General features: G+C 57.5%; 59 protein-coding genes, 1 other RNA gene and 1 pseudogene (1 of these 61 only partly in view). 26 read left to right on the top strand and 35 right to left on the bottom strand.

The features are described 5' to 3' along the window. From cydB to GFR01_RS13015, 7 genes are all read right to left on the bottom strand, one after another. Positions 1-328: the 5' portion of a cytochrome d ubiquinol oxidase subunit II gene (gene cydB, locus GFR01_RS13045; protein ID WP_063905364.1), read on the bottom strand. It extends 698 nt beyond the left edge of the window; only the first 328 of its 1,026 coding nucleotides appear in the window; it begins with the start codon at positions 326-328; the stop codon falls past the left edge of the window. A 6-nt stretch (positions 329-334) separates the two neighbouring features. Beyond that, on the bottom strand, positions 335-1,759 hold the full coding sequence (locus tag GFR01_RS13040; RefSeq protein WP_099182824.1) for a cytochrome ubiquinol oxidase subunit I: 1,425 nt from the start codon (positions 1,757-1,759) through the stop codon (positions 335-337). A 220-nt stretch (positions 1,760-1,979) separates the two neighbouring features. Next, positions 1,980-2,999 (bottom strand): DUF2125 domain-containing protein, encoded by a 1,020-nt coding sequence (locus tag GFR01_RS13035; protein ID WP_099182823.1) that lies wholly within the window; start codon positions 2,997-2,999, stop codon positions 1,980-1,982. A gap of 321 nt (positions 3,000-3,320) precedes the next feature. Continuing rightward, complete coding sequence (locus GFR01_RS13030; protein ID WP_099182822.1) at positions 3,321-4,058, bottom strand: lysophospholipid acyltransferase family protein; 738 nt, start codon at positions 4,056-4,058, stop codon at positions 3,321-3,323. Positions 4,059-4,102: 44 nt separating this feature from the next. Further along, positions 4,103-4,696 carry a YdcF family protein gene (locus tag GFR01_RS13025; protein WP_063905434.1) on the bottom strand — a complete coding sequence of 198 codons (594 nt, stop codon included), beginning with the start codon at positions 4,694-4,696 and terminating at the stop codon, positions 4,103-4,105. Continuing rightward, entirely contained in the window at positions 4,693-5,592 is a 900-nt protein-coding gene (locus GFR01_RS13020) for a cell division protein FtsX (RefSeq protein ID WP_099182821.1), read from the bottom strand. Before GFR01_RS13020 ends, GFR01_RS13025 begins: the two co-directional genes overlap by 4 nt. After that, positions 5,589-6,260, bottom strand: a complete 672-nt coding sequence (locus tag GFR01_RS13015; RefSeq protein ID WP_099182820.1) for a cell division ATP-binding protein FtsE — start codon at positions 6,258-6,260, stop codon at positions 5,589-5,591. The genes GFR01_RS13020 and GFR01_RS13015 overlap by 4 nt, the downstream gene beginning before the upstream one ends. A 122-nt stretch (positions 6,261-6,382) precedes the next feature. Here GFR01_RS13015 and GFR01_RS16140 point away from each other — a divergent pair. Both GFR01_RS16140 and GFR01_RS13010 read left to right on the top strand, forming a co-directional pair. After that, positions 6,383-6,478 (top strand): annotated as a pseudogene (locus GFR01_RS16140) (zinc-ribbon domain-containing protein); the annotation flags it as partial. 27 nt (positions 6,479-6,505) lie between these two features. Then, positions 6,506-6,859 (top strand): hypothetical protein, encoded by a 354-nt coding sequence (locus tag GFR01_RS13010; RefSeq protein WP_244902318.1) that lies wholly within the window; start codon positions 6,506-6,508, stop codon positions 6,857-6,859. A gap of 6 nt (positions 6,860-6,865) precedes the next feature. Here the strand turns inward: GFR01_RS13010 and GFR01_RS13005 are convergent, their stop codons facing one another. Then, positions 6,866-7,276, bottom strand: a complete 411-nt coding sequence (locus GFR01_RS13005) for a hypothetical protein (protein WP_015073653.1) — start codon at positions 7,274-7,276, stop codon at positions 6,866-6,868. Positions 7,277-7,393: 117 nt separating this feature from the next. Between GFR01_RS13005 and GFR01_RS13000 the strand changes: the two genes are divergently transcribed. From GFR01_RS13000 to GFR01_RS12980, 5 genes are read left to right on the top strand one after another with little or no spacing between them, the layout of a single operon-like run. After that, positions 7,394-9,214 (top strand): ATP-binding protein, encoded by a 1,821-nt coding sequence (locus tag GFR01_RS13000; protein ID WP_099182818.1) that lies wholly within the window; start codon positions 7,394-7,396, stop codon positions 9,212-9,214. Next, entirely contained in the window at positions 9,211-11,127 is a 1,917-nt protein-coding gene (locus tag GFR01_RS12995) for an ATP-binding response regulator (protein ID WP_099182817.1), read from the top strand. The genes GFR01_RS13000 and GFR01_RS12995 overlap by 4 nt, the downstream gene beginning before the upstream one ends. Positions 11,128-11,182: 55 nt before the next feature. Then, positions 11,183-11,761: an ATP-dependent protease subunit HslV gene (gene hslV / locus GFR01_RS12990; protein WP_174694723.1), complete on the top strand. Its 579-nt coding sequence runs from the start codon at positions 11,183-11,185 to the stop codon at positions 11,759-11,761. A 1-nt stretch (position 11,762) separates the two neighbouring features. Further along, complete coding sequence (hslU, locus tag GFR01_RS12985) at positions 11,763-13,085, top strand: ATP-dependent protease ATPase subunit HslU (RefSeq protein ID WP_099182815.1); 1,323 nt, start codon at positions 11,763-11,765, stop codon at positions 13,083-13,085. Positions 13,086-13,098: 13 nt separating this feature from the next. Next, positions 13,099-13,533: a SufE family protein gene (locus GFR01_RS12980; protein ID WP_099182814.1), complete on the top strand. Its 435-nt coding sequence runs from the start codon at positions 13,099-13,101 to the stop codon at positions 13,531-13,533. Between the two features lie 63 nt (positions 13,534-13,596). On the opposite strand, the gene GFR01_RS12975 is transcribed toward GFR01_RS12980, so the two are convergent. From GFR01_RS12975 to GFR01_RS12965, 3 genes are all read right to left on the bottom strand, one after another. Then, positions 13,597-13,806 (bottom strand): hypothetical protein, encoded by a 210-nt coding sequence (locus tag GFR01_RS12975; RefSeq protein WP_099182813.1) that lies wholly within the window; start codon positions 13,804-13,806, stop codon positions 13,597-13,599. An 86-nt stretch (positions 13,807-13,892) separates the two neighbouring features. Next, on the bottom strand, positions 13,893-14,546 hold the full coding sequence (locus GFR01_RS12970; RefSeq protein ID WP_099182812.1) for an energy transducer TonB: 654 nt from the start codon (positions 14,544-14,546) through the stop codon (positions 13,893-13,895). A 118-nt stretch (positions 14,547-14,664) separates the two neighbouring features. Then, positions 14,665-17,085 (bottom strand): glucose/quinate/shikimate family membrane-bound PQQ-dependent dehydrogenase, encoded by a 2,421-nt coding sequence (locus GFR01_RS12965; RefSeq protein ID WP_099182811.1) that lies wholly within the window; start codon positions 17,083-17,085, stop codon positions 14,665-14,667. Positions 17,086-17,389: 304 nt separating this feature from the next. On the opposite strand from GFR01_RS12965, the gene rpmI reads away from it, so the two are divergent. The 5 genes from rpmI to lpxB all read left to right on the top strand — a co-directional run bounded on the left by rpmI (position 17,390) and on the right by lpxB (position 22,847). Continuing rightward, positions 17,390-17,590: a 50S ribosomal protein L35 gene (rpmI, locus tag GFR01_RS12960; protein WP_010501937.1), complete on the top strand. Its 201-nt coding sequence runs from the start codon at positions 17,390-17,392 to the stop codon at positions 17,588-17,590. 14 nt (positions 17,591-17,604) lie between these two features. Continuing rightward, positions 17,605-17,964: a 50S ribosomal protein L20 gene (gene rplT, locus GFR01_RS12955; protein WP_007282845.1), complete on the top strand. Its 360-nt coding sequence runs from the start codon at positions 17,605-17,607 to the stop codon at positions 17,962-17,964. A gap of 101 nt (positions 17,965-18,065) precedes the next feature. After that, a complete protein-coding gene (gene pheS / locus GFR01_RS12950; RefSeq protein WP_099183008.1) occupies positions 18,066-19,136 on the top strand; it encodes a phenylalanine--tRNA ligase subunit alpha in 1,071 nt (356 codons plus the stop codon). A 1-nt stretch (position 19,137) separates the two neighbouring features. Next, entirely contained in the window at positions 19,138-21,606 is a 2,469-nt protein-coding gene (gene pheT, locus GFR01_RS12945; protein WP_099182810.1) for a phenylalanine--tRNA ligase subunit beta, read from the top strand. Continuing rightward, positions 21,603-22,847, top strand: coding sequence for a lipid-A-disaccharide synthase (lpxB, locus tag GFR01_RS12940; RefSeq protein WP_099182809.1), 1,245 nt, complete (start codon positions 21,603-21,605; stop codon positions 22,845-22,847). The genes pheT and lpxB overlap by 4 nt, the downstream gene beginning before the upstream one ends. Before the next feature lie 8 nt (positions 22,848-22,855). Here lpxB and trpS read toward each other — a convergent pair whose 3' ends face one another. The 3 genes from trpS to GFR01_RS12925 are packed head-to-tail and all read right to left on the bottom strand — an operon-like array spanning position 22,856 to position 24,816. Further along, positions 22,856-23,845 carry a tryptophan--tRNA ligase gene (trpS, locus tag GFR01_RS12935; RefSeq protein ID WP_099182808.1) on the bottom strand — a complete coding sequence of 330 codons (990 nt, stop codon included), beginning with the start codon at positions 23,843-23,845 and terminating at the stop codon, positions 22,856-22,858. 39 nt (positions 23,846-23,884) lie between these two features. Next, the gene (locus GFR01_RS12930) at positions 23,885-24,334 is read right to left on the bottom strand and encodes a c-type cytochrome (protein WP_099182807.1); all 450 of its coding nucleotides are present in this window, start codon (positions 24,332-24,334) and stop codon (positions 23,885-23,887) included. Continuing rightward, the gene (locus GFR01_RS12925) at positions 24,331-24,816 is read right to left on the bottom strand and encodes a c-type cytochrome (RefSeq protein ID WP_099182806.1); all 486 of its coding nucleotides are present in this window, start codon (positions 24,814-24,816) and stop codon (positions 24,331-24,333) included. The genes GFR01_RS12930 and GFR01_RS12925 overlap by 4 nt, the downstream gene beginning before the upstream one ends. Positions 24,817-24,912: 96 nt before the next feature. Here GFR01_RS12925 and GFR01_RS12920 point away from each other — a divergent pair, with 96 nt between their 5' ends. After that, positions 24,913-25,455 (top strand): thymidine kinase, encoded by a 543-nt coding sequence (locus GFR01_RS12920; protein ID WP_063905384.1) that lies wholly within the window; start codon positions 24,913-24,915, stop codon positions 25,453-25,455. Positions 25,456-25,482: 27 nt separating this feature from the next. Here the strand turns inward: GFR01_RS12920 and GFR01_RS12915 are convergent, their stop codons facing one another. The 3 genes from GFR01_RS12915 to rlmN form a co-directional block, all read right to left on the bottom strand. Beyond that, positions 25,483-25,971, bottom strand: a complete 489-nt coding sequence (locus tag GFR01_RS12915) for an FKBP-type peptidyl-prolyl cis-trans isomerase (RefSeq protein WP_063905385.1) — start codon at positions 25,969-25,971, stop codon at positions 25,483-25,485. A gap of 23 nt (positions 25,972-25,994) precedes the next feature. Beyond that, positions 25,995-27,227, bottom strand: coding sequence for an argininosuccinate synthase (locus GFR01_RS12910; RefSeq protein ID WP_007282854.1), 1,233 nt, complete (start codon positions 27,225-27,227; stop codon positions 25,995-25,997). 72 nt (positions 27,228-27,299) lie between these two features. Continuing rightward, positions 27,300-28,511, bottom strand: a complete 1,212-nt coding sequence (gene rlmN / locus GFR01_RS12905; protein ID WP_099182805.1) for a 23S rRNA (adenine(2503)-C(2))-methyltransferase RlmN — start codon at positions 28,509-28,511, stop codon at positions 27,300-27,302. A gap of 127 nt (positions 28,512-28,638) precedes the next feature. On the opposite strand from rlmN, the gene GFR01_RS12900 reads away from it, so the two are divergent. Together GFR01_RS12900 and GFR01_RS12895 are read left to right on the top strand one after the other, a co-directional pair. Next, positions 28,639-29,106: a nuclear transport factor 2 family protein gene (locus tag GFR01_RS12900; RefSeq protein ID WP_099182804.1), complete on the top strand. Its 468-nt coding sequence runs from the start codon at positions 28,639-28,641 to the stop codon at positions 29,104-29,106. Beyond that, positions 29,106-29,678, top strand: a complete 573-nt coding sequence (locus tag GFR01_RS12895) for a TetR/AcrR family transcriptional regulator (protein WP_099182803.1) — start codon at positions 29,106-29,108, stop codon at positions 29,676-29,678. The genes GFR01_RS12900 and GFR01_RS12895 overlap by 1 nt, the downstream gene beginning before the upstream one ends. Here GFR01_RS12895 and GFR01_RS12890 read toward each other — a convergent pair. From GFR01_RS12890 to GFR01_RS12870, 5 genes are all read right to left on the bottom strand, one after another. After that, a complete protein-coding gene (locus GFR01_RS12890) occupies positions 29,638-30,393 on the bottom strand; it encodes a TlyA family RNA methyltransferase (protein ID WP_099182802.1) in 756 nt (251 codons plus the stop codon). The genes GFR01_RS12895 and GFR01_RS12890 overlap by 41 nt on opposite strands. A 3-nt stretch (positions 30,394-30,396) precedes the next feature. Further along, positions 30,397-32,379, bottom strand: coding sequence for a 1-deoxy-D-xylulose-5-phosphate synthase (gene dxs, locus GFR01_RS12885; protein ID WP_099182801.1), 1,983 nt, complete (start codon positions 32,377-32,379; stop codon positions 30,397-30,399). A gap of 4 nt (positions 32,380-32,383) precedes the next feature. Further along, positions 32,384-33,289, bottom strand: coding sequence for a polyprenyl synthetase family protein (locus GFR01_RS12880; RefSeq protein ID WP_063905392.1), 906 nt, complete (start codon positions 33,287-33,289; stop codon positions 32,384-32,386). Continuing rightward, positions 33,286-33,537 (bottom strand): exodeoxyribonuclease VII small subunit, encoded by a 252-nt coding sequence (locus GFR01_RS12875; protein WP_046901294.1) that lies wholly within the window; start codon positions 33,535-33,537, stop codon positions 33,286-33,288. Before GFR01_RS12875 ends, GFR01_RS12880 begins: the two co-directional genes overlap by 4 nt. A gap of 97 nt (positions 33,538-33,634) precedes the next feature. Next, on the bottom strand, positions 33,635-33,889 hold the full coding sequence (locus GFR01_RS12870; RefSeq protein ID WP_063905393.1) for a sulfurtransferase TusA family protein: 255 nt from the start codon (positions 33,887-33,889) through the stop codon (positions 33,635-33,637). Positions 33,890-34,039: 150 nt separating this feature from the next. Between GFR01_RS12870 and GFR01_RS12865 the strand changes: the two genes are divergently transcribed. Both GFR01_RS12865 and GFR01_RS12860 read left to right on the top strand, forming a co-directional pair. Further along, positions 34,040-34,372 (top strand): hypothetical protein, encoded by a 333-nt coding sequence (locus GFR01_RS12865; protein ID WP_224777762.1) that lies wholly within the window; start codon positions 34,040-34,042, stop codon positions 34,370-34,372. A gap of 12 nt (positions 34,373-34,384) precedes the next feature. Continuing rightward, positions 34,385-34,864, top strand: a complete 480-nt coding sequence (locus GFR01_RS12860; RefSeq protein ID WP_099182800.1) for a hypothetical protein — start codon at positions 34,385-34,387, stop codon at positions 34,862-34,864. Between the two features lie 131 nt (positions 34,865-34,995). Here the strand turns inward: GFR01_RS12860 and GFR01_RS12855 are convergent, their stop codons facing one another. The 10 genes from GFR01_RS12855 to efp all read right to left on the bottom strand — a co-directional run bounded on the left by GFR01_RS12855 (position 34,996) and on the right by efp (position 47,648). Continuing rightward, a complete protein-coding gene (locus tag GFR01_RS12855) occupies positions 34,996-35,778 on the bottom strand; it encodes a hypothetical protein (protein WP_099182799.1) in 783 nt (260 codons plus the stop codon). 50 nt (positions 35,779-35,828) lie between these two features. Beyond that, positions 35,829-37,160: an NCS2 family permease gene (locus GFR01_RS12850; protein ID WP_063905396.1), complete on the bottom strand. Its 1,332-nt coding sequence runs from the start codon at positions 37,158-37,160 to the stop codon at positions 35,829-35,831. A gap of 83 nt (positions 37,161-37,243) precedes the next feature. Next, positions 37,244-39,358, bottom strand: a complete 2,115-nt coding sequence (locus tag GFR01_RS12845; RefSeq protein WP_099182798.1) for an AsmA family protein — start codon at positions 39,356-39,358, stop codon at positions 37,244-37,246. A gap of 595 nt (positions 39,359-39,953) precedes the next feature. Then, the gene (locus GFR01_RS12835) at positions 39,954-41,378 is read right to left on the bottom strand and encodes a glycosyltransferase family 2 protein (RefSeq protein ID WP_099182797.1); all 1,425 of its coding nucleotides are present in this window, start codon (positions 41,376-41,378) and stop codon (positions 39,954-39,956) included. Between the two features lie 9 nt (positions 41,379-41,387). Then, positions 41,388-43,190, bottom strand: coding sequence for a translation elongation factor 4 (gene lepA / locus GFR01_RS12830; protein ID WP_063905437.1), 1,803 nt, complete (start codon positions 43,188-43,190; stop codon positions 41,388-41,390). Between the two features lie 84 nt (positions 43,191-43,274). Further along, entirely contained in the window at positions 43,275-44,276 is a 1,002-nt protein-coding gene (locus GFR01_RS12825; protein ID WP_099182796.1) for a peptidoglycan -binding protein, read from the bottom strand. Positions 44,277-44,279: 3 nt separating this feature from the next. Further along, positions 44,280-45,428, bottom strand: a complete 1,149-nt coding sequence (locus GFR01_RS12820; RefSeq protein WP_063905400.1) for a hypothetical protein — start codon at positions 45,426-45,428, stop codon at positions 44,280-44,282. 17 nt (positions 45,429-45,445) lie between these two features. Beyond that, positions 45,446-46,192, bottom strand: a complete 747-nt coding sequence (locus tag GFR01_RS12815; RefSeq protein WP_174694714.1) for an OmpA family protein — start codon at positions 46,190-46,192, stop codon at positions 45,446-45,448. A gap of 59 nt (positions 46,193-46,251) precedes the next feature. Next, entirely contained in the window at positions 46,252-47,079 is an 828-nt protein-coding gene (locus GFR01_RS12810) for an inositol monophosphatase family protein (RefSeq protein WP_063905401.1), read from the bottom strand. Between the two features lie 2 nt (positions 47,080-47,081). Then, the gene (gene efp, locus GFR01_RS12805; protein ID WP_023942929.1) at positions 47,082-47,648 is read right to left on the bottom strand and encodes an elongation factor P; all 567 of its coding nucleotides are present in this window, start codon (positions 47,646-47,648) and stop codon (positions 47,082-47,084) included. A 214-nt stretch (positions 47,649-47,862) separates the two neighbouring features. Between efp and GFR01_RS12800 the strand changes: the two genes are divergently transcribed. Then, positions 47,863-48,177 carry a carboxymuconolactone decarboxylase family protein gene (locus GFR01_RS12800; RefSeq protein ID WP_099182795.1) on the top strand — a complete coding sequence of 105 codons (315 nt, stop codon included), beginning with the start codon at positions 47,863-47,865 and terminating at the stop codon, positions 48,175-48,177. A gap of 50 nt (positions 48,178-48,227) precedes the next feature. Here GFR01_RS12800 and GFR01_RS12795 read toward each other — a convergent pair whose 3' ends face one another. Then, a complete protein-coding gene (locus GFR01_RS12795) occupies positions 48,228-49,274 on the bottom strand; it encodes a lysine-2,3-aminomutase-like protein (RefSeq protein WP_099182794.1) in 1,047 nt (348 codons plus the stop codon). A 51-nt stretch (positions 49,275-49,325) separates the two neighbouring features. Between GFR01_RS12795 and epmA the strand changes: the two genes are divergently transcribed. From epmA to GFR01_RS12780, 3 genes are all read left to right on the top strand, one after another. Next, the gene (gene epmA / locus GFR01_RS12790; RefSeq protein ID WP_167384268.1) at positions 49,326-50,330 is read left to right on the top strand and encodes an EF-P lysine aminoacylase EpmA; all 1,005 of its coding nucleotides are present in this window, start codon (positions 49,326-49,328) and stop codon (positions 50,328-50,330) included. Between the two features lie 98 nt (positions 50,331-50,428). Then, complete coding sequence (locus tag GFR01_RS12785; RefSeq protein ID WP_099182792.1) at positions 50,429-50,851, top strand: hypothetical protein; 423 nt, start codon at positions 50,429-50,431, stop codon at positions 50,849-50,851. A gap of 56 nt (positions 50,852-50,907) precedes the next feature. Further along, positions 50,908-51,639, top strand: a complete 732-nt coding sequence (locus GFR01_RS12780; RefSeq protein WP_099182791.1) for a fasciclin domain-containing protein — start codon at positions 50,908-50,910, stop codon at positions 51,637-51,639. An 18-nt stretch (positions 51,640-51,657) separates the two neighbouring features. On the opposite strand, the gene GFR01_RS12775 is transcribed toward GFR01_RS12780, so the two are convergent. Continuing rightward, entirely contained in the window at positions 51,658-52,236 is a 579-nt protein-coding gene (locus GFR01_RS12775) for a thiamine phosphate synthase (protein WP_099182790.1), read from the bottom strand. A gap of 32 nt (positions 52,237-52,268) precedes the next feature. Then, positions 52,269-52,676, bottom strand: coding sequence for a hypothetical protein (locus tag GFR01_RS12770; protein ID WP_244902293.1), 408 nt, complete (start codon positions 52,674-52,676; stop codon positions 52,269-52,271). On the opposite strand from GFR01_RS12770, the gene GFR01_RS12765 reads away from it, so the two are divergent. From GFR01_RS12765 to GFR01_RS12745, 5 genes are all read left to right on the top strand, one after another. Beyond that, on the top strand, positions 52,662-52,931 hold the full coding sequence (locus GFR01_RS12765) for a hypothetical protein (RefSeq protein ID WP_099182788.1): 270 nt from the start codon (positions 52,662-52,664) through the stop codon (positions 52,929-52,931). The two genes, GFR01_RS12770 and GFR01_RS12765, sit on opposite strands and share 15 nt — an antisense overlap. A gap of 3 nt (positions 52,932-52,934) precedes the next feature. Further along, positions 52,935-53,279: a cell division protein ZapA gene (locus tag GFR01_RS12760; RefSeq protein WP_007284667.1), complete on the top strand. Its 345-nt coding sequence runs from the start codon at positions 52,935-52,937 to the stop codon at positions 53,277-53,279. Between the two features lie 48 nt (positions 53,280-53,327). Beyond that, a non-coding RNA gene (gene ssrS / locus GFR01_RS12755) (6S RNA) lies at positions 53,328-53,484 on the top strand. After that, a complete protein-coding gene (locus GFR01_RS12750; RefSeq protein ID WP_099182787.1) occupies positions 53,471-54,052 on the top strand; it encodes a 5-formyltetrahydrofolate cyclo-ligase in 582 nt (193 codons plus the stop codon). Before ssrS ends, GFR01_RS12750 begins: the two co-directional genes overlap by 14 nt. A gap of 3 nt (positions 54,053-54,055) precedes the next feature. Next, positions 54,056-54,871 carry a TIGR00282 family metallophosphoesterase gene (locus tag GFR01_RS12745; protein ID WP_010501862.1) on the top strand — a complete coding sequence of 272 codons (816 nt, stop codon included), beginning with the start codon at positions 54,056-54,058 and terminating at the stop codon, positions 54,869-54,871. Positions 54,872-54,984 lie beyond the last annotated feature (113 nt).

The raw sequence follows: 54,984 nt of genomic DNA, 5'->3' as shown, positions 1-54,984 counted from the left end.
TGAAGCGGAACTCGAAAGAGACACCACGAAGGATGAGGGCCAGCAGCATGAACAGGATTGGCAGGTACAGCGCAGGCAGGATGGTGCCATACGCGACCGGAAAGACGCCATAGAGGGCGGCGCCACCAAAGATCATCCAGGTTTCATTGCCGTCCCAGACAGGAGCGACCGTATTAACCATGACGTTGCGGTGATCGTGATCCCGTTCCTTGAGGAACAGGACACCGATGCCGAGGTCAAAGCCGTCAAGGATGACGTAAAGGAAGATGGCTGAGGCCGCGAGAACGGCCCAGACCACGGGAAGCCAGAAAGCGGCGGATTCGGTCATGATCGCTTACTCCGCCAGACCAGCATTGTGGGGATGGTGGGACACCTGCGTGGTACCAGCAGACATCTGTGGTTCGTGCTCGGACGGACCTTCTTCACCCGGATGTGGTTCCTGGGCAAAGCTGCGCAGCAGGATCGTGATGCCACCCGCGAAAACAACAAAGTACACGATCACAAAGGCGACCATGGACGTAGCCATGCTCGGCAGGGCGATCTGGGACACACTGTCAGACGTCTTGAGCAGACCATAGACCGTGTAGGGCTGACGGCCCACCTCGGTCGTGATCCAGCCGCAGAGCAGCGCCACGAAGCCAGCCGGAGACATCCAGAGCGCAACGCGATGCAGCATCGCATTGTCGTACAGGCTGCCCTTCCACCGCAGGAAGAGGGACCACAGACCAACCAGGACCATGAGCGAGCCAAGCGCGATCATGATGCGGAAGGAGAAGAACAGCAGCGGCGAGTACGGGCGCAGGTCCTTCGGGTAGTCCTTGAGGCCCGGCACCTTGCCATCAAGGCTGTGTGTCAGAATCAGGGAGCCGAGGAGCGGAATCTGGACCTTGTAGTGCGTCGTCTCGTTTTCCATATCCGGGATACCGAACAGGATTTCCGGTGCACGACCTTCAGAGTCCCAGTCGCCTTCCATCGCGGCGATCTTGGCAGGCTGGTATTCCAGCGTGTTCAGACCCTGCGTGTCACCCGCCAGAAACTGGACCGGAGCAACGATGGCAGCCATCCACATGGCCATGGAGAACATCAGGCGGACCTGTTCGGAGGCCTGACGGCCTTCACGACGCGCCTTCAGGAGATGCCAGCCAGCGACGCCAGCCACGATGAATGCGACGGACAGGAATGCTGCCAGTCCCATATGCACAAGGCGGAACGGGAAGGACGGGTTGAAGATGATCTGCCACCAGTTACCCGGCAGAAAGCGGCCCGTGGCTTCATCGATGATGTACCCCTGCGGCGTCTGCATCCAGGAGTTGGAGGCAAGAATCCACGTCATGGAGATCAGCGTGCCGATCGAGACCATGCAGGTGGCGCCAAAGTGCAGGCCTTTGCCTACACGGTTGAGGCCAAACATCATGACGCCAAGGAAGCCGGCTTCAAGGAAGAAGGCTGTCATCACTTCGTAGGCCAGCATCGGGCCAAGGATGGGGCCAGCCTTCTGCGAGAACTGGGACCAGTTGGTACCAAACTCGTAGGACATGACCAGACCGGAAACCACACCCATCGCGAAGACGACGGAGAAGATTTTCAGCCAGTATTTGAAGAGGTCCAGGTAAGCGCTGCGTCCGGTCTTGAGCCAGAGGCCTTCAAGAACGGCAAGATAGGCAGCGAGCCCGATCGAGAACGCGGGAAACACGATGTGAAACCCGACTGTGAACGCGAACTGGAATCGCGCGAGAAATAAAGCCGACAGGCCGAACATTGCGATGGTGCCTTCTGCTTGGACGACGGACCGCAGAACCAGCCCGGAAGGACCCGTCAGCTACGCTCGCGCCTTAAGAAGTCAGGAAAAGAGCGAAGATCATGCGCACCGCACCGCACACATGACCCGGACCTGAACCATCAAAGCCGCAGCATGACGAAAGTTTTCATCGACGCCACGATTTTGACAAAGATCAAGACATTCCCCGCGTCTACTCTCGCTAATGTGATACGTCAATTTTTTGTGTGGAAATATTTTGTAGGAGTGTTTCCAGAGACAACGGAAAGTGTCCGTTGAGTATCGGCAAATCAACCACCAGGGGTTGGGCTTGTTTGAGTATGGATGAGGGTTGCTCGCGAAGCATGTGCTGCAGAATGGCTTGCAGATCGGGGGAAAGTGCCGTCCGGGCGGATGCAGTGTTCAGAAGCTGTTCTGCTGCATTATGCCAGTTGAGCAGGTTCAGGGTGAGGTGGCCGGTAACCGCTGGCAGATCCAGAGATCCTGAAAAAGACAGGCGACTGGCATCCGGTTTGCTGCCGATTGAAAATGTCGCTGTCTGAAGGAGAAGCCGGTCATATCCTCCCAGGGAAAAGAAGGAACTGGCGTCTTTTTGGGCTGAGGGCGTCAGGGCCGCTACGAGATGGGCATTTCGGAAAGAAAGTTTGAGCGAGGTAAGGGCGGGCGAGTTGAGTGTTTGAGCGGACAGTTCAAGCCCCAGCCGTGTTGAATCGGGAAGGGCATTAGGAATTGTCAGAAGACGCCCGGAAACTCCGGTTAGCGCAATGGACTGATCCAGAAACCCTGTCGTGAGTGCGATCTGGGTCGATGGGCTTGCAAATGTGGTTTCATGATCCGCGGAAAAGCGCAGATGCAGGTCCTGAGACAGAATCGTGAGTTGAAGAGTCGGGGCGATAAAGCGGGCCGCGTGTCGTCCGGAGAGAAGTACGGGGAAGCCTGCTTGGATTAGATCGGGCCATAGTCCACCCACCCGAAGTCTTGTCCCGCTCCATCCTGCGTCAAAAGGTGCCCGGATGGATCGCTCATGACTCAGGTGGGGAGATGTCATGGTAACCCAGGCGCCGAATGGCCAGCCGCCGCGCGTGCTCTGCTCGACAGTCATGGTCCACCCTGCGGTCTCTAGAGCCGCTCGACGGGCTTCTATTTCTGCCTCGATCGTATCGGTTGTGCGCCACCAGAACAGGGTGTCTGCACACAGGAGGGCAATGACGATACCGGCCATCACAAGTCCCGACTTAAGGTAACGGGTAGTATTGGGAGAAAGGTTCACTGAGCCTGTCTTTAGTGAGGGCGGACGTAAATCTGGTTTCCGGCAGTTCTATTTTATCCCCAAAAGAGCCTGAAGGGGAAAAGCGTTATCGAAACGGAGGGCGGTCCATCAGTGTGACAGAAAAAAGGCACCAAAAAATCGGTTAGAAATACCGGAAAACCGCAGAAAAAAGGGATTCTTAAATAGCCTGTGGAAACTGTAGGGTTTCTGTGTCATTCCTGCCTCGTAAAGGTATGAAATATCATCACCTCTCAAGGTAAGCTGAAGCGTTTCTCACTCCACAGAGTTATCCACAGGATCTCGCGGTAATGCGTGAGTTGCGCACAGTTCGTCCCACGCTTCTTCCAACGCTGCCGTGAAGGCGCCGCGGCCTTGTGTTGCAGGGAGTGGCCTACCGATGACGACCTTTAAAATTCCGGGTCTTTTGTGCCAGGGAGAGCGGTCCCAGAAGAGGCCGGAATTGGTTGCGACCGGGACGACCGGCACATTCGCCTGTCGGGCCAGCGCGATGATGCCGGGCTGAATGGAGTGGCGCTCTCCGGGGAGAGTTCTCGTCCCTTCAGGGAAGATGACAATCTGACGGTTCGCCGCATGTGCATCTGCGCTGTCCTTCATCATGGTGCGGAGGGCTTTGGAGCCCTCGCTGCGCCTGACCGGGATCATGCCCGCAAGAATGAGCATGGGGCCGACCAGGGGAATCTTCGTGAGTTCCTGTTTGATGATGTAGGTCGGCAGAGGCACCAGATTCATCCAGACAAACCCGTCGAAAAAGGACTGGTGCTGCGATGCTATGAGGCTCGGGCCTGCTGGCAGATTGTCCCGCCCGCTGATTTCGATGCGCACGGAACAGAGGCGTGAGAAGCCGAACAGAACGGCTCGGGACCAGAGCTTGGCGTAGCTCAGGGCCAGATCCTTCCGCTTGAGCGCACGGATCGGCAGGGCGCCAAGACCCATGATCAGGGTAAGAATCAGAAAATACAGATTGAACAGCAGGCCACGGAATATGCTCATGATGCTGTGTGCTCACCAGAAAATGGCAGGTTAGACAAGAGGCGTCAGTGCGCCGTCAGGCCGGTATTTCCGTCTGGAAGGCCTGTAAGGTTGCCAAGTTCGGCTCCAAGGAGTTTGAGATATTCGCGAACCAGCAGATGAAGCGTCTGGCGCGTTAAAGGTGCTTCCAGTGCCGGCGGCAGGACGGGATAAGGAACGAGGTCGAGTTCAGGCGCAGTGCGATGCAGTTCTACGATTGCGCGTCGGATGTGATAACCAGCCGTTACAACCAGCAGGCTGTGAAGCTTGTGATGGCGCGCCCATGTAGTGATCTCGTAAGCATTTCCGATAGTGCTGACAGCCCGACGCCCCAGTGTAATTCGGTCCGTCATGTCTTCTGGCAGGGACTGTTTTTGCAGCTTCATCAGTTGATCGAGGGTCACATGCGGGCCGACCCCGGAAATAAGGAGAAGCTGCCCGTATCCCCCGCTGAGAAGGGTTATGGACGTTTCGATCCGTGACTGGCCCCCTGTCAGGGTCACAATCCCGTCGCAGACTGTCGCGACATGTGGGGGCTGTCGGGAATCATGGATGAACCATGCCAGACCGAGCGTCCATAAAAGAACGGCCAGTAACAGGATGGAAAAAGTGGCTCTCACGGCAGGCGTCTCAACCACACGAGAACCACACCCTGGGCCGTGAGCCACCCAAGGCAGGCAGCGATGAAGGGGAGGGCTCCAAGTTCCTTCAGGAGCGAGGGTGGCAGGATGCCCAGAGTCGTCCACCATCCATCAAGTGTTGTGGGAAAGGCTGCGGGGAGCGCTGACTGATGCGCGAAAGGGGAAAGCGTCGTTGCGAGGGAGGTTGTCAGCGGAGTGAGGAGGATCAGGCCTGCGACGCCTCCCAGAAAGCTCAGGAGTGCGGCGCGCCCTGCGATGTGGCTGGAGATTGTGAGGTCTGCCGCGCCGAGGGAGTGCACGATGTCCACGGCGCGCTTCTGGGCTGCCACAGAGCGGCGAACGGTAATGCCGATAGAGAGAGTGGCGATGGCTGCGATCAGGATCACGGCCAGCCATGCGCAGCCCGTGAGGCTGGTCCCAAGGCGTTCAAGCCGTTGCCCCCATTGGAGGTCCTCCTGAACAATGGCTTCGGGAAGTGCATCGTGAACGGTCGCGCTGAGGTCGATTCCTCTGGTGTGAGCCACGATCAGAACTTCGGGTAGAGACAGGCCGGGCAAGCCTCTGTGAGATCCCACGGGCTGACCGAGCCAGGGGGCCAGAAGATCCTGAACCTTGTCTGTTGAGAGTTTCTGAATGTTTGTTACGCCGTCCAATGCCTTCAGGGCGTGAACGAGAGCTTCAGTTCGGTCAGAGGCGTTTGGGATGTCCGTCGGGATTTCGATCGTTGCGGCACTACGCGCGGCTTGTGACCAGCCTTCGGCCAGAGACTGGATACCACTCAGACCCGCGAGGGCCAGGCCTGCCAGGAGGGTCATGAGGGCAACGAGAAGCGGTAGGCTGCCGGAGCGCAGGCCGGGTGAGACGCGGCGGCTCATGGCGCAATAGCCTGCGGGTCGAGGGTGCCGTCACGGAGCATGATTGACTGAGCAGGCGCTTCCCGCACCAGAGATTCATTATGGGTGGCGACGATCACGGTTGTGCCGAGATCTATCAGTTCCTGAAATGTGGAGAGCAGCCTTCTGGCCTGAGACTCTTCGAGGGCGTTGGTGGGTTCATCTGCCAGAAGAATGTCAGGGCGCCCGATCAGGGCCCGGGCGATGGCAACGCGTTGTTGTTCGCCACCTGACAGGATGGTGGGGCGGGAATGGGCGTGAGCAGCAACGTCCAGCCATTCCAGAACGGAGAAAACTTCTTGCCGAATATCGCGCTCAGATCGGCCCCGTAACCGCAACGGAAGGGCGACATTGTCAAAGACAGTCCATTCACCAATCAGGCGATAATCCTGCGGCACAAATCCGATGCGTCTTCTCAGGTTCCGCAATGCGCCCCGGCTTGCTCCTGTTACGGATGTTCCAAGAATGTCCATCTGGCCAGACGCAGGACGCGCCCCAAGGGTCAGAAGTCGGAGCAGGCTCGATTTGCCTGCGCCCGACGGTCCCAGCAGCCAGCGGAACTCTCCCTGTGGAATGCTCAGGGTCATGCTGTGCAGAACGGGTTGCCCAACGCCAGCGGGTTTAAGGGACACATCTCGCAGCCGGATCATGAATGGGCGATCAAAGGTGTTGCAGGCACATTAACCATTTATTAACGGTAACCCCTTCATATGGGCAAGCCAGTTCAGATCAGGCTGATATCGGTACGGCCTGATTTTTGAAGGATACTGTGATGCGTCTTGAATGTCCCCACTGTCATGCGGTTTTTGAAGTGCCTCAGGCACTTTTGGACCATGCGCGCCGGTTGCGCTGCGCAAATTGTGGGGAAAGCTGGGATGCGGAGACTTCAGCCGCCATGCCTGATGAGGAAGGGCATGGTGTGGAGGAGGCTGTGGCCTCTCTCGCAGAGCCAGATGAAGCAACTGAAACTGGTGCGGGATCTCTGAAGCAACAGTCAGCAGGTGTGTGCAGTCTGGCAGCGCGGGAAATTGAGCGTCGCCAGTCCATTCTGCATTCCCGCGCACCGGTCGGGCCGGTGGCTGCATCAGAAACGCCGGTTCGTCACATGATTGGAAGCACGGGAAGCTGGTTGGCTGCATGGGGCATCAGCCTTGTCATGGTCGGGTGTGGTGCTGTTGCCGTATGGCACTGGAAAGTGGGGGAAGTGAGCCATCTATGGCCAAGTGTCGGCCATTTCGTTTCCCCCTGAGCTTTCTTACATATTGCGGGCAGCCAGCGCAGAGAGCGTGGCGCCGATAGCGGCGAGGCCCATGAGTAGGAAACCGTCAAACATCAGTGAGCCGGGCGTCAGCAGGTGGCTGCCGATCTGAAGATGCGTCGGTAGCGTACCGGCGACATGGTTCATAATGTCCTTCGCCTGCGGGTCGGCGCTGGCAGCGCTGGTCGTGATGGCGCTGACGATATGGGGCAGAATGTACCAGCCCAGCCCCAGGATCAGCAGTAGCGGAGCCAGAAGCTCGGCCACCTGTTGGGCAAAGTAGAAGACGAAATAACAGACGGACCAGATACCCGTCCGGATCAGTGCCCCGGTTGAAAGAGGGGCACTTTCCCCGCTACGGGTGTTGAGCAGGCGATCCGTAATGTTGCGGGAGGGCTGAATGTCCATAGATACGGCTTCCACTGGTCCGGTAACGGGAGTTAGTCTTCGCCCCTTGGAAATCGGACGAACATCAGCTTCGGACTAGCTGCAAGAGGCCGTCAATGCAAACATTCCGTCACCGTCATGCTGCCTTCTGACCTCAAAATTCCGTCTGGAGTGACGGAGACGGCACGCGTTCTGCTCGTGGAGCCGGACGACAAGCATGCCCAGCGGATCTGGCGTGTTCTGCTGAAAGAAGGCTTTGCCGTCACATGTCTGGGAAGTGGCGAGGCTGCGCTGGGCATGGTTGAGGATCTGATGCCCGATCTGGTGGTCGTCTGTTCGGAGCTGCCGGGCATGACAGGCGGCCAGCTTGCGCGGCGTCTGCGGCTGGATGCGTTGACCCGCACCATTCCCATCCTGATGCTGACGGAAGACGCATCTCCGGGCGTTGAGCGCGAAGGGCTGGAAAGCGGGGCAGATGCCTATATTTCCAAATCCGCTCATCCGGATCTTCTTGTGCTGCGAATGCGTGCGCTTCTGCGGGAGGGGCCGGAGCTTCTTCAGGTAGACGAGGCATCCCGCCTGCGCCGGGCCAGAATCGTTATCGTCAATTCTCCTCGTGATGAAGATGAAGACGAGGACATTCCCGACGATGCGCCAGAAACTACGCTGGGTGAACTGCTCTGGCGCGATGGCCATACGGTTACGTCCATCGAGCGCTCTGATGATCTGATCGAGGGTGGCTGGTTGCGTGGTGCAGATGGGCCTGACTGTCTGGTTCTGGAACTGGGAAGTGGCGAAGAAGACCTTAAGTTCTGCTGGCTGCTTGATGCACGGCGACAGGCCGTGCTTGAGGCGGGCGGTATCCCGTTCCGGACGCTGGGGATTGTCGAGGCGTCGCGGTTCAGGCGGCAGTCTTCCGGTGAGTTCTTTGAAGCGGGCATTGATGATCTGGTGCCCAGCGATATTGCTATTGAAGCTCTGGCGATGCGGATCAGGACACTCGCCCAGCGGCGTATGGCGCAGGATGAATTCCGCCAGCAGGAAATCGAACGTCAGCAGAATGCCCTGACGCTTGAGGCGGCGAGAGCTAAAGCTGAGATGGCCGAGGCGTTGGCACAAGCCAACATGGAACTGGCCCGGACGAATGAGCAGCTCATTCAGGCGCAGTCCAAACTCGTTCAGACCGCAAAGATGGCATCTCTGGGTGAGCTGGTGGCGGGCATTGCCCATGAAATCAACAACCCGCTGGCCTTTACGATTGCCCATGCGGACACGGTAGAGCGAACACTGAAACGCCTTCAGACGATGGGTGGCCCTGAAGAGGGGGCGCCTCTCATGCAGAAGGGGATTTCGCGTCTGGAGTCCATGAAGCTCGGACTTCAGCGCATCCAGAACCTTGTCCTGAGTCTGAGACGTTTCTCGCGGCTAGATGAGAGTTCGTTTCAGACGGTTGATGTTCCGGGCGCGCTGGATACTGCACTGGCATTGCTGGGACACAAGCTGGGGCCAGACATCATTATTGAGAAGGATCTTCAGGCGCCGGCACATCTGGTCTGCCAGCCTGCGTTCCTGAATCAGGTCGTCATGAACATCATATCCAATGCTGCTGATGCCCTGGCGGATATGTCTCCGGAAGGAGGCCCTGTGGAAGGGCGGATTGTCATTACGTCGCGGCTCGAGAACGGCCGGTATGACATGACGATCAGCGATGATGGACCTGGCCTTCCGGTTGAAATGAGAAACCGCGTCTTTGATCCGTTTTTTACAACCAAGCCTGTTGGAACCGGCACCGGACTGGGGCTGGCGATTGCCTATAGCGTCATGGAGGCTCATGACGGAACCATCGAGATCACGGATGCCAACCTGCCTGATGGCCGAGGGGTTGGAGCCTGTTTCCGGCTCAGTCTCCCCGTGACAATGACAGAAGAGGGGCCGGTTGCGACCGGTCGTCCCGTATGAGTGTATGGAGTGCCAAGGGGCCGAGCCGTCCCCGGATTTTGCTGGTGGACGATGAGGAGGAAATCCTTGTTGCGCTGGAGGATCTGCTGGAGGACCAGTACGAGATCCTCGCCACGACGGACCCGTTCAGGGCGCTTGATCTTCTGCGTGCGCATCCGGACGTTGCGACTATTATTTCTGATCAGCGAATGCCCGGCCTGACGGGGGATCAACTGCTGATGCGGGCGCGGGAGTTTTCTGACGCACGCAGTATTCTCCTGACGGGATATGCGGATCTGGATGCGGTGGTCTCGGCGCTGAATCTCGGGCAGGTGCAGGCTTACGTGCACAAACCCTGGGATTCAGATGCGCTGAGATCCCTCGTGGGGGAAGTGACCCAGCACTGTATGGCCCAGCGCGCATTACAGACGGAGCAGGCGTTGCTGCGAGGCCTTATGGAAGCGCTGCCGATCGGGCTGGTGTTTTCGGATGCACAGGGGCGATGTATCCGGAGCAATATTCTGGATGAAGCCGTTGAAAATGCCGGAGATGAACTGACGCATTTTCCAGAGGCTCTCCGGGGTGAAGTTCGCCAGATGCGTGAAACGGTCCGGCAGAACGGGCAGGAAGAGCGTCTGATTGCGGAGACTGTTCCTGACGGCAATGATGGTACCACACAACGCTGGCATGAACTGACGCGGCTCGCTCTGGCATGGCCGCAAAATGTTCCTTCTGCCGAACGCTGGCAGGTCAGTATGGACCGGGATGTCACCCGGCGTGTCCTGATGGAGAGTAGGCTTCGGCAGGCAGACAAACTTCAGTCTCTTGGGACGTTAGCTGGCGGGATTGCACACGACTTCAACAACCTTCTCGCAGCGATTTCCGGTTCTCTGGAACTGCTGGAAGATATGGTGGAGCTGGATGAGACATCTGGCGCACTCGTGAAAAATGCCATGGAGTCTGCGCAGCGAGGGGCGGTTTTGACGCGGAGGCTCCTACAGTTTGGGCGCCCGCGTGAGGCGAGGCTGGCCCCTGTTCGGCTGCAGGAACTCTTGCCGGGGCTTGAGGCGCTTCTTGTGCAAAGTCTCAAGCGGCGAAGTGGGGAGAGAAGCATCACCTGTGTGCTGTCGCTTGAAGAGCTTTCTCCCGATTTTCCCGCGGTCTGGTCTGATCAGGATCAGCTTGAGATGGCGCTTCTCAATCTATGTGTGAATGCCCGGGATGCGATGACCCGTGGCGGAACCGTGAGAGTGTCAGCGCGTCTGGTCGGGCAGAAGTTCGATACGTTGCCAGCCGAGTGTTGTCTGGAGCAGGCTGTCGCAATCGATGTGATTGATGAAGGCGAGGGGATGTCTCCGGAGGTGATGAAGCGGATTTTTGATCCGTTCTTCACTACGAAGGATGTCGGGCGTGGCACGGGTCTGGGTCTGTCCAGCGTCTATGGTTTTCTCAGCCGGAGTTATGGTGAGATCGTTGTGGACAGCACGCTGGGGAAAGGGACGTGCATGACCTTGCTCCTTCCGGTGGTCAGGGAAGATGCGCTGACGGAGCATCAGGCAAATGAGAACAAGCAATTGCCTCTGCGGGTTCTGGTCATTGATGATGAGGCACCTGTGCGGATGGTAACGGCGGGGTTCCTGCGTCACGATGGCCATGACGTCACGGCTGTGTCGTGTCTGGCGGATGCCTTGGCTGCCGTGGAGAAAAAGGGTCCGTTTGATCTGGCTGTGATCGATATGCGGATGCCGGATCATGATGGTCCTGCGTGCGCGACTGCGCTGAAGGAAAGAATGCCTCACCTGAAGGTCCTCTTCATTAGTGGGCACACGGATGCATCGCCCGAACATGGCAAGGAGGAGCCACTCTCCAAGCCCTTCACCCATAAAGGCCTGCAAACTGCGATCCAGCGGTTGATCCAAACCAGGGCGAACTAGCCTGCACATCGGGTCCCTCTTGTCAGCAGGCGGACGCACCCCATCTTTTCGTGTGATGTCTTACCAAACTACTCCCCACGATCCGGTCGGCTGGCATGGCACGACCATTCTCTGTGTCCGCCGCGATGGGCAGGTTGCCATGGCGGGGGACGGGCAGGTCTCTCTCGGGCAGACCGTCATCAAAGGCAATGCGCGCAAGGTTCGGCGTATTGGTCCGCATGGTAAAATCCTTGCGGGTTTCGCAGGCGCGACCGCTGATGCCTTCACGCTGCTGGAAAGGCTTGAGGCAAAGCTCGAGCGTTATCCGGGCCAGCTTGAGCGTGCCTGCGTCGAACTGGCGAAGGACTGGCGCACGGACCGCTATCTACGCCGTCTGGAAGCCATGATGGCCGTCGCAGACGCGGAGCGCTCTTTCACCCTGACGGGGAACGGTGATGTGCTGGAGCCGGAAGATGGCATCGTTGCCATTGGGTCTGGCGGTAACTATGCCCTGTCGGCTGCCCGGGCCTTGATGACTGTTGAGGGTCTGAGCGCAGAGGAAATCGCGCGCCGGGCCATGAAGATTGCTGGCGATATCTGCGTTTACACGAACTATTCCGTGACGCTTGAAATACTCGGCGGGGAGGCTTCCTGACATGGCCGTACCAAATTTTGCACCCCGCGAAATCGTCTCCGAACTTGATCGCTTTATTGTTGGTCAGTCCGATGCCAAGCGCGCTGTAGCGATTGCCATGCGAAACCGCTGGCGCCGGTCCCAGCTCCCGGACGGGCTGCGGGATGAGGTCGTCCCCAAGAACATCCTGATGATCGGTCCGACGGGATGCGGCAAAACGGAAATCGCCCGCCGTCTGGCGAAGCTGGCACAGTCGCCGTTCCTCAAGGTCGAAGCCACCAAGTTCACGGAAGTGGGCTATGTGGGCCGTGATGTGGACAGCATCATCCGTGATCTTGTTGAAGTCTCGCTGAACATGCTGCGCGAAGGCCGCCGCAAGGATGTGCAGGAAAAGGCTCGGGCAGCGGCTGAAAACCGTCTGGTTGATGCGCTTGTCGGGGAAGGGGCTACGGCCGACACGAAGGTCAAGTTCCGTCAGATGCTGCGGGATGGCGCGCTGGAAGACAAGGAAATTGAAATCCAGATTGCTCCCGATCCACAGGCCGGTGGTGGCAAGGAAGGGGGTGATATTCCGGGTATGCAGCCGGGACAGGTCATCAGCTTCAACGACATGATGAAAGGCTTCATGAATCGGATGCCTTCACGCAAGAAGCTGAAGGTGTCCGCGGCGCGTGAGCAGTTGATTCGTGAGGAAGCTGACAAGTTGCTGGATGACGAGTCTCTGACCCGGGAAGCAGTGGCGCATACCCAGAACCATGGCATCGTGTTCCTGGATGAGATCGACAAAGTTTGTGCGACATCCGAGCATGGAACACGGAGCGGGGACGTCTCTCGCGAAGGTGTCCAGCGTGATCTGTTGCCTTTGATTGAGGGCACGACGGTCAGCACGAAGTATGGGGCTGTGAAGACGGATCATATTCTCTTCATCGCATCCGGTGCGTTCCATATCGCCAAGCCTTCGGATCTTCTGCCGGAGTTGCAGGGGCGTCTTCCCATCCGAGTGGAACTCTCGGGGCTGAGCCGGGACGATCTGAAGCGTATCCTGCTGGAACCGGAGCACTCGCTTCTCAAGCAGTATGTCAGCCTTCTGGGGACGGAAGGTGTCACGCTAGAATTTTCTGACGACGCAGTGGATGCTCTTGCGGAACTCGCCGCAGACATCAATGAGCGCGTCGAAAACATTGGCGCGCGCCGTCTGGCTACCGTTCTTGAAAAACTGCTGGAGGATGTCTCTTTTGCGGCTTCCGAGCGCAAAGGTGAGACCGTAAGGGTGACGGCTGAGGATGTTCGTGACAGGGTGGCGCCGCTTGCCCGCAAGGGCGATCTGAGCCGCTTTATCCTGTAACGGAGACTGATTTGTGAGTGATGCCTTTCTTGCGCCGCAAGAGGAAACTGCCGCCGCTGCCATTGAGGAAATCGAAGCCGAACTGGCCATGTTTGACGACTGGATGGAGCGGTATCAGTACATCATCGAGATGGGGCGTAAACTGCCCGTTTTCCCGACGGAATGGCAGGATGACGCCCATCGTGTTCCGGGATGTCAGAGCCAGGTCTGGCTTGAGGCTGAAGACCGTGATGGCAGACTGTTTTTCGCCGGGGCTTCAGATGCTGCGATTGTGCAAGGGCTCGTAGCATTATTGTTACGGGTCTATTCGGGTCGTCCGCGCGACGAAATTCTTCAGACGAGCCCGGTTTTTCTGCACGATATGGGGCTGGTCAAGGCACTGTCTACCAATCGTGGAAATGGGGTAGAGGCTATGGCACAGGCTATTCTCAAGCGCGCTGCTGCCTGATCTTTTCTACCAAAATATGAAAAAGCCCCTGCCAGCAGATGTTGGCAGGGGCTTTTTTTGTGCTCAGTTGGCTGGCTGAGCGGCCTGAGGTGCGGTGGTTTCACACTTGGTGAACTTGCCCTTGGCGTCCCGGCAGGGCTTTGGCTTCTTCGGAGCTTCACACTTGGTGAACTTGCCTTTGGCATCCCGGCAAGGCTGGGACTTGGCGTGAGCAAACTGGCCGCCGAAGGCAACAACGGCGAGGGCCGCAAGCGCAAGTTTACGGATCATCATGATGAGGCATCCCTATGAAGTGACCCAGCCTGAAGGGATGGGTTTCGGAAACGTAAAATATTGCGTTTTCGCTTTGTAATCCAGAGTTAGTGGAAACCCTGCTGATCTTCCGGATGGACGACATCCCAGTTGGCGTGGCCACGGTAATGACCTGAAACAGGCTTCCCATTCTCCATGGCCGGAAAATATCGTGCCAGGCTGAAATAGGCGAGGGTCGTTGTTTTCAGAAGGTCAGGGCTGTTGCCTGAGGCGGTGCAGTTATGGGCAGCGCCGACTGCGTCGATATCGCATTCTACAGTGACGTCGCCCGACAGGCCCTGAATAGCGGCAAATTCTGGATATCGCGGCGGATGGGAATGTGTCCTGTCCAGTATGGGATGGCTCAGCTCGGCATCAGTTTTGAATGTATAGGTATGTTCCCAGAAGGCTTCCTGTGGCTCTGTGCCGACGTATTGAGGAAGGAACCGTGATTCTAGTGCAGCCTCCTGGGCTGCGAGACCAAAATCAGGCGCGCTCGCAAAAAGAATCTGACAATCCTTTGCGGCGCCTGTCGGGGTGATGGCGCAATGGACCGTTGCCGTCCCGCTGTGGCGATTTTCCTGTTCGGCCGGAGGGTAGGTGGCTGACACTGTGTGATGCGGGTCCTGCATCGCGGTAAGGGCTGGCGGCTCATCTTCGGCGCAGGCGGTGCCAGTAAGCATCAGGCTACCGAGCAGAAGGGGAAATATCTGGCGGATCATGCGGGCTCCAGAAGGCTTTGGACGGTAACTTTATGTTGCAGGCAAGTCCTGTAAAGCCGTTTCAACAAAAAAGGGCACCCGAAGGTGCCCTTTTCCGTAGTCGAACGTCAAAGATGGATCAGTTACCCAGTGAATAGGCAATCAGATCGTCACCCATGACGGTCGGGAAGGAGTTATGACCACCTGCATAGGTGACCACGAACTGCTTGCCATTGACAGCGTAGGTCATCGGCGTGGCCTGTGCCCCAGCCGGCAGACGGTCCTGCCAGAGGGTCTTGCCTGTCGTTAGATCGTAAGCACGGATGTAGTAATCCATTGTGCCTGTCAGGAAGCCGAGGTTGCCAGCCGTGGAGAGCGGGCCGCCGAGGCTCGGGACGCCGATCTTGATCGGAGGCAGCGGGATGGGCAGGGAGCTGCCGTGCATGGAGTCACGGAGCGTACCGTTACGATGCTGCCAGACCACCTTGTTGGTGCGCAGATCGATACCGGCCACGTAGCCCCAGGGCGGCGTACGGCAAGGCATCTTGATGCCGAGCGGCAGCAGGACCGGGTCCATGAACGGATGCAGGTCAACAGCATACGGGATGCCATAGTTCGGCTGCAGACCGGTTTCGCCACCAGAGCCCTTTGCGTTCGGTTCCGGCCATAGCGGGTTACCCGGACCACGGGGAACCAGACGGGAGACGAACGGCAGGGAGATCGGGTTGGCAAATGCCACCTGACGCTGCGGATCGACGGCCAGACCACCCCATTCGAACATGCCGAGGTCGCCCGGGAAAATCAGAGATCCCTGGAGTGACGGCGGCGTGAACGGACCTTCATAACGAAGCGAGTGGAAGTAGATGCTGCAGAACATCTGGTCGAAGATCGTGCCACCCCAGATATCGGAATCTGAGAGGGGGGCCTTCGGACGCAGGCTCAGCTGAGACATCGGCTGCGTTGGGCTCGTGTGATCGCCTGGTGCAGCGCCACCCGGAACTGGCGTTTCCGGAGCCGGGACAACTTCCTTGCCAGTGCGACGGTCAAGAACGAAGATATCGCCGGTCTTTGTGGGGACATAAATGGACGGAACGATCGAGCCGTCTTTCGCCGTGATGTCCACAAGGCTCGGCTGGGACGGAGCGTCCATGTCCCACAGATCATGATGAACGGTCTGGTAGTACCAGGCCAGCTTACCCGTCTCTGCGTTCAGCGCGATGATACCCGGAGCATAGCGCTCGGATTCCTTGGTGCGGTAACCGCCCCACTGATCCGGCGTGCCAACGCCCATTGGGATGTAAACGAGGTTCAGGTTCTTGTCGTAGGACGACACGATCCAGGAGTTCGGAGAATTCGGATGGAAGACCGGATGATCCGGGTCTGGCATCTGGTTCGGGTCCGGGTTGGACGCGTCAAACACCCACACACGCTTGCCGGTGTAGACGTCAAATGCCTGTGTTGCGCCCGATGCCTGCTTGATGGAGCCGTTATCGGTGATGGCGCTGTTGGCAATGATCAGCTTGTCCGTGATGACCGGCGGAGACGTCGGTTCATACATGCCCGGCGTGGTGTAAGGCTGGTTCGGCAGACGCAGATCCAGTTCACCATCGTTACCGAAGCCAGAGCACTTCTGCCCGGTTTCTGCATCAACTTCGACAAGGCGACCATCATTGACCGGCAGGATGATGCGCTTGGCGCAATCCGTTGGTGCCGGGTTGCCATCGCTGTCGGTGGCATCAGCAGGCGTCTGATGGAAGCTCACGCCGCGGCAGGTCAGATGCTGGAAGCCAGGGTTGACCTGAAGGTGCGGATCGAACGTCCACTTGACGTGACCCGTTGCGGCGTCAACAGCCCACAGCTTCTGATGCAGCGAGCACAGATACAGCGTGTTGTCGAATTCGATCGGGGTGACTTCGTTGGTCGCTTCGCCCGGATCATTCGGTCCCATCAGATCCTTGGTGTGGATATGCCACGCCACTTTGAGGTTCTGAACGTTGGATGAATTGATCTGCTTCAGCGGAGACCAGCGATCACCAGCCTGCGTGCGACCATAAGCGTGCCATTCGCTGTCCGGCACGTTGTCCGGGTCAGCAGGAGCGGCATTGGTCAGCTGCGTTGGCAGGTTGCCGCTGATGTCGTGCGGGTCTGTGAACAGGCCTGCGAGGAGAACCAGCACCGCGAGACCCACCGAGCCGGCAAGCGGCACGACGGAAGCGCGCGTGCCACCAATCTGGCGGGACACGAACGGAATCAGCAGCCAGATGCCGAGGATGATCACGATGTCAGAGCGGGGGACAAGGCTCCAGAGGTCGAGGCCGACCACCGAAAGTTCCCACACAACTGTCGCGAAGATCACGGCAGCGAAAAGCCAGAGGGCAGCCTGATTGCGACGCCAGGCAAGGAAGGCAGTAGCGAGAAGCGCTATACCCAGAAGGAGGTAATACAAAGGGCCGCCAAGAGAGGCGGCCCAGGCACCGCCCACGGTAAGGATCGCGCCGCAAAGCGCGAAAACCGCGGCCGTAATCAGGGCCCAAAGCCCTGGCCGGGAGGATGTGCTCATGATGTTCCTAGAGCTGTTATTTGGTGCAGCACTTGACCTTCGGACAAACACATAGAAGCGCCTTAAGAATCAAGATGTCAGAAGGTTCATCTTGCTCACGTCACTGTGAGCAAGATCACAGTGACGTGACTTGAAGAAAGGGCTTTCTTTTGCTTGCGCGTTAAAGAAAATAAATTCCTTGGCCGAATCATTCAGATGGGATAAGGCAGCCGCTCCGTGTACGCGTCCGGGCCAGAAGTGGCATGCCCGGCCGTGCAGAGTCCCGCTTTTGTGGGACCAATCGTTTACGGCGAGGGAGACCGAAATGCCCAAGATGAAGACCAAGTCGTCGGTCAAGAAGCGGTTCAAGATCACCGCAACCGGCAAAGTGACATGCGGCCCAGGCAACAAGCGCCACGGCCTTATCAACCGTCCGCAGAAGATGAAGCGCACCAACCGTGGTCCTCAGACCATGACGGATATGGACGCTAAGACCATCAAGCAGTGGGCGCCCTACGGGCTCTAAGGAGATAAGGTAACATGGCACGTGTTAAGCGGGGCGTAACGACGCACGCCCGTCACAAGAAAGTTCTCGATCTCGCCAAGGGTTATCGCGGCCGTTCGTCTACGAACTACCGTATTGCTCTGGAGCGCGTTGAGAAGGCGCTGCGCTATGCGTATCGCGACCGTCGCAACAAGAAGCGTGATTTCCGCGCCCTGTGGATCCAGCGTATCAACGCTGCCGTCCGTGAGCACGGTCTGACGTACAGCAAGTTCATCAATGGCCTGGACAAGGCTGGCATCGAGATCGACCGTAAGGTCCTTGCTGCCATTGCTTTCGACGACGCAGCTGCTTTCGCAGAAATCGTCAAGAAGGCACAGGCTGCACTCGCAGCCTGAGCTTTTCAGACCTGATCCCCACTTGTGGGGGCTGGTGACTGGCGGGCCGTCCTGTTATCAGGGCGGCCCGTTTTGTATTTGTACTGTAAGCGATGGGCGGTATGGCTGACGATCTCGACACGCTGAAGAATGACACTCTTGCTGCGCTGGGCGCTGCTCAGGATCGCGCGCAATGGGATGCCATTCGCGTTGGAACACTGGGGAAGTCTGGTGCCCTGACCGGGCTGCTCAAACAGCTTGGTAAACTTGATCCCGAAGAGCGCAAACTGCGCGGACAGGCTCTGAACCGCCTGCGGGACGAATTGACCAAAGCCATTGAAGAGCGCGGACGCGAGATTGAGGAACAGGCTCTTGAAGCGCGCCTGAAGTCCGAACGGGTAGATGTGACGATGCCTGCGCCGTCCGTTGCGACGGGCGCTATTCATCCGATCAGCCGTACCATCGAGGAAATGACCGCCATTTTTGGCGCCATGGGCTTTTCGGTTGCTGAAGGGCCGGATGTCGAGAGCCAGTGGCACAATTTCTCTGCACTCAATACGCCTGACCATCATCCTGCTCGCACGGAGCACGATACGTTCTATTTGCCGCCGAAGTCAGGAACCAATGAGCCGCGCGTTCTGCGGACCCAGACGTCTGGCGTTCAAATCCGGACGATGCTTGGCAAAAAGCCGCCTATCCGCATTATCGCACCTGGCCGCACCTATCGTGCGGATCATGATGCGACCCATTCGCCGATGTTCCATCAGTGCGAAGGTCTGGTCATTGATCGCAACATCACCCTCGGGCACCTGAAAGGCTGCCTGATCGAGTTCCTGCGCGTCTATTTTGACAAGCCCAATCTGCCGGTGCGTTTCCGTGCGTCTTATTTCCCTTTTACCGAGCCTTCCATGGAAGTGGATATCGGCTGGTCCAAGGCGACCGGTGAGATCGGCGGTGGGTCTGACTGGCTGGAAGTTCTGGGGTCCGGCATGGTGCATCCGCGCGTGCTCGCGAATTGCGGTCTTGATCCGGCCGAGTGGCAGGGTTTTGCATTCGGCATGGGCGTCGAGCGTCTCGCTATGCTCAAGAATGGTATTCCGGATCTTCGGTCCTTCTACGAGAGCGACCTGCGCTGGCTGCGTCACTATGGCTTTTCAGCTTTCTCTCCCGCCACGCTGACGGAGGGCGTGTGACATGAAGTTCTCTCTCTCATGGCTGCGTGAACATCTTGATTTTACGGCTTCTTCCGAAGAGATCTGTGCCCGCCTGAACGGGATTGGTCTTGAAGTGGAGAGCGTTGAGAACCCGGCAGAGAAGCTGGCAGGTTTCCGGACGGCCAAAATTCTGGAAGCACATCGGCATCCGGATGCGGACCGTCTTCAGCTTTGCCGCGTGGCGGCTGGTGCAGGGTATGAAGATTTGCAGGTCGTGTGCGGTGCACCGAATGCACGCGCTGGTCTGCATGTGATTTTTGCACCTCCGGGCACATATGTTCCGGGTCTCGACATCACCATCAAGAAGGGCAAGATCCGTGGCGAGGAAAGCGGCGGTATGCTGTGCTCTTTGCGCGAACTTGGCCTTGGTGAAGAAAGCAACGGCATTGCCGAGCTGCCGGAAACGGCTCCGATCGGTGAGGCGTATGCGACGTATGCGGAGCTGGATGACCCGGTCATTGAAATCGCGATTACGCCGAACCGTGGTGATGCACTGAGCATTCGCGGCATTGCGCGTGATCTTGCTGCGGCAGGCATCGGTCATCTCAAGCCTTGGCTGACGGAAACTGTTGAGGGTGATTTCGAATCCCCGATCAGTTGGAAGACCGCTAATCCGGACTGCCCGTATATCGTGGGGCGCGTCATTCGCGGTGTGAAGAATGGTCCCAGCCCGGACTGGCTCCAGCGTCGCCTGAAGGCCGTGGGTCTCAAGCCGATTTCCAGACTGGTTGACGTCACGAATTACCTCACGTTCGACCTTGGTCGCCCGCTGCATGTCTTTGATGTTGCGAAACTTTCCGGAAATACGCTGACCGTCACGCACGCCGCATGCGAGACGTTCACGGCGCTGGATGGTAACGAATACGTCCTTGGCACGGACGATATGGTGATCGTTGATGACGCCGGTGTGCAGTCGCTTGCAGGCATCATGGGGGGTCAGCAGAGCGGTGTGGATGAGAACACGACGGACGTGTTTGTCGAGGCTGCCTTGTTCGACGCCGTTCGTATTGCGCTGACGGGCCGTCGTCTGGCGATCCACACGGATGCGCGTCAGCGTTTCGAGCGTGGTGTTGATCCGGCGCTGGTGCGAAGTGGGCTCGAAGCCGCCACCATCATGATCCGTGACCTCTGCGGCGGTGAGCCGAGCGAAATCACGGAAGCTGGTCAGGTGCCGAACTGGAAGCGCACGGCGACGCTCCGTTTCGAGCGTCTTGAAACGCTGGGTGGCGTGCAGATCCCGGCGGATGACGCTGTTCGCTCTCTGGAGCATCTCGGCTTCGAAGTTGTCGAACGTGACGACGAGCGCGCAACATTCGCCGTTCCGTCCTGGAGGAATGACGTCGCGTCCGGCCAGGTGTTGGCGCAGGCCGCCACACTGGATGAAGACGTTGCCGCCAAAGCCGCAGCCAGCGTGTCTCGCATGGAAGCGGAATGCGATTTGGTGGAAGAAGTGCTGCGCCTTTACGGGTTAGACGCAGTTCCTCCTGTCGCGCTTCCACAGACGGCAATGATTTCTGCTCCTGCCGTAACGCCTCTCCAGGCGCGGACCGCACTCCTTCGTCGGATCTGCGCAGCGCGCGGCATGATGGAGACGGTGGGCTTCTCGTTTGTCGCCAATGAAGATGCGGTGCTTTTCGGGGATGTGCCAGAGACGCAGCGCCTGTTGAACCCGATTGCAACCGATCTGGATCAGTTGCGTCCAACGCCGCTCGTCAATCTGGCGCGTGCTTTGGGACGTAATCTGGCGCGTGGTCTGAGTCTCTCGGGCGAAGGATCGCTCTTCGAAATCGGACCATGCTTTGACTTTGAGGGGCAGCATCTGCGTCTTGCAGGTCTGCGTGGTGGGCTGACGGCTCGGGAACCTGGGCGGGCAGCGCAGGAAGCGACTCTTTGGGACGCCAAGGCAGATCTGACGGCGGCTCTGAGCGCGCTTGGTGTGCCAGAGGCTTCTCTGTCTGTGACGGCCGATGCACCAGGCTTTTATCATCCGGGCCGCTCTGGCCAGGTGCGTCAGGGGCCGAAACTCGTTCTCGGAGCCTTCGGTGAGCTTCATCCTCGCGTGGCCCGTGCCCTTGGGCTGAGCGGAACGGTTGTGGCCTTTGAGCTGTATCTGGATCGTATTCCCCAGCCGAAGGCCAAGAAGAAGTCTGCGCCTGTCCTGTCAGCCCTCCAACCAGTCCGCCGGGACTTCGCGTTCCTTGCAGGGCCCGAAGTCGAAGCGCAGGGTGTTCTGAAAGCTGTTCGCATGGCGGATCGGAACCTGATTCAGGATGTGCGTCTCTTTGACGTCTTCGAAGGTGGCAGCCTGCCAGAAGGGTATCGTTCGCTCGGTGTGGAGGTTGTTCTTCAGCCACAGACCGAAAGTCTGACCGATGCTGGCCTTGAAGCGCTCTCCAAATCGGTGGAAGGTGCAGTTCTCAAGGCAACAGGGGCCACGCTGCGTCGATGAATTCTCTTGCAGACTCCGGATCAGGCGATCAGTCGGTGAACAGGACTTTCCAGCTGGGGGCGTCGGTTCCCCAGCATGGGCGTGTGATCTGGATTCTGGCAGGAGAGGCGAGCGGAGACGTGATTGGTGCACGTCTCATGCTGGCGCTGCATGCGCAGGACCCCACCCTGGTCTTTGCCGGGGTGGGCGGTGGCCGTATGGAAGCACTCGGGCTGCACAGTCTGTTCCCGATGAGCGATCTGGCTGTCATGGGTCTTGTGGAAGTTCTGCCGAAAGTGAAGCATCTTCGGCAACGTCTTCTTGAGGCTGTGCAGGATATCGAGCTTCGCAAGCCGGATCTTGTTGTGACGATTGACAGCCCGGGTTTCACGCTCCGGCTCCTTCAGAAGATCGAAAATTCCGGTATCAAGCGCGTGCATTACGTTGCGCCGCAGGTGTGGGCCTGGCGTGAGAAGCGCGTGAAGGAATTTCCCGGCCTTTGGGATCGGCTTCTGTGCCTGTTGCCATTCGAGCCGGAATGGTTTGCCCAACGGGGGTTGGAGGCGCGCTTTGTCGGGCACCCGGTCCTTCAGTCCGGTGTAAGGCAGGGAAACGCCGCTCGTTTTCGTTGTAGGCATAACATTCCGGAAAATGCACCTGTTCTGATCCTGATGCCTGGAAGCCGGCGCTCTGAGGTTCCCAAGCTTCTGCCCGTTTTCCGCAAAATGCTCGACATTCTGCGGAAAACACATCCGGATATCTGTCCGGTTATTCCTGTTGCGCCTGTCATTGCGCCAACAGTGCGAAACCTGATCCGCAAATGGCCGATACAGCCGCATATTGTGACGGACATTCATGACAAGCATGATGCATTCGCGGCGGCTCAGGGCGCGCTGACGAAATCAGGAACGTCCACCCTTGAGCTGGCTATGGGGAACGTTCCCATGGTCGTCACGTATCGCGTAAATCCTGTGACGGCGATGATGGCGCGCCGGATGATCAAGGTGCCCTATGTCGCGATGGTCAATCTGCTGGCCGGGCGGGAAGTGGTCCCTGAAATGCTGCAGGAAAACTGCACGCCTGAAAAACTGGCCGCAACGATTGGTAAGCTGCTGGACGATCCTGCTGCGGCTGACAAGCAGCGTATCGCGTTTGCAGAGGTGCTTGAAAAGCTTTCACCGCCAGTGGGGACACCAGCGGACGCGGCAGCGTCTGAAATCATGGATCTTCTGGATGAGCCGGTTTCCCGCTCATCCAGATAAGAGATCGGTTAGCGAATAAAGCCGACGAGGCGTTCGGCTTCCTGCACGATTGGCTCGGAAATTTCGCGGGCGCGATCAGCACCTGTGCGCAGGACGGAGATGATATGATCCTCGTTCTGCATCAGGCGTGCAGTCTCGGTTGCGACCGGCCCAATCTTTTCCACCAGCAGATCTGCCAGAGCGCTTTTGAACGGCCCAAAGCCCTGGCCGCCGAAACGAGCCAGAACATCAGACATCGTTTCGTCTGACATAGCAGCATAAATCGCCACCAAATTGCGGGCTTCCGCGCGGTCTCCAAGTCCTTCGACTTCACTCGGCAGGACGTCCGAATCCGTCTTTGCGCGGCGAATTTTCAGAGCGATTTCGTCTGGGGTGTCCGTCAGGACAATGCGGCTCTGTTCGGACGGGTCTGACTTGGACATTTTCTTCGTGCCGTCACGCAGGCTCATGACGCGGGCTGCTGCTGGCGGAATGAATGCCTCAATCTGCGGAAAGAAGTCCGTGCCCATGTCATGGTTGAACTTCTGGGCAATGTCATTGGCCAGCTCGATATGCTGCTTCTGGTCATCGCCGACCGGAACGCGTGTGGCGTGGAACGCCAAAATGTCCGCAGCCATCAGGTTTGGATAGACATATAGACCAGCGGAATGGTTTTCCCGGTTCTTGCCTGCCTTGTCCTTGAACTGGGTCATGCGGTTCAGCCAGCCGAGACGGGAGACGCAGTTAAAGATCCAGCCGAGACGGGCATGAGCGCTGACGGCCGACTGATTGTAGAGGCGTGTTGGCTCAATGCCTGTTGCCAGAAGGCACGCTGCGGAGCCAAGGGTCTGCTTGCGCAGGTCTTCCGGCGTCCAGGGCATCGTAAGGGAGTGCATGTCCACAAGGCAGAAGACGCAGTCATGGTCTGCCTGCATGGCGGCCCAGTTACGGATGGCGCCCAGGTAGTTACCCAGATGAGGAATGCCGGTCGGCTGAATGCCGGAAAATACACGCTGCATGATGAATTCAGTCTTCAGCTTTGGGAAAGGGTCGTGCTCTCACGGAAGCGGGTGCTTCTGCTCCAGGAGCTTTCGTTCCTGGTAACTTGTTGCCGGATCGCCTGGCTGCATACGGGCGCTGGCAATGTCGGCAGGAGCGATAACGGGGGCGGGTTGGGTCTGACCGCGGGCGATCAACCAGTTAAGAGTGTCAGAAATCTGCTGATCTGTGAGACGATCACGATACGCAGGCATGGAATAGTTATAGCCGTACCCTTGCGTTTTGAAGCTGCCGCGGAGGCCATTCAGAAGCACCGTCGCAAGGTAATGGCGGCCTTCCGGCGTCTGGGCAATGACGTCCAGCCGACCAACCAGGGGCGGCGTTTCGCCCGGCATTCCACCGCCACCATGATGGCAGATCCCGCAGTTGGGGCCGTAAACAGCTTGTCCGGCCGGCTTTTTCCCGCAACAGGTCAGAGTGAGGCAGAGAGGAAGAACAATCCGTTTCATGGCAGAGGCGTCTGCTGTTCCAGTTTCTGGCGTTCGAGCAAAACTTCTTCGGGAGAAAGCGGATGTTTGCGTTCTTCAGCGATGTCGGCGGCCGTAAAGGTCGGGCCACCCGATGGCATTTCCTGACTGGCCACAAATGTCAGGATCCGTGCGATTTCATCGTCGGGAAGTCGGTGAAATGAAGGCATGGAGCTATTGTAGGCCGCACCGCCTGCTGTAATTGGCCCATCAAGACCATTCAACAGCACATGAATGACGTAGCGGTGGCCTTCGGGCGTCAGGGCGATATGGCCAACCCGACCAAAGATCGGAGCTACGGCGCGGACCTGCCCATGGCCGCCATGATGGCAGATGCTGCATTCATTCGAATACTCGCGAGGGGCTTGTTCACGATTTTCCCATGCATGACCGACGACGAATGCAATCGCCAGAAAAATGGCGATAAACAGGGGAAGCCGGATTGCTGGGTCTAATCTGATCACAGACTGTTTGTCGCATTTTCAGACCGCATTCAGCAAGGGCGGGTCTTGGCAAATCCGTTCCGATAGGGCTCATGGGCGCTATCGAAGGGAGAAAGCATGAGCAGCAAGGGACGTCTGGTACTGTATGTGGGGCCAATGTTTGCAGGGAAATCCTCGCATCTGATCAAGGCCGCGGCTGCGCATGAGCGTGTTCTTGCTCTCAAACCGGGATTCGATACGCGGGATGGCGCTGAACTGGTGAGCCGCGATGGCTCACATTTTGCAGCCCAGTCCGTGCGGCAGTGGCCTGCGCAGGCTGATAATTACGATCATATCGTGCTGGACGAAGTGCAGTTCATGGTCGCTCCGCATTATGAGGGCGACATTGTAACGGAATTGCAGGCTGCAAAATTGCGTGGGGCGACGGTGACCGTCGGTGGGCTGGATAGCGATTATCGTCAGCAGCCGTTCGAAATCGTGTCAAAGCTGATGCAGTTTGCCGACGATATCATTTATCTTGAAGCCCGGTGTCATACCTGCAACGGCCCGGCGCGCTGGACGGCCAAGACGCATGAAACAGGACGTCTTCTCGAGACAGGCGACCAGGAGCTTTATGAAGCGCGCTGCAATGAGCACTGGTGCCTTCCAGAAAAGCCCTGAGGCTTTTCTGGAAGTAGAGGGCAGTCTTTACTGCTGCCCGTTGTTGACGCCCAGAAGCTGGATCTTGAAGATCAGCGGGCTGTTCGGCGGAATAATACCCATGGAGCGCTTGCCGTAACCCAGCTTGGCGGGAAGGTAGAGCATCCACTCATCTCCGACATGCATCATGGGCAGGGCTTCAAGCCAGCCATCGACCAGACCATCCAGCGGCATTTCCATATAAGCGCCGTTACCGTGCTGGTCGGAGCTGTCGAAAATACCGCCATCCGGCAGCCGACCTTCATAGATCACCATGATGCTGGACCCACGGTGTGGGCTTTCGCCGTCCTTCGGTCCGCTTTTCAGAACCTTGTAGGACAGCCCGTCGGGGAGGGTCTTGACGCCTGGTTCCGCCTGGACCTTCGCCATAAACTGCTCAGGCGTCAGTTCCGGCGCGTCTTCCTTGTGTCCGGCACATCCTGCAAGAAGTGCGCCGCAAAGGGTCAGGGCTGATGTAAGGCGAAACAGGCTGGTCATGGTCCCCCGCAACTGGTTATGGGTCAGAGTGCGCCGCCGCGACGGCCAATCTGGCCGCCCAGACGCAGGCGCAAAGCGTTGAGCTTGATGAAGCCCTGCGCATCCTGCTGATTATACGCGCCTTCGTCGTCCTCGAATGTCACAACGCGGGTATCGTACAGGCTGTTCGGGCTCTCGCGACCGACGCAAACGACATTACCCTTGTAGAGTTTCATGCGAACGCGACCGTTGACGGAATGCTGGCTGGCATCGATCAGGGCCTGAAGCATCCGGCGCTCAGGGGAGAACCAGAAGCCGTTATAGATCAGTTCCGCATAGCGCGGCATGATGCTGTCCTTAAGGTGGGCAGCTTCGCGGTCCAGCGTGATGCTCTCGATGGAGCGGTGAGCGGCCAGCAGGATCGTGCCACCAGGCGTTTCGTAGATACCGCGGGACTTCATGCCCACAAAGCGGTTCTCCACGATATCCAGACGGCCAATGCCGTTTTCACGGCCCAGTTCGTTCAGGCGCGTCAGCAGCGTTGCCGGGCTCATGGCCACGCCATTGATGGCAACCGGGTCACCATTCACGAAGTCGATGCTGATTTCCGTAGCTTTGTCCGGCGCGGCTTCCGGGGAAATGGTACGCTGGAAAACGATTTCGTCAGGCGCTACAGCCGGATCTTCAAGCAGCTTGCCTTCAGACGATGAGTGCAGAAGGTTGGCGTCAACGGAGAACGGTGCTTCGCCGCGCTTGTCCTTCGTGACGGGGATCTGATTTTCTTCTGCAAACTCAAGCAGCTTCGTCCGGGATGTCAGTTCCCATTCGCGCCATGGAGAAATGACCTTCACGTCCGGCTTGAGGGCGTAATAGCCAAGCTCGAAACGGACCTGATCGTTACCCTTGCCGGTTGCGCCGTGAGCGACGGCATCCGCACCAACAGCTTCGGCAATTTCGATCTGGCGCTTTGCGATCAGCGGACGGGCGATGGACGTGCCGAGGAGGTACTGGCCTTCATAAACCGTGTTCGCACGGAACATCGGGAAGACGTAGTCCTTGACGAAGGTCTCGCGCAGATCTTCGACGAAGATTTCCTTCACGCCGAACATCTCGGCCTTCTTGCGGGCCGGCTCCAGCTCTTCGCCCTGACCCAGATCGGCCGTAAAAGTCACGACCTCGCAGTTATAGGTCTTCTGGAGCCATCGGAGGATGACCGAAGTGTCCAGCCCGCCGGAATAGGCGAGAACGACTTTCTTGACGTCCTGATGGGCGCTCATAACTGCGTGGTCCTTATGGTTTTCGTTCGGAAGGCGTTTCTAGCATCCCGCGTTCGTGAGGGAAACCGGGCGTCAGGCGGTTTTGCGCTGACGCTCGCTTTCGGTCTTGAGCTGCCCGCAGGCCGCAAGAATATCCTGCCCACGTGGGGTGCGGATCGGAGAGGCAAAGCCTGCATCCATCACGATCTTTGCAAACTTTGCGAGTTGCTCACGTGTGGAGGGTTTGAAGTCTGAACCGGGCCATGGGTTGAACGGGATCAGATTGACCTTGGCTGGCATGTCCTTGATCAGGCGCACCAGTTCGCGGGCATCGGCTTCGCTGTCATTGACGCCGCGCAGCATGATGTATTCGAACGTGATACGGCGGGAATTCGATGCAGCCGGGTAGCGCCTGCAGGCCGCCATGAGCTCTTCGATCGGATATTTGCGGTTCAGCGGGACGATCTGATCGCGCAGTTCGTTCGTGACGGCGTGGAGGGAAATGGCCAGATTGATGCCGAGTTCCTCGCCGCAGCGGTCCATCATCGGGACGACACCGGATGTGGACAGCGTGATACGACGGCGCGAGAGGGCAATGCCTTCACCATCCATGATGATGCGCATGGCCTTGGCTACGTTGTCATAATTGTAGAGCGGTTCACCCATGCCCATCAGAACGATGGTCGACAGGAAGCGGGGCATGTCCGCACTGGGGCTTGGCCATTCCTTGTAGCTGTCTCGTGCCGCCATGAACTGGCCGACGATTTCCGCAGGACCCAGATTGCGAACAAGCTTCTGTGTGCCGGTATGGCAGAACGTACAGGAGAGGGTGCAGCCTACCTGCGAGGAAATGCAAACCGCGCCACGGTCTTCCTTGCGGTCAGGGATATAGACCGTCTCGGCTTCCTGTCCGTCACGAAAGCGGAAAAGGAATTTGCGGGTGGAATCAACGGATGTCTGTTCCGTTGTTGTTGTGGGGCGGCCGACGATGAAATGTTCTGCCAGCTTGGCCTGAAGAGGCTTGGCAATGGTGCTCATCTTCGAAAAGTCTGTCGCGCCCTGGTGGTAGATCCAGTGCCAGATCTGCTTTGCCCGGAATGGCTTTTCGCCAATTTCGGTCATCAGGGCGGCAAGTTCCTCACGCGACATGCCGACGAGATCCCGACGGCCATCTTCCAGCCTTGCTTCTGGCGGCGCGAAGAGGGCGGATTTTGCGCGGATACGCTCCCGCTCAGCCTCGTTCAGGTCGTCAGAGGCGACGGAGTTGATGCGCGGGCGGGTATCTGGGTGTGTCAGGACGGTCATGGCGGCGGACCCATAGCACGGAGAGAGCGCGGATTTCCAAAGGAAAGTGAGTCTTCATCAAAGAGGATGGACTCTTTGTACCGATCGGTACAAATTGGGCTTATCCTTTTAGTTAGGAAATTTCACTATGAACATCAGACCACCCCTGCCGCCGTTCACGCGTGAAACGGCCATCCAGAAAGTTCGTGCTGCGGAAGATGCATGGAATGGTCAGTGCCCGAAGCAGGTAGCTTTGGCCTACACCCAGGACAGCCGTTGGCGGAATCGGAATGAATTTCTCGCAGGTCGGGCGGAAATTACGGCATTTCTCGCCCGGAAGTGGGAAAGGGAACTCGAGTACCGGCTGATTAAGGAGCTTTGGGCGTTTGATGGAAACAGGATTGCGGTGCGGTTCGTTTATGAATGGCGCGATCATGGTGGCCAGTGGTGGCGTTCCCATGGAAACGAAAACTGGGGTTTCAATGATGCCGGGCTGATGGGTGAGCGGCATGCCAGTATCAATGACGTACGGATTGGAGAGTCAGAGCGTTTGTTCCGTTGGGAAGAATCGGTGCGGCCTGATTCTCATCCGGGACTGAGTGAGATGGGTTTGTGATGACTTCTTCCCGTCGAAGCCGTGATCCAGTTCTTCAGGCAATTGCTGAGGTATTCCGGCGTCATGGATATGAAGGAGCTTCTCTTAGTCGTTTGACCGCGGCAACCGGACTGGGAAAGGGGAGCCTTTATAACTTTTTTCCGGATGGGAAAGAGCAGATGGCCGCCGAAGTTCTGGCTCATATCCAATGCTGGTTCGAGGCAGAAATCTTTGTGCCCCTTAAAGAAACTGAAGGCCCCTTGACGGGAATTGAGAGTATGTTCCGGAGTACGGAACAGTATTTCCAGTCAGGTCAGAGGATTTGCCTGATGGGACTTATGGCACTGGATGGGGAGACGCCGTTCGGGACACAGATCCAGGCTTATTTTTCCGACTGGCAGGCCGCTCTTGCCTTAGCGATTCATAGCTCTGGAAAGTTGAAAGAGGAATCCACCGATCTTGCAGAAGAAATTGTCAGTGGGATTCAGGGTGCTCTGGTTCTGGCGCATGCGCAGTCCGATGCAGGAATTTTCCTGCGTCGGATGCAGTCATTCAGGCGGCGGCTGGCGTTTCCGTGCGGCGAGCTGCAATAAGAAATTCCCGATTACCTTCAGGGCCGGTGATCGGGCTGGCCTCGATTCCAAGGACTTCCCAGCCGGGAAGTGAGGCAAACCAGTCCCGGATTTCTGCGCAGACCCGATCATGGACAGCCGGATCTCTCACGACACCTTTTGCGCCCACTTCTCCACGACCTGCTTCGAACTGGGGCTTGATCAGCGCAATGGCCCATGCGTCAGGCGTTGTAAGAGCCAGAGCAGCGGGAAGAACTGTTTTGAGGCCGATGAAGCTGGCGTCACAGACGACAATACCAGCCGGTTCAGGAATTTGTTCCGCCGTCAGGGCTCGGGCATTCGTCTTTTCCATGACGACAACCCGTTCGTCAGACCGAATTTTCCAAGCCAACTGCCCATGGCCCACATCAACAGCGTAAACCTTGCTGGCGCCATGAGTTAGCAGAACGTCTGTAAAGCCGCCCGTAGAAGCGCCGACGTCGATAGCAATACGACCTTTCGGGTCTAGCCCGAAATGCTCGATACCATGAATGAGTTTCAGGCCACCGCGCGAGACCCAGGGATGATCCTGCCCTTTAAGGGATAGGGGAGCATCTTCCGGAAGCTGGTCTCCAGCCTTGGCGATGCGCCGGTCCCCCGTATAGGCAAGACCCGCCATGATGAGGGATTGGGCGCGTGTTCGGCTTTCGACCAGCCCTCGATCAACGAGGAGCTGGTCTGCGCGGCGTTTAGCCATGAATCAGGCTGACTGCTGAGCGACTTCAACGCCCAGTGCTGCGGCGGCAGTCCGGACAATGTGCGGAGCCGTCAGGCCAGCTTCGTCGTACTGAACGTCGGGGTTGTTGTGGTCGATGTATTTGTCCGGAAGTGCCATGGGACGGAATTTCACCGTGTCCAGCTTGCCTGTCTCGGCGAGGTGCTGAACGACCAGGCTGCTGAAGCCGCCGATTGCGCCTTCTTCCAGCGTGATGAGCACTTCATGCTGCGCGACCAGATCATCAACCAGCTTGGTGTCGATCGGCTTTGCGAAACGTGCGTCTGCCACTGTGACGGAGACGCCCTGGGCAGCAAGCTGATCAGCAGCACGCAAAGACTCGTGCAAGCGCGTGCCAAGTGACAGGATTGCCACGCCAGAGCGTGTGCCGGGAGCCTGACGGGATTCGCGAACGATGCGACCCTTGCCGATTTCCTGAACTTCACCCTTTTCCGGCAGATCCAGACCGATGCCGCTGCCACGTGGATAGCGGAAGGCGATCGGGCCAGCATCGTATTCACAGGCTGTGGCGGTGGCATGCAGCAGTTCGATTTCATCGGACGGCGCCATGACAACCATGTTGGGCAGGCAGCACAGATAATTCAGGTCGAACGAACCGGCATGGGTTGCGCCGTCAGCACCTACGAGACCAGCGCGGTCAATCGCGAAGCGAACTGGCAGGTTCTGCAGGGCGACGTCATGCACAACCTGATCATAGGCACGCTGCAGGAAGGTCGAGTAGATCGCGCAGAAAGGACGCAGACCTTCCGAAGCGATACCTGCTGCAAAGGTGACGGCATGCTGCTCTGCGATGCCAACGTCAAAGAAGCGGTCCGGATAGGCCTTGGCAAATGCCGTTAGCCCCGTACCGGACGGCATTGCGGCGGTAACGGTGACGAGCTTGTCGTCCGTCTTTGCGCGACGCATAAGTTCGCGGCTGAAAACGGAAGTATAGCTTGGCGGACCGGCTGGAGCCTTCTTCTGCTCGCCCGTGACGACATTGAACTTGCTGACAGCATGGTACTTGTCGCCAGCAGCTTCGGCTGGTTTATAGCCGCGCCCCTTTTCGGTGATGATGTGGAGCAGGATCGGGCCCTGATCGTCAGCATCACGCAGGTTGCGCAGGATGGGGACGAGCTGCGTCATATCGTGGCCATCGACCGGGCCGACGTAATAGAAGCCGAGTTCCTCGAACAGCGTGCCGCCGGTGATCATGCCGCGGGCATATTCCTCGGCGCGCTTGGCCGTACGCTCGATCTTGCCCGGCAGGCGCTTGGCGACCTTGCCAGCCAGATCCCGCAGACCGAAGAACTGGCGCGAGGACATCAGGCGGGACAGATAGTTCGACATTGAACCGACTGGGGGTGCAATCGACATTTCATTGTCGTTCAGCACCACGATCAGCCGGTTTGCGCCGGGGCCTGCAACGGCGGCGTTGTTCATGGCTTCGTAGGCCATGCCCGCGGAAATGGAGCCGTCACCAATGACCGCAATCACATTGCGCTCATGGTAGCTCGGATCTTCTTCCGCACGCAGGTGATGCGCCACAGCCATGCCAAGGCCGGCGGAAATGGAGGTGGATGAATGCGCTGCACCGAACGGGTCGTATTCGCTTTCCGCACGGCGGGTAAAGCCGGACAGACCTTCCGGCTGACGCAGGGTGCGAATGCGATCACGGCGGCCCGTCAGGATCTTGTGCGGGTAAGCCTGGTGGCCGACGTCCCAGATGATGCGATCATCAGGCGTGTTGAACACAGCGTGCAGTGCAACGGTCAGTTCGACGACACCAAGGGAGGCGCCAAGATGGCCGCCAGTGGTGGAAACGGCGTCAACCGTTTCGGAGCGCAGTTCGTCGGCAAGCTGCTTGAGCTGATCGACAGAAAGATTCCGCATGTCTGACGGCAGGGTCACGCGGTCCAGAACCGGATAGCGGCCGTAGGTAGGGATCGTGGAAGACGGGTTGCTCATAAAATCAGTTCCTGCGCTCGACGACGTAGTCTGCAAGAGCCCTGAGGGCTGCGGCCTGTGCGCCGAAAGATGAAAGGGCCTCCCGGGCCTGATCGCTCAGGCGGCGGGCCTCGGCGCGGGCTCCGTCAATGCCAAGCAGGGAGACATAGGTTGATTTGCCGCTGGCTTCATCCTTGCCAGCAGTCTTGCCGAGTTCTTCGGCACTTGCGGTCGTGTCCAGAACATCGTCAGCGACCTGAAAAGCCGTTCCAAGATCACGGCCGTAAGCGACGATGGCGTCACGACGTTCATCGGTCACGCCAGCCAGAATGGCACCAGACTCGGCTGCGTATCGGATCAGGGCGCCTGTCTTCAAAGCATGAAGGCGACGGACGTCGTTTAGCGGCAAAGCGCGGCCTTCACCGCGAATATCCACGACCTGACCGCCGACCATCCCTGCTGCACCTGAAGCGCGGGCCAAAGCGAGAGCCAGATTGGCGCGGATCGTTGCGTCCGGGCTGGTTTCAGGTTCGACAAGGATTTCGAACGCACGCGTCTGGAGGGCATCGCCTGCGAGAATGGCGATGGCTTCGTCAAACTGGCGGTGCGTGGAGGGTTGTCCACGGCGCAGATCGTCGTCGTCCATGGACGGGAGATCGTCGTGCACCAGTGAGTAGGCGTGCAGCATTTCGACAGATGCTGCAACGCGCAGGGCGGCTTGACGGTCTGCTCCGAACAGGGAGGCAACTTCTACGGCGAGAAAGCCGCGCAGACGTTTGCCGCCGCCAAGAGAGGCATAGCGCATGGCTTCCAGAAGAACAGATTCGTCACCCGGCACCATGGGGAGCAGAGCGTCGATTGTCGCTTCAATGTCCGTACAGGCGTGGGCGAGAGCCTCCTTAAGGGAGGTGGACGTGGTGGTGGCACTCATCGGCCGGTCTCTCCGGTATCGGCAAGAGGCTCCGTGCCTGTGCTGCCGTCATCGTTCTGCACGATGGCGCGCACACGCATTTCGGCCTCTCCCAGCTTTGCATCGCAGTGTTTGCGCAGGGCAGCACCGCGTTCATAGGCTGAAATGGCGTCTTCAAGCTTCATCTGTCCGCCCTCAAGGCCACGGACGATCCGCTCCAGCTCGGAGAGAGCATCTTCGAAAGACATGGCATCAATAGGTTCGGGCATGGAAAGCCTCAGGACATGTTTTGGAAACAAGGTAGCGAGGGATTACAGCCAGATGACAGCTTTTGCCAGCCCTGTGCGCGGGAACGGGGGAGTTTCCTCAGGAAGGTTGCGTTTCTGCACGCCTGCGAATGACAAAAGAAAGAACACCAGCACTCTCTGTAAAGGCGACGAGTGCATGTCCTGTTTCACGACAATAGGACTGGAAATCCGCCACTGAGGCGCGATCCGTTGCAAGAATGCGAAGGCGCGCGCCAGGCGCCATGTCGCGGAGCGCACGGTTTGCCTTGAGAACAGGCATGGGGCAGGCAAGACCGCGCAGGTCCAGCAGGGTCTCCGTCGGAGGTAATGTCATGACGTTCGTTATGCCTCGCGATCGCCCGCGGGCCAAGGGATCGATTTCCCATTGCTGAAATGTGAGTGTTTTTCTATATTTGTGGCTTAATGCCATAAAGCGTCCTTCGGGGCGCTTTTTCTGTTTTTGGGGGGATGTATGGAAAAGCAGATGTGCGAGAGCCCGTCGGCTTCTGAGGGAAATGAGCGTCGTGCGTACACGTTGCGCGTTCTGGAAGACCGGGTTTTACGGCTGGAAACCGTGGCTGGGGGACTCTCAGACCGGTATGAACAACTGCGGACGGAAATGCGCCAGGAGATCAGTTCTCTTCGGGATCAAATGAAATCTCTTGAGACCAAGATGGATGACGGTAACAGGATTGTGAATGGAAAACTGGATCGTCTGATCGGTGGACGAGCAGTGCTGACAGCTCTCGTGACGCTCGCGACATCCATTCTAGGCACAGGGATGGTGCATTTTGCCCTCTCTTTAAGCACGCATTGAGGGAGGGGCATCATGAATGGACTTGATGTCGGTCAACTCAAACATCTTGTGGTTGAACCAACACTGACTGGCCTCGGACTCGGGGGAAGTTCAGCAGTTAACCTCCTAACCGGAACGGCTCTTGCGGAAAGCCGAGGCACGTATCTGAAGCAGATTGGCGGAGGGCCTGCTTTGGGCCTCTGGCAGATGGAGCCTGCAACGCATGATGACTGCTGGGACAATTTTCTTCGTTTCCCGGTAGGAAAACGTCTTGGTGGTATTCTGGAGGATATGCTCGCCCCTGACCTACCACGAAGCGCGCAGATGGTCACAAACCTGCGTTATGCCTGTGCGATGGCTCGTATTCGGTTTTATCGGGTCAAAGATGCTTTGCCGGTTGCAAGTAACCCGTATGCCCTGAGCCGTTATCACAAGGTGCACTACAATACGGTGCTGGGAGCCGCTGATTCCGCGGCGAATGTCATCTTTTTCAAGGCGGCATTGCAGGCATAAAAAATGAGCGATGCCGGGGACCTGTATGCATCACGCTCCCGACACCGCAGGTTTTATCTTAAACCGCCTTATTATGACGGAATAGTGGCGTAAGCCCCTAATAAGAGTTTTATTTCAATTGGTTTCCATAATTATTTAACAAGTGGCAATATCCGGTTTGCAGGATTTCCACAAAAGGTCGCAGGCCCAGTATGTGAGAGCGTCAGGCCACGATGCAGCCAGACTGTTCCACCGATATCAATCCATCGGCGGCAGAAGGCATAATCTTCTGAAAGATAGGTCCGGGTTTCTGGGTCAATCATGCAGTCGAACAGCGCAAAGGCATCTTTTTGTTCATCGGAAAGTGCGGCTACGTCTCCACTCTGTTGAACATCGATGCGTCGATAGCGGCTGTCCGGGTAAGCAGCCATCATGCGTTGAATGGTCGCGCGTTTCAGTAACAGGAACCCCGTTCCGACATATGAGACCTGAGCAACATGCGGTCGCGTACTCCCACTATATAGAGCCGCACAGTCTCCAACATAACGGAGGCTGGCGGTTTCTGGTGGTTCACCAGATGAGAGAAAGCGATCTGTGTTCTTATCCCAGTAATGGGATTTGAGCGGGTACGCTCCTCCGATAACGGATTTGTCAGCGTCAAGGAGGGCTTGCACATCGGAGAATGAAAAACCGATATCGCTATCAATAAAGAGCAAGTGGCTCGCATCCGTCATGGTGATGAACTGATGCAGGAGCGTGTTTCTGGCTCTGGTGATCAGTGCGTCACTTCCCAGCATAGACAGCGTCAGGCGGATATTTTGTGAAGAAGCTTCCGCCATGCAGCCGATGATGGACTGCATGTAGGATTGCGTGACAGATCCGCCGAAGCAGGGCGTCGCGATAAAAATATGGGGGCTGGCACTCATGCTGTGCATGTTGGGTCAGCCCTTCTTAAGAAAGACTTAAATCGGGACGGTAAAAGGCCTTACCCGCCCATATGGCTCTGGAGAACCATGTAAAAAAGAAATGCGGCATCAAGCCCTAGAACGATTGGCGTCAGGCGTTTGAAGTCCCGAAGGGCGAGAGCCAGTCCGGTATAAAGAAGCAAACCACAGGACAGGCTGAGCATGAAGTTGCCGGTCACACCTGCGATGAGCAGCATCGTTAAGGGCGGAATGGCGTCGGACGGATTGTCTGCTACGCGATGTAGGCTGCCGAGCATATTCAGCCCGACCAGAACCAGAACAGGCGCTGTTGCGATTGCCGGAATGGCGGTAATCAAGGGCCAAAAAACGGACGAGGCAGCGAACAGCAGCGCCACAACCAGGGCGCTCAGCCCTGTACGGCCACCGGCTTCCACACCGGCCAGACTTTCCACATATGCCGAAACTGTACAGGTCCCGAGGCTCGCACCAATGATGCTGGCAGCACCATCAGAAGCAAAAGCGCGATGATCCAGTGCTGGCTTCTCCGGTGTTCCATCCAGCCCCGCACGATGAGCCACGCTCATCATGGTAGCCGTTGCATCGAAGAAATCGCTGATCAGAAAGTAGAGCGTGATGGGGATGAGCAGCCCAAGATGGGAAAAGAAACCAGTAAAATCAAAAGGCAGGAAGAGATTGGTGGGATAATGCGGCCAGTCCACAGCATGGGCAGGCAGGGTTGTGATCGTACCCTTGTCCGTATGGATGAAGAGGCCCGCAACCGTAAGGGTCGAAATCGCGAGAAGCAGCCCGGCTGGAACACGCAGGACGACCAGAACCGCACAGAGAAGCACCCCGGCCAGACTCAGGAGGACTGATGGATCGCTCAGGGAACCGAAAGTCAGACCCTGCGCAGTAGGCACCGCGATACCGCCCGTTGTCAGGCCAATACGGGCAATGAAAGCACCGAGAGCGACCTGGATACCCAGCACAATTGAGGGTGGAAAACCACGAATGATGCGCTGTCTGATCTGGCTGAGCGAGAGCGCTGTGAAGCAGAGGCCGCTGAACAGGACGACAGTAAAGGCTGTGCGTGGGCTGACATGTGCCTGCTGAACTACAACCTGTGCAAACAGCACGTTGCTGCTCATGGCGGGCGCCAGCGCAATAGGCAGGCGCGCCCAGAGTGCCATTAGCAATGTGCCAGCGACCGCGCCGGCGATGGTCGTCATGACCATATCGTGCCGGTCCAGTCCTGCCGCAGACAGAATGGAAGGATTGACCGCAACGATATAGGCCATGGCCCCAAAGACCGTCAGGCCAGCGACGATCTCACGGGGTACGGTGGAGCCGCGGGCGGAAATATGAAACCAGCGGTCGAGTGTGGACAGCAACGATCAGGCACTCCGGCGGGAATGAACATTTCGCCCAGCTATAGTGAAAAATGCTCATTCCGCCATGGGGTGTTGATGTTTTTTCATTTCGGGTTCGATTTCTGTGTCCATGCTTTTCGGATCTGTGCCGGTGTCATTTTCTTTCCTCGGGTGCTGGAAGCTCCCTGTTTCTCAGAATGAGGAACACTGCTGGCGCCGTTGCCAGTCGTCCCGCCGGGCGCAATGCCCGCAGCCGGGTTGGTATTGGCTTCGCGAACAGCATTTTCACACGCGGATCCTTCACCGACACCAAGCTGAATGGTCGGGATCAGAGCCGCGGGGGGGAACAGTACGCCCAGCCCGACCGATGCAGCAACACGACCAATCAGTTCTGCGCCCGGCATGATATTCGGGCTGTTAAGTGGTCCGAAGATATGAACTGCACCCGGCAAGGACAGGATCTGCGGATGCGTCGCACGGGTTGTGACCGCGTAATCGAGCGTATCATTATGGAAATTCACGGTTCCCGTTCCGGTGGTGCGGGTCGTTTCAGTCTGAAGAAGCAGGGATTTCGTTTTCAGGATGCCGTTATCCAACGGCATGTCAGCCACCAGGCATTCGAGTTTTGACCGATCCGGGATCCCGAGTGCGGACAGGATGGCAGAACCGAGTTTGAGGCCAAGGAGATCTGGCAACAATGCCGTTACGTCCCCTCCGCGATCAAGCACAAGCGTTGTTCCGCCATCGCCGTTCGCCACGAGAGTTGCAACGGAATTGCCTGTAGAGGTGAGGGTTGCGTGCCCCCCGATCGTGCCTTCGCCTTTGAATGTATCTGTTGCCTTCATGATCCGTGAAAGAGGTAGACGGGATACGTCGAAGCGGAATTTCGTTCGGAACTGCTCGTTTTTTGTGGGCTGTAGGGTAGCTGTTGCGCTGATCTTGCCCGAACCAGTGGCAAAGCTCAGATGCTTCAGGTCAATCGCACCATCCTTGACTTCGAATTCGGTATCGATGTTGTCCAGTGGCCAATCCTTGTTGCGGATATGATCACCATGATAGGTCACATGCGCATTGACGGCATTTAGCTTCGGGACGTTGATTTTCTGGTCAGGCAAAACACTCCGGCTGGGTGGAGCGGTCTTTTTCGCTTCACCGGTTTTGGCCCCAACGAAACCTCCCAGATCGGCCAGATCGACCGAATGGGAATGTAGCGCCGCTTCGACGAAAGGCGGTTTGAGATGTGGATTAACGTTGATGTCGCCGCCGATATCGGAGGAGCCCATCCTGCCTTCAAATTTCTGGAAACGGATAGCGCTCTCGGAATAGCCGAGATTGCCGGTGATGCTATAGGCAGGCGTATGCGGGATAGGGACGCCGGTCAGCCCGTAAAGCAGTGACATGTCCGGGCCTGCGAAATGAAGGGCCAGTTTTGTGCCCTTGAAATGCATCGGATCATCAACCGTCCCCTTCAGGGTGACGTAAGTCGGGCCATTCTCGATGCGGCCATCAATCGGGTATGGCTCCGCAGGTTTCGTCAGGGATAGCAGGGCTCCACCGACAATATGACCATTGATCTGTGCCTGAGCGTAACGCCCCTTTAGATCCACGACAACATTGCCTTTCGCGTCGTTTTGCGGGGGCGTTGTGTGGACCAGAACATGCATGTCCGTTTTCAACTGTGCGAGGGCCAGTCGGATATCTGCCCTTTGAATATCGATCTCGCCGATGTCCGGTAATGTCGTGGGCTTGGACGTCGATGGTGTTTCTTTCTTCTCAGCCCCGTCGTCGAACGTGTAGTTGTTCTGGCCGTTCATCCGGGAAACGATGTCCCCCTTTGGCGTGTCCACCCGAATGACCGGAATGAAGAGTCCGCGTCCGGTCAGATAGCGCCAGACATCCACTTTGACTGTCAGGGACTTTGCAGATGCGAAATCTGCATTTTCCTTTTCAAATCCTTCAGGTTGGGAAATCTTCAGATCATCGACCGTTACGCTGGTTCTCAGTCCAGGCGACACATGCAGATGAGCGATGCTGACCGGCCGATGGAGTGCCGCAGAGGCTTTTCGATTGATGAGTGGCACGAACCAGTCCCACTGCCAGATCATTACGAGAACGATGATGCCTACGGCCAGAGCTCCGAAGAGACCCCCGATCACTTTGAGGACGGGATGTCGACGGCGATCAGCCGATCCGGGGGACGAAGGTGTTTCACTCACGATTGCAATTCCACATTATGAAAAGTCTGGCAGGATTGGAAATATGACTGCATTGGTATGAATACGATTTGCAGCCGGGCCAGTTTCGCTCCCACGGAAGAAGAGTATGAAAATGCGTGAAGATGACCCTCTGATAGCGCTGCGCGAAGTCAGTCGTACGATTCATGAGCAGGTCGACAAGGCCTATTCCCGGTTTAACCTGTCAGATGTGGCATCCTATGGGGCATTCCTTCAGGCTCACGGGCGTGTTTTGCCTCAGGTCGAGGACTGGTTGGAGGGCGAACATGAGTTGCCTCACTGGAGAGGACGAACAGAACATCTCCAAAGTGACCTGATGGAACTGGGGTACGGTCTTCCGGAGCCATTAGACTGGCAGTCACCATCAGGATCTGGTGCCGCGCTGGGGGCTCTGTATGTTCTGGAAGGGTCGCGCCTGGGAAGTAAAATGCTCTCTGCACAGGTGGGGGAGGGTCTGCCTCGTGCCTATCTTTCCGCAGGACACGAAAAAGGTGGATGGCCTGCCTTCCTGCAAATTCTAAGGGACCGTCTGGAAAATTCTGACGGAAATTACGGTCAGTCAGTCATGGACGGTGTAACCTCAACGTTTGATCTCTTCCGCAGAGCAGCGGCTGTCAGGGGCCGGCCGAACATTGAGGGGGACAAGGCCGGGAAATGCGTCAGACAGCCGGCTGGCTTCTTCATAAGGAAGCATTGCAATAGCGCAGCCTAACGCTGTGGCATCCGGAGTGGGTAGTCTCTCAATGCCACGCAGAAGTGCGGCCAGCGAATGGTCGCCCTGAGAGAGTAGCTTCAACGCTGCAACGCGGCTGGAAAGCTCTGCTGAGGGCTCATGTTTCATCAGCGTGTCGTCAGCTGTTTGAAGGGCCACTTTTTTGCCCGTCAGCGGAGACAGTATAAGGCGTCTTTCAGGATCCAGTTGCAGGGGGACGGTCGGTAGCAGACACGGAGAATCTTCTATGTTCAAGCAAGCTACTGAACAGAGACGCTCGGTTACGAGATAAGCGGGATGTGGGGCTGGGGTGTTTGTGTCGATTATGAGAAGCAAACGGACATAACGTGGAGTGTCGAACGCATTCGTCTCGACTGTCACGAGCTCTTCGTTTTCCAGATCCAGTGCCAGCTGAGGCCCTTGGCCGAAAGCATAGAACCTGAAATCAGGAAAAGAGAAATCCTGATTTTCAAAGAGCACGGAAGAACTCAGTCCTAATCTCGTAAAGACGTCTTCATTATTGCGGATTACGGCCTGCCGAAGCTGCCAGTAAAGATCTATGAGACCGGCCTGAACCATGGAAGCTGCAAACCGGCGCGTCTGCGGGAGCCATCGCTGGGCAGACATGTCGAGTACGTCATTGCGATTGAAATGACTCCAGGCCTCTTCAGGTGTCGCGCTCGATTGACCTTGCAGAAAGCTGTGCCGATCTCCCGCAGCGTAATGAAGAATTCTGGCCCGGGACCAATCCGGGGCGTCCATTAGTCGGGAAAATGGGTCAGGAAGATGCCCATTATGTCGATCAGGTCGGACAAGGGTTCGGGTGACGCGGTGATCTGCTGTTTCCAGAGACGCATGTCGGGTGAATGTCTGGGTAGGAGAAAAAGGGGAGGGTACATCCTGTCCATTGGCGCCAAAGAGACACCAATGGATAGGTTGAGCATCCTCTTTAAGGGGTAGAAGGAAGTTTTCGAGAGATGAGTCGGTCTCAAGATGCAGATATTCATCTGCAGCCAGAATCATCATCCAGTCGAATTCGCTTTTACCTTTACTGAACACCTCTTCCTGAAAAGCGGTCTGGCGTGCCAGGCGATTGGGAAATTCAGTATTTGAACGATGAAGACGAATGTCATGAAAAGATGCTGCACTGGAAAGAACAGTCCATGTGCCATCCGTAGAATGGTCATCACAGATGATCAGTGTCGAAAAACCAATCGCTCTGTGATGACTGATCCACCAGCCAATGTTGTCGACCTCATTATGGACGAACAGAACAGCGGCTGTTTTTAACATAAGGCAGGATCAATCCATTTTAAGTGCGGCAAGGAAGGCGCTTTGTGGAATTTCGACCTTACCAAACTGTCGCATCCGTTTCTTGCCCTCTTTCTGCTTGTCCAGCAACTTGCGCTTACGGGAGATGTCACCACCGTAGCACTTTGCAGTCACGTCCTTGGACAAGGCGCCAATGGTCTCACGCGCAATCACCTTGGAACCGATGGCGGCCTGAATGGCGATTTTGAAGAGCTGCTTCGGAATCAGATCCTTAAGCTTGCCGCAGATTGCACGACCACGGGTTTCGGCGACTGTACGGTGCGCCACAAACGCCAGTGCATCGACCGGCTCATGGTTCACGAGAATGGAGATACGAACGAGATCGCTCTCTTCGTACCCATCGACCTGATAATCAAATGACGCATAACCACGGGTGAGGGACTTCAGACGATCGTAGAAATCAAACACCACTTCGTTCAGCGGCAGACGATAAACAGCCATGGCGCGATTGCCGACATAGGTGAGATCGACCTGAATACCGCGACGCTCTGAGCAGAGCGTGAGTACGGACCCCAGATATTCGTCCTGCACCATGATTGTTGCCTTTATCCAAGGCTCTTCAATGGTTTCGATCAGGGCCGGATCCGGCATGTCGGCCGGGTTGTGGAGCTCTTCCTTCGTGCCGTTCGTCAGCGTCATGCGATAGACGACGGACGGCGCGGTGGCGATCAGATCCAGATTGAACTCGCGGGACAGACGCTCCTGAATGATTTCCAGGTGCAGCAGTCCAAGGAAGCCACATCGGAAACCGAAGCCAAGAGCCGCAGAGCTTTCGGCTTCAAAGTGGAATGATGCGTCATTCAGGCGCAGTTTCCCGAGGCTGTCACGCAACTTCTCGAAATCGTCCGCATCAATCGGGAAAAGGCCACACCACACCACTGGGATGGAAGGCTTGAAGCCAGGAAGGGTCTTTTCTGCCGGCTTGCGGTCGAGGGTAATGGTGTCGCCAACGGCAACGTCTGCCACGGTTTTGATTGCGGCATTGATGAAGCCCATCTCGCCCGGGCCAAGCTCATCAACATTCGTCATGCGCGGCAGGAACACACCGACCTGATCGACGTGATAGGTCGATCCAGCCTGCATCATGCGAATACGGTCACCCCGCTTGACGGTGCCATTCATGACACGGATCAGGATGATGACTCCGAGATACGGGTCGTACCAGCTATCAACCAGCAGGGCCTGCAGAGGCGCATCGCGGTCACCCTTCGGTGCCGGAAGGCGCTCGACAAGAGCTTCCAGTACGCCTTCGATATTGATGCCGGTCTTGGCGCTGATTTCCACGGCGTCATCGGCAGGGATGCCGATGACTTCTTCGATCTGTGCCCGGACTCGTTCCGGCTCTGCTGCCGGAAGGTCAATCTTGTTCAGGACAGGAACGATTTCGTGGTTGGCGTCGATAGCCTGATAGACGTTGGCCAGCGTCTGCGCTTCCACGCCTTGCGAGGCATCCACAACCAGCAGAGAGCCTTCGCAGGCTGCCAGCGAGCGACTGACTTCATAGGCGAAGTCGACATGGCCCGGAGTGTCCATGAGGTTCAGGACGTAAACCTTGCCATCCTTGGCCGGGTAAGTGAGGCGCACGGTCTGCGCCTTGATGGTGATGCCGCGTTCCTGCTCCAGCTCCATCGAATCGAGGACCTGGGCTTTCATCTCACGCTCGGTAAGTGCGCCACAGGCCTGAATCAGCCGGTCGGCAAGCGTGGACTTGCCATGGTCGATATGCGCGATGATCGAGAAATTGCGGATGAGGGAGAGCGGGGTGTCGGTCATGGCAGGTTACATACGGGATTCTGGCAGGAATGTCAGCAGACCTGCGGGGAAACCTGCCTTTTTCCAAAGGCAGGTCAAAAGGGATCAGCGATCCGTCAGACGGAACTCGATCCTGCGGTTGCGGGCGTATGCCGCTGGAGTGTTGGCCGCGTCAAGCGGCTGGTAGTCAGCAAAGCCGGTAGCAGCCAGATGGCGGGGGTCGATCCCTTCCGAGACCAGGAGCTTCACGACCGTAATGGCACGCTCGGACGACAGTTCCCAGTTGCTTGGAAAAGCACTGTGGATCGGCTGTCTGTCAGCATGGCCATCAATGCGCAGAATCCACGGAATATCCGTCGGGATGGTTGAGGAAACCTGCTTGAATGTCTTGGCCAGCGTCGTAATTTCCTTCTTACCCTCTGCGGTCAGATCGGCGCTTCCCTGAGGAAACAGGATTTCGGACTGGAAGACAAAACGGTCTCCGACAACATTCACGCCTTTCTGGTTCTTCAGAATATCCCGCAGACGGCCAAAGAATTCCGAACGATAGCGTTTGAGCTGGTTCACCTTGTCCGCGAGGGCGATGTTCAGCTTGTTACCAAGATCCTGAATCTGGGCGTCTTTTGCGGTTTCGTTCTTTTTCTCGATATCGAGAGCATTACTGATGGCCTGAAGCTGGCGCGTCAGTTCCTCGATCTGTGCCTGAAGGTCCGAGATCTTGCTGTTCTGCTGCTGACTGGTGCTGTCCGCTGATGCGAGTGCCTGATCCTTGGACTGAAGTTGACCATTCAGCAGGGCCATTTGTCCGGCCAGGGCCTTCAGTTGGTCTTCATTCTTCTGCTTGTCGTTGGCCAGGCTGGCGACGGTCGCATTCAGGGATTTGTTCTTGTCCTCCGTCATGGAGAGCATATGCGACAGCTCGGCCAACTGCTTCTGAAGGGCATCCAGCGTGTGTTCGCGCCGCATCAGGGAGACGGACAGGAACTGCTGTCCCACAACAAAAACCAGCAGAACGAAAGTTACGACCATCAGCAGCGTGGACAGGGCGTCTACATAGCCGGGCCACGCATCCAGGGCGTTATTGGGTCCGCGTCTGCGCCGGGCCATGGGTCAGTCCTGCCTGCTGGAAGTGCCAGTCGTGCTGCCTGAAGCTGCTGCGATGGTCCGCGCCAGAACCCGAAGATCGTTGCGGATCTCGCCAACGGTCTGAGCACGGCCTTGATGCAGTTCTTCCACGAGGCGGGAAAGGTGGCTCTCAATGCGCAGCAAGGGCGTGCCCTGCGAGCCCGGCTGACCTTCCTCGCCCATCTGACGCAGAAGCGGCACGAGTGCTGCGTTGGTTTCTGCCGTCCGCGCCATGATCTGCTGGTTGGCTTTCAGCAGTTCGGTCATGCCACGAAGACGTTCCTGCAAGCTGTCCAGAAGCTGCACTTCACGAACACGACCTTCTTCACTGCGGGAGACGGCATTCTGAAGTGTTTCCAGATTTTCAGCCGTCTGCTCAAGGAGCGCCTGAACATATGCCGGAATGGGCGCGCCATCGCTGTCGATACTCGTCCCGCCACTCACGCGGGTCAGACCGGCGAGCCATTCTTCAAGCTCATTGAAGAACCGTGTCTGTGCCTGACCAGCAGTCAGATCCAGAAAACCGAGAACCAGTGCGCCAGCAAGGCCGAACATTGAACCAGAAAACGCCGTGGACATACCAGCAAGCGGACCGGCCAGACCCGTTTTAAGCTGGTTGAACATCGCATCCAGATCGCCATTGCCAGCGGACATGCCACCGATGACGGAGGCGATGGAACTGACGGTCAGCAGCAGGCCGTAGAATGTTCCCAGAAGACCAAGGAAAATCAGCAGCTGTGTCATGTAGCGCGAAATTTCGCGGCTCTCATCCAGACGGGACGACAGACTATCCAGCATGGCCTGTGTTGTCTGGGTGGAGAGTGTCAGCCGGTCCGTGCGGCTGCGGGCGGCCAGCATGCTTGCCATTGGGGCAAGCAGTTTCGGCGGATTGGGCGTGCCGAGACCCGTCCGGGGTTGGCGAAGCAGCTCCACCCACTGAACTTCTGGCATGAGTCGCTGCACGACTCTCAGGTTCCAGATAATTCCCAAAATCAGAACGCCCAGAATAACGGCATCCAGCTTGGGGTTCGCATTAAAGGCATTCAGGAGGGTCTTCGCCATCGACGCTGCAAGAAGTGCAACGACGACAATGAAGATGCCCATACGCAGAAGGAATGTAGTGGGACGGGTCACGGCGGGTCTTTCCTGGCTTATGGCGTGCCGCTTGCCGGGGTTGCGGATTCGGAAGGCTGGGGATTGCTCTCGGTCACGATATCCAGACGGTCAGCCGGACTGGTGTCGTTCTTGTCAGGACGTCCCATGGCGCGCGGATAGAGACGGGTGGTCGCGACGCCTGCCTTGATGAAAATGGAGCGTATTGCCAGCACGCGTGCAAGGGAAATGCGACGTGGCATCGAAATGTCATCGCCCGGCAGCGTCGCATAGGCCGTCAGGATGACGCGTTTTTCCGGCTGATCCTTGAGGGTGTTTGCGTAGGCCTCGACGGATTTCAGGCTCTCATCGTTCAGATCAGAACTTTCCGGCGCGAAAAGAACGCGCATCCCGCCGCCTTCAAGGGCTTCCGTACGCGTTTTGGCATCCGCAACCGGCTTGATGTCTGCAGGGGGTACGGGGGCATGTGTCTGAATGGGAACGAACGGAGGTGGCAGCACAACGGGTGGCGGGGGTGCTGGCGGAACGCCGGGCACGGTCGCCTTCGCAGGTCCAGATGCCTTCACCGAAGAGGCAGGAGCATTCGTGGCAGATGCTTTGGATGTCTGGGGAGCCGCTGCAGCGTGATGCGCGGGGCGGGAAGGGGTAGCCGGCTTTGTAACGGCGACCGGTTTGCCCTGAGGCAGATCATCCAGATTGCTGGAGACCTGAGCATGTGCCCCGGAGGGCTGAAGGCAGGCCAGAGCGGCCGCCACTGAGAGGGAGGTTAGGATCGGCCTGTACATATGGCGTGATCCTAACCGAGCGGTCCATCCTCCCGCAATGGGGCGGGAGCGACTTCTGCTTACTCCCGGTTCAGGGCTTCGTGGACGATGGTGCGCAGGGTGCCATGAAGCTGGGCGTTGCCAGCCACGACGTTGACGTCGTCATCAAGGTCATGAAGCTCCTTGCCGTCCGGATCGGTGGCATGGCCGCCGGCTTCACGCACGATCAGGAGGCCAGCAGCACAATCCCACGGCTTGATGCCGAATTCCCAGTAGCCTTCGTAACGGCCAGCAGCGACCCATGCGAGATCAAGGGCTGCGGCGCCGAAGCGACGGATCCCCGCGACCTGCGGCATGAGCGCACCCAGAACGCGTGCGAACGGCATACGCTTGCTGCTGGGAACCTTGGCGAACGGAATACCCGTGGCGAATACGGCTTCCTGCATGTTCCGACGTGCGGACACGCGGAGACGACGCTCGTTCAAAAAGGCACCTATACCTTTTTCGGCCCAGAACATCTCGTTGGCGGCCGGGTTGTAGACCAGACCACTGACCAGCTCGACGCTCCCATCCGGCAGACGGCGCTGGAGACCAATGGAAATGGCCCAGTGCGGAATGCCGTGCAGGAAGTTCGTCGTGCCGTCCAGCGGATCGACGATCCAGCGCCACGTCCAGTTATCCCCGCCCGAAGAGCCTGTTTCTTCCATGAGGAAGGCATAGCCTGGACGTGCGCGGGCGAGTTCTTCGCGGATGATGGTTTCTGCACGCAGGTCGGCCTGGGACACGAAGTCTCCCGGACCCTTGATGCTGACCTGAAGCTGCTCGACCTCTGCAAAATCGCGGAGCAGACGGCGGGCTGCCTTCTGCGCTGCGTTCTGCATGACGGCCATGTGCGGGGAAAGACGCATGATCAGTCCTTGGCGCGCTCGACGTAAGACGCATCATCCGTACGGACAACGATGCGCTCGCCAGCTTCAATGAAAGGAGGAACCATCGTCTTGACGCCGTTGGACAGGACAGCAGGCTTGTATGACGAGGAGGCTGTCTGGCCCTTTACGACCGGATCAGCTTCCGTGATTTCGAGCGTGACGTGCGGCGGCAGTTCAACGCCAACCGGGTCGCCCTCAACAAGCTTCACGTTCAGAGGCATGTTGTCCTGAAGAAACGCGAACTGGTCGCCAAAAATGTCCTGGGGCAGAATCAGCTGCTCAAAGGTTTCCGGGTCCATCAGGACGACGTTGTCACCGTCCATGTAGGAATAGGTGTAGTCCTTGTCTTCCGTCATCAGACGCTCGACGCTGTCAGCCGTTCTCCAGCGCTCGTTGGTCTTGTTGCCGGTGTTCAGGTCGCGCATTTCGACCTGAATGAAGGCGCCACCCTTACCCGGGGTGATGATCTGCTGCTTGAGAACCGTCCAGCGGCGGCCATCATGCTCGATGACCTGGCCAGCGCGGATAAGGTTGGCTTGTTGCTTCATGGTGTGTCCTGACCCTGCAATGGTGGGGTTTTATCACGTCTTGTGGGCTTCTAGCGCCGCAGGGGGGAGGTCGGCAAGGCGCAAGGCGGCTTCATTGAACGGAATGGCTCAGGAAAGTGTGAAGTGTTGCCCTCTTGGGGCACGTCCTGGACGCGTTCATGGTACTGGCCTGGCCCTGTCGTGCAGACGGGGTATGCAACTGGAGGCTCCCTCTATGTACGACATGAAGAATCTTTCCCGTATTCCACATCTGGAAGCCAATGCCAGCGAAGGCATGGATGCGTTCTGGAAGTTTGACCGTGCCGCATTTGAAGACGGGACCGTCAGCGCTTTGACCAAACAGCTTGCTGCCGTGGCCGTCGCTCTGACGACACAATGCCCTTACTGTATTGAACTGCATGGCAAGGCAGCACGGGATGCGGGGGCGACGGATGCCCAGCTTGCAGAAATTGCTCTCGTAGCTGCGGCAATCCGTGCGGGCGGAGCTGTCACACACGCCACGCACCTGTTCCCGAAGACCGAAGGTTAAAGAGTCTTGGACCGGACGGAGTTACATGCCGTCCGGTTCTGACGCGGGCCTTATGTAAAGGACGCAATTTCTCCCTTCGGGGAGCGAACTTTTCCATCACTCCCCGTCACCAGGTAGTCCGGCCCAAGCGGCACTTTTCCTTTGCCCCCCGGAATGTCGAGGACATAAGTGGGCCAAGCTAGGCCGGTAACCCGCCCACGCAGACGGGCGAGCAGGGCCCGTCCTTCTTCAACGGGGACATGGAAATGACTGGTGCCGGGAGCTGCATCCAGATGATGCAGGTAATAGGGTTTGACCCGTGCCGTCACCAACGCCCGAAGCAGCGCTTCAAGAGATTCTTCCGTATCGTTTACGCCGCGCAGCAGAACGGACTGGGACAGGACGGGTATCGCCCGTCCAAGAATGGATCGAATGGCAGTGCGGGCCTCGGCCGTCATTTCCCGGGCGTGATTGATGTGCGCGACAACCCACATGGCGCGGTCGGTTTCCATGGCATCCAGGAGTTCCGGCGTGATGCGGGCGGGGTCGGCTACCGGGACGCGCGAGTGAATACGGATCGTCTCAATATGTGGAATAGCCGATAGCGACTGAACGATATGTTTCAGCCGCCTGGGTGCCAGCATGAGCGGGTCGCCACCTGTCAGAATGATTTCGCGGATCGAGGGGTGGGTTCTGACCCAGTCCAGGGCCAGCTCAAGCTCGGTGTCGCTCAACAATCCACCATCCGGGCCAACATGCTCCCGCCGAAAACAGAAACGGCAATAGAGAGGGCAGATCAGCAGGGGTTTGAGCAGCGCACGATCTTCATAACGGTGCACAATTCCCTTGATGGGAGAGAGCGCATCGTCTCCGATCGGATCAAGGGTTTCGTAAGGCTGTGTGGAGAGCTCTCGTTCATCCGGGATGACCTGTCTGCCGATCGGATCATCCGGCTGTTCGATCAGGGCCTGAAACGCAGGCGGAATCGCCGTTGCGAACTGACTGGCGACCGCGTCCAGCGTGCTGCGCTCGGCTTCCGGGGCGAGGCCGGCCTGAATCAGATCGGACGGCGTACGCAGGACGCGCCGCTTTGGAGAGGTCTTGACCGTATCGTGCATGTGGTGGCTCTAACGCTGGCTGGCCGTGTGTTGCAACAGGAACTCGCTCCGATGACCCATTCTTCCTCCGATCCGGACAGGATTGCCGAACGTCTCCCGCTTCTGCGTCGCCGGGCACAGATGGTGCAGGCCACACGGAAATTCTTCGATGATCGGGGATATCTGGATGTCGACACACCTTATGCTGTGCCTGTTCCCGGAGAAGAAGTTCACCTGCGGTGTTTTCGGACTGAACTGGAGCATGCCGATGGCTCGCGTGAGGCGCGTTTCCTGCATACCAGTCCCGAATTTGCCATGAAGCGGATTGTCTCGGCGACAGGTCTGCCCATCTTCCAGCTCGCGCGGGTGTGGAGGAATGGGGAAGCCAGTGCGACGCATGTGCCCGAATTTACGATGCTGGAATGGTATGCGCCGGGCGCTAATCTTGACGCATTGATGGATGAAACCGAGGATTTCGTGCGCGCGCTCCTGCCGGGTCAGGTTTACCGTGATGGTATCCTAATCCCGATAACGGAACCTTTTGAGCGCCTGACGATGCAGGACGCTTTTGCGCGTTACGTAGGGGCAGATCTGCTGAAAACGGCCGGGAATGCCGAAGCACTTGCCCATCAGGCGAACGCCGTTCTACGAGATGGAGAAAACTGGGAAGATCTCTTTTTCCGCCTGCTTCTTGAGCGTATCGAGCCAGTGATCGGGCGTGAACGACCGACTTTCCTGACGCACTGGCCTGCAGAACAGGCGGCTCTTGCCCGCAAAGATCCTTCAGATGCGCGGGCGGCTTTGCGGTTCGAACTTTATATTGGTGGCATAGAACTGGCGAACGCCTTCGAGGAACTGACGGACCCTGTGGAACAGCGCCAGCGCTTTGAGGCAGATCGTCAGAAGCGTTTGGAGTTTTCCCCCGATCAGGACTGGCCGCTTGATGAAGCTTTTTTGACGGCCTTGCCAGATATGCCATCATGTTCCGGTATTGCGCTGGGGTTTGATCGTCTCGTTCTCCTTGCGACAGGGGCCCCGACGATCCGTGACATTTTGTGGTTGGGCCAGTCGTTTTGAAACTTGCAGGAGTTTTAATCCGTTTCTTATGCCAAACGGGTTAGAACATCGCACTGAGGATTATATCTGCGCTGCTTATCCAGCCGGGGACAAAGAAAATGAAAAAGGCAAAACTGCTTTCCGTCGTCGCACTTCTGGCTCTGTCTGCCTGTGAGGTGCCTACCCTCCAGCAGCGGCAGGTTCTCGACGGCATGGTCGGAAAATCAGAAGTAGACGTTGTTCGTCAGTTTGGTGTGCCAACCCGCAGCTACCAGACTGAAGGTCATTCCTTCCTCGCCTATATCGAAAACGAGACCCAGTATTCCGGCGGTGGCGGCTGGGGTTGGGGTGGCTGGGGCGGCGGCTGGGGTGGACCTGGCTGGGGCGGTGGCTGGGGTGGCGGCTGGGGCGGACCCGGCGGTTGGGGTGGTGGCTGGGGCGGTGGATTCCCATCCACCTATTACAACACCAGCTGTCAGACGACTTTCGAACTCGTCAGTGGTCATGTCGTCGGATGGACCATGCGCGGGGATGGGTGCTGAAATCGTTTTCCTGGGCTATGGTCACACCATCTTCAGTAAGACGGTGTGACCAAGACATGCAGGTGCGATTCGGATTTCCTTCTATTCTCAGTGGCAAGTCCAGGACTTCGGGTCTGAAGCTGGGAGGAAGTCTTCTGCTGGGGCTTACTCTCGCTGGCTGTCACGGGACAGACTGGTCGCACAATTATCAGGACAGTTTCGAGACGCCCGCCAGAACGTCCATGTCTTACATGCCTGATACCGTTGCCAAAGCGTTCGTCGAGCCCAAGAACAACGAACCCAGCACGCCGGTTGCCTATCATCGGCTCGCTACGCCATCCTTTGATGACCGTCCTTTGGATGAGAATATCGGCGCTTCTGTCGAGCTTGCAGACTATATGGCTGCCCTTCGGGCGGTCGGGCTTGTTCCATGGATTACGGGACCCGGCCCCATTACGGTGTTCGCCATTCCCAATGAAGCAATGGAAAATCTTTCCAGTCGTTGGCCTGGTGGTTTGATGGCGCCTTCGATGCGCGGACAGCTTACCCATATTCTGGGATATACGATTGTTTCGGGTCGTTGGGATGAGAAGACTATCCGCAAGACCATTGCTCGCCGTCATGGGCAGGGAATTGGTCTGAAAACGCTTTATGGGGATATTCTGAGTGTTCACATCGAACCACAGACGGGTGCTATTCTGCTGAATAACCCCGCAGGTCAGACAACGCGTCTCTGGGGTCAGTCTTTCCCACAATCCAACGGGGTTCTGTATTTCACGCAGGATGCCCTGATCCCCGTTTCCCACTGAGGAAACAGGGAGGCTCGATCAGCCCTGAAGTCTGGCGAGAAGGCTGGAGAACAGCGTCTCGTCCGTTCCGTCGAGCTTGAGCGGTATGGCAAGAAAGTCCGCAGAAGCCGTTGTTGCAGCGGCGGCTTCATCCGCTGTCTGAATATTTTCCGCCACGGCAGGCAGCTCCATGACAGACGTCCACCACCGGATCATGTCTGCGTGTTCTACAGCGAAGGCAATGTAATCGGCTCCGCTTTCTCCAGCCAGCATGGCTTCGTCGCGGCTGTGGCACAGGCATCCAATCTGGATATCTTCGCCTGCGAGCTTGCGAAGGATTGGCAGGGTGTCTGCTGAAGGCGCATGCAACCCATCAGCGACTTTCAGAAGATCGGCGGAAAGAGTGGAGCTCTCGTCCGGCACATCAAGCATCAGGGCAACATCGTTGTCATGCAGAAGAGCCAGCAGTCTGGAAAACTGCGCTTTGTCCAGATTGTGCTTTGTTGGAAGGCGTAGAGCTGTGACTTCTGGATGCGCCAGAAGCGCAGGCAGGGCGTCAAACAGGGCTGTCGCCTCAAAGCTGGTTGGCAGGACGGGGTAAAGGTCGCAGGGTATCATGGGTTGAGTGTCGCAGATTCAGAAGGTTCAGGCTAGCGGGGCCAAGGGGTGACTTGTGGCGCGTTCGTAAGAATACGTCGTCTATAGGACGCATCCGAATAGAGGGCTGTCAGTTGCCGAGGGGAAGCTTTGCAGATGACCCATCCGATTCCAGCAAGAAGTGCGATGCGAGCTAGTGCGGCAGAAGCCCCGCAATCCAGAATGGATGCTGAACGCCCGTCCCCGACGACCTGTAGCCACCAAGGGACTCCAAAACTGTTCCCGGCTGCCATCGGTGACATCGCAAGGAACGGGCGAGGGTGGCGTTCCTTCAGGTTTGTCATGTCAGACTGACAGGAAATGACAAAGACCGGCTTCGTCAAAGACTGAGAGGTGCTTGACCTGATGAGGGGTTCAGGTCTTTCCTGAAGAAACAGTCCAGTAGGATGTGTGTCGGTCATTTCATCGGCACGTCATGGCAGGAACGGGAAGAACGCATTTTGAGCGAGCAGGCAGGATATCTGCAGGACGATAAGACTATTGATCGTCTTGAGGAAGCAATGGTGCGGATTGCCAGTGCGATGCAACAGCAGGCCCGCGCCCGCGAGGAGCGTGAGCGTGAAGCCCGTTCTGCCCCTGACCTTCCTGAAATTGCTGCCAACATCGACGCGCTCTGTGTTCGTATCCGCGGCATTCTTGAGCGGAAAGGGGAATAACCCATGGCGCAGGTCTCCATCCGTCTGAACGGATATGTATACAGTGTCGGCTGTCAGGACGGTGAAGAACATCATCTGTATGCGATGGCACGACAGGTCGAAAGCTGGCTGCAACGTGCCCGGACACTGGGTGGTGCTGCCAGTGAGTCCAAAACGCTCATGATGGCGGCGTTGCTGATGGCGGATGAGATCTTCGAACTCAAGCGCCGGCCTCTTCCGGATGATATGCTCGCAACGGTTGAGGAAGCCAAAGCAGCGCTGCGTATTGCGGAAGCCCGTCAGGAACGGCTGGCTCAACTGGCGCAGCGGGCTGAAGAACTGGCAGGTGCACTCGAAACTTCCGAGTGATTTTTGCGATTGCCGTTGAATATCTTCCTGCACTGTCTAATATGTAATTCGGAGCTGCCTGGTACGTCAGGCAAATCAACCCCCGGGCCGATAAGCATTCCTACGGGAACTGGCTCTGTCGTGGCCCTGGTCACGTTAACCGGTGCCCACCTGCACTTGCAGGTCTAGGAGGGCTGAAAAGACCAACGGCTTTGGCGGCTCCACATATTTCTCCTCTCGATCTTCAGAAAAAAGAACTCCGTCGGCAGATGGCCGAACGGAGAGGTGCGATGTCCAGAGACATGGAAGCAGACCTTCTGCGTCGCCTGCATAATGTCATAGAAGCTCAGAGTGCTTCCGTTATTGCGGCTGTCTGGCCATTGCCTGGAGAAATCGACCTTAGGCCCCTTTGCTTTCAACTGTTGAAGGCAGGTCTCCGTATAGGACTTCCGGAAACGCCCCCTAAAGGGCATCCGCTCATCTTTCGGGAATGGAAAGAGGGCGTTCCTATGTGCGAGGGCCGCTTTGGTACGTCTTACCCGGAGGGGGCGGTGATCATTCCTGACCTTGTCCTGGTTCCATTTCTGGCATTTGACCGGGCCGGCTACCGGCTGGGCTACGGTGGCGGTTACTACGACCGCACTCTTGCCAAGTTAAAAGTGCCTGCGATTGGCTACGGGTTTTCCATTCAGGAAATGGAAGCTCTCCCTGCAGGACCATACGATATTCCATTGTCTGTCATCGTCACTGAGAAAGAGACGATCGAGACAGGTTTCCATAACTCGAAAGGCTGACTGTTGAGATTTCTGTTTCTGGGTGACGTTGTAGGTCGTAGCGGACGTGAGGCGATTACCCGCAATTTGCCGGAGTGGCGCAAAAAGCTGGCTCTGGATCTTGTGGTCGTGAATGGTGAGAACGCTTCACACGGTTATGGTCTGTCTCCGGATATTGCCAGAAGTCTTATGTCTGCCGGTGTGGATGTGATCACACTAGGGAATCATGCATGGGATCGCCGGGACATGATCGGGCATATCAATCAGATGCCGAACATTGTTAGGCCGATCAATTATCCCGCCGGGACACCGGGGCAGGGGAGTTATATTATCGATCTTGAACGGGGACGCCGTGCGCTCGTCATCAATGTGATGGGGCGTATCTTCATGGACCCGCTGGATGACCCGTTCCGCGTTGTGAGTGAGCTTCTTTCGCGGCATCGCCTCGGGATGACGGTTAACGCGATCATCATCGATATCCATGCTGAAGCCACGAGTGAGAAAATGGGCTTTGGTCAGTATTTTGATGGTCGGGTGTCTCTTGTTGTTGGGACGCACACACATGTTCCAACGGCTGATCACCGTATTCTGCCAAAAGGTACTGCGTATCAGACGGATGCCGGGATGTGCGGCGACTACGACAGCGTGATCGGGATGGGAAAGGAAGCAGCTCTCCACAAGCTGGTCCGGAAAATTCCCGGAGAGCGCCCGCAGCCAGCGGAAGGGGAGGCGACAGTCTGCGGTCTGTTGGTGGAAACAAATGATGCCACCGGACTGGCGACAAAAGTCGCTCCCTTAAGAATGGGGGGGCATCTGGCGCCTAACTGGCCGGATTTCTGAGTGGGAACAAAGATTTTTAAGAAAAAATGCAGGAAAAGGAAGTTTTTTCAGGGCTCTAAAAGGGTGCAAAACGTGGATTTCTCAATTTTTCCCCGGTTTTCTGCTTCTGTTTC

Source organism: Gluconobacter frateurii (assembly GCF_002723955.1).
Classification (GTDB): Bacteria; Pseudomonadota; Alphaproteobacteria; order Acetobacterales; family Acetobacteraceae; genus Gluconobacter; species Gluconobacter frateurii.
Note: the sequence above shows the minus strand (reverse complement) of the source record. Positions and strands in the feature narration are given on the sequence as shown.

Excerpts from the sequence above, each read along its gene's own strand:
- GFR01_RS13040 (WP_099182824.1), bottom strand. The coding sequence starts at position 1,759 with ATGTTCGGCCTGTCGGCTTTATTTCTCGCGCGATTCCAGTTCGCGTTC.
- GFR01_RS13035 (WP_099182823.1), bottom strand. The coding sequence starts at position 2,999 with ATGGCCGGTATCGTCATTGCCCTCCTGTGTGCAGACACCCTGTTCTGG.
- GFR01_RS13030 (WP_099182822.1), bottom strand. The coding sequence starts at position 4,058 with ATGAGCATATTCCGTGGCCTGCTGTTCAATCTGTATTTTCTGATTCTT.
- GFR01_RS13020 (WP_099182821.1), bottom strand. The coding sequence starts at position 5,592 with ATGAGCCGCCGCGTCTCACCCGGCCTGCGCTCCGGCAGCCTACCGCTT.
- GFR01_RS13015 (WP_099182820.1), bottom strand. The coding sequence starts at position 6,260 with ATGATCCGGCTGCGAGATGTGTCCCTTAAACCCGCTGGCGTTGGGCAA.
- GFR01_RS13010 (WP_244902318.1), top strand. The coding sequence starts at position 6,506 with ATGCCTGATGAGGAAGGGCATGGTGTGGAGGAGGCTGTGGCCTCTCTC.
- GFR01_RS13005 (WP_015073653.1), bottom strand. The coding sequence starts at position 7,276 with ATGGACATTCAGCCCTCCCGCAACATTACGGATCGCCTGCTCAACACC.
- GFR01_RS13000 (WP_099182818.1), top strand. The coding sequence starts at position 7,394 with ATGCTGCCTTCTGACCTCAAAATTCCGTCTGGAGTGACGGAGACGGCA.
- GFR01_RS12995 (WP_099182817.1), top strand. The coding sequence starts at position 9,211 with ATGAGTGTATGGAGTGCCAAGGGGCCGAGCCGTCCCCGGATTTTGCTG.
- hslV (WP_174694723.1), top strand. The coding sequence starts at position 11,183 with ATGTCTTACCAAACTACTCCCCACGATCCGGTCGGCTGGCATGGCACG.
- hslU (WP_099182815.1), top strand. The coding sequence starts at position 11,763 with ATGGCCGTACCAAATTTTGCACCCCGCGAAATCGTCTCCGAACTTGAT.
- GFR01_RS12975 (WP_099182813.1), bottom strand. The coding sequence starts at position 13,806 with ATGATGATCCGTAAACTTGCGCTTGCGGCCCTCGCCGTTGTTGCCTTC.
- GFR01_RS12970 (WP_099182812.1), bottom strand. The coding sequence starts at position 14,546 with ATGATCCGCCAGATATTTCCCCTTCTGCTCGGTAGCCTGATGCTTACT.
- GFR01_RS12965 (WP_099182811.1), bottom strand. The coding sequence starts at position 17,085 with ATGAGCACATCCTCCCGGCCAGGGCTTTGGGCCCTGATTACGGCCGCG.
- rpmI (WP_010501937.1), top strand. The coding sequence starts at position 17,390 with ATGCCCAAGATGAAGACCAAGTCGTCGGTCAAGAAGCGGTTCAAGATC.
- rplT (WP_007282845.1), top strand. The coding sequence starts at position 17,605 with ATGGCACGTGTTAAGCGGGGCGTAACGACGCACGCCCGTCACAAGAAA.
- pheS (WP_099183008.1), top strand. The coding sequence starts at position 18,066 with ATGGCTGACGATCTCGACACGCTGAAGAATGACACTCTTGCTGCGCTG.
- pheT (WP_099182810.1), top strand. The coding sequence starts at position 19,138 with ATGAAGTTCTCTCTCTCATGGCTGCGTGAACATCTTGATTTTACGGCT.
- lpxB (WP_099182809.1), top strand. The coding sequence starts at position 21,603 with ATGAATTCTCTTGCAGACTCCGGATCAGGCGATCAGTCGGTGAACAGG.
- trpS (WP_099182808.1), bottom strand. The coding sequence starts at position 23,845 with ATGCAGCGTGTATTTTCCGGCATTCAGCCGACCGGCATTCCTCATCTG.
- GFR01_RS12930 (WP_099182807.1), bottom strand. The coding sequence starts at position 24,334 with ATGAAACGGATTGTTCTTCCTCTCTGCCTCACTCTGACCTGTTGCGGG.
- GFR01_RS12920 (WP_063905384.1), top strand. The coding sequence starts at position 24,913 with ATGAGCAGCAAGGGACGTCTGGTACTGTATGTGGGGCCAATGTTTGCA.
- GFR01_RS12915 (WP_063905385.1), bottom strand. The coding sequence starts at position 25,971 with ATGACCAGCCTGTTTCGCCTTACATCAGCCCTGACCCTTTGCGGCGCA.
- GFR01_RS12910 (WP_007282854.1), bottom strand. The coding sequence starts at position 27,227 with ATGAGCGCCCATCAGGACGTCAAGAAAGTCGTTCTCGCCTATTCCGGC.
- rlmN (WP_099182805.1), bottom strand. The coding sequence starts at position 28,511 with ATGACCGTCCTGACACACCCAGATACCCGCCCGCGCATCAACTCCGTC.
- GFR01_RS12900 (WP_099182804.1), top strand. The coding sequence starts at position 28,639 with ATGAACATCAGACCACCCCTGCCGCCGTTCACGCGTGAAACGGCCATC.
- GFR01_RS12895 (WP_099182803.1), top strand. The coding sequence starts at position 29,106 with ATGACTTCTTCCCGTCGAAGCCGTGATCCAGTTCTTCAGGCAATTGCT.
- GFR01_RS12890 (WP_099182802.1), bottom strand. The coding sequence starts at position 30,393 with ATGGCTAAACGCCGCGCAGACCAGCTCCTCGTTGATCGAGGGCTGGTC.
- dxs (WP_099182801.1), bottom strand. The coding sequence starts at position 32,379 with ATGAGCAACCCGTCTTCCACGATCCCTACCTACGGCCGCTATCCGGTT.
- GFR01_RS12880 (WP_063905392.1), bottom strand. The coding sequence starts at position 33,289 with ATGAGTGCCACCACCACGTCCACCTCCCTTAAGGAGGCTCTCGCCCAC.
- GFR01_RS12875 (WP_046901294.1), bottom strand. The coding sequence starts at position 33,537 with ATGCCCGAACCTATTGATGCCATGTCTTTCGAAGATGCTCTCTCCGAG.
- GFR01_RS12870 (WP_063905393.1), bottom strand. The coding sequence starts at position 33,889 with ATGACATTACCTCCGACGGAGACCCTGCTGGACCTGCGCGGTCTTGCC.
- GFR01_RS12865 (WP_224777762.1), top strand. The coding sequence starts at position 34,040 with ATGTGCGAGAGCCCGTCGGCTTCTGAGGGAAATGAGCGTCGTGCGTAC.
- GFR01_RS12860 (WP_099182800.1), top strand. The coding sequence starts at position 34,385 with ATGAATGGACTTGATGTCGGTCAACTCAAACATCTTGTGGTTGAACCA.
- GFR01_RS12855 (WP_099182799.1), bottom strand. The coding sequence starts at position 35,778 with ATGCACAGCATGAGTGCCAGCCCCCATATTTTTATCGCGACGCCCTGC.
- GFR01_RS12835 (WP_099182797.1), bottom strand. The coding sequence starts at position 41,378 with ATGTTAAAAACAGCCGCTGTTCTGTTCGTCCATAATGAGGTCGACAAC.
- lepA (WP_063905437.1), bottom strand. The coding sequence starts at position 43,190 with ATGACCGACACCCCGCTCTCCCTCATCCGCAATTTCTCGATCATCGCG.
- GFR01_RS12825 (WP_099182796.1), bottom strand. The coding sequence starts at position 44,276 with ATGGCCCGGCGCAGACGCGGACCCAATAACGCCCTGGATGCGTGGCCC.
- GFR01_RS12815 (WP_174694714.1), bottom strand. The coding sequence starts at position 46,192 with ATGTACAGGCCGATCCTAACCTCCCTCTCAGTGGCGGCCGCTCTGGCC.
- GFR01_RS12810 (WP_063905401.1), bottom strand. The coding sequence starts at position 47,079 with ATGCGTCTTTCCCCGCACATGGCCGTCATGCAGAACGCAGCGCAGAAG.
- efp (WP_023942929.1), bottom strand. The coding sequence starts at position 47,648 with ATGAAGCAACAAGCCAACCTTATCCGCGCTGGCCAGGTCATCGAGCAT.
- GFR01_RS12800 (WP_099182795.1), top strand. The coding sequence starts at position 47,863 with ATGTACGACATGAAGAATCTTTCCCGTATTCCACATCTGGAAGCCAAT.
- GFR01_RS12795 (WP_099182794.1), bottom strand. The coding sequence starts at position 49,274 with ATGCACGATACGGTCAAGACCTCTCCAAAGCGGCGCGTCCTGCGTACG.
- epmA (WP_167384268.1), top strand. The coding sequence starts at position 49,326 with ATGACCCATTCTTCCTCCGATCCGGACAGGATTGCCGAACGTCTCCCG.
- GFR01_RS12785 (WP_099182792.1), top strand. The coding sequence starts at position 50,429 with ATGAAAAAGGCAAAACTGCTTTCCGTCGTCGCACTTCTGGCTCTGTCT.
- GFR01_RS12780 (WP_099182791.1), top strand. The coding sequence starts at position 50,908 with ATGCAGGTGCGATTCGGATTTCCTTCTATTCTCAGTGGCAAGTCCAGG.
- GFR01_RS12775 (WP_099182790.1), bottom strand. The coding sequence starts at position 52,236 with ATGATACCCTGCGACCTTTACCCCGTCCTGCCAACCAGCTTTGAGGCG.
- GFR01_RS12765 (WP_099182788.1), top strand. The coding sequence starts at position 52,662 with ATGTGTGTCGGTCATTTCATCGGCACGTCATGGCAGGAACGGGAAGAA.
- GFR01_RS12770 (WP_244902293.1), bottom strand. The coding sequence starts at position 52,676 with ATGACCGACACACATCCTACTGGACTGTTTCTTCAGGAAAGACCTGAA.
- GFR01_RS12760 (WP_007284667.1), top strand. The coding sequence starts at position 52,935 with ATGGCGCAGGTCTCCATCCGTCTGAACGGATATGTATACAGTGTCGGC.